At 71.5% G+C, this 57671-nt stretch carries 51 protein-coding genes (2 of these 51 only partly in view); 32 read left to right on the top strand and 19 right to left on the bottom strand.

Annotated features, from left to right (window positions below):
* Both PKF00_RS23575 and PKF00_RS23570 read right to left on the bottom strand, forming a co-directional pair.
* Positions 1-1072 carry the 5' portion of a S8 family peptidase gene (locus PKF00_RS23575; RefSeq protein WP_271219796.1) on the bottom strand. 812 nt of this gene lie to the left of the window's left edge, so the window shows 1072 of its 1884 coding nt (coding positions 1-1072); the start codon lies at positions 1070-1072; its stop codon lies beyond the left edge, outside the window.
* A gap of 419 nt (positions 1073-1491) precedes the next feature.
* Positions 1492-3942, bottom strand: coding sequence for a family 20 glycosylhydrolase (locus PKF00_RS23570; RefSeq protein WP_271219795.1), 2451 nt, complete (start codon positions 3940-3942; stop codon positions 1492-1494).
* A gap of 342 nt (positions 3943-4284) precedes the next feature.
* Between PKF00_RS23570 and PKF00_RS23565 the strand changes: the two genes are divergently transcribed.
* Positions 4285-5772, top strand: a complete 1488-nt coding sequence (locus PKF00_RS23565; RefSeq protein WP_271219794.1) for a sulfatase family protein — start codon at positions 4285-4287, stop codon at positions 5770-5772.
* Positions 5773-5824: 52 nt separating this feature from the next.
* Entirely contained in the window at positions 5825-6832 is a 1008-nt protein-coding gene (locus PKF00_RS23560; protein ID WP_271219793.1) for an aliphatic sulfonate ABC transporter substrate-binding protein, read from the top strand.
* Positions 6833-7419: 587 nt separating this feature from the next.
* On the opposite strand, the gene PKF00_RS23555 is transcribed toward PKF00_RS23560, so the two are convergent.
* Together PKF00_RS23555 and PKF00_RS23550 are read right to left on the bottom strand one after the other, a co-directional pair.
* On the bottom strand, positions 7420-8202 hold the full coding sequence (locus tag PKF00_RS23555; RefSeq protein WP_271219792.1) for an ABC transporter ATP-binding protein: 783 nt from the start codon (positions 8200-8202) through the stop codon (positions 7420-7422).
* Positions 8199-9005 (bottom strand): ABC transporter permease, encoded by an 807-nt coding sequence (locus PKF00_RS23550; RefSeq protein ID WP_271219791.1) that lies wholly within the window; start codon positions 9003-9005, stop codon positions 8199-8201. The genes PKF00_RS23555 and PKF00_RS23550 overlap by 4 nt, the downstream gene beginning before the upstream one ends.
* 583 nt (positions 9006-9588) lie before the next feature.
* Here PKF00_RS23550 and PKF00_RS23545 point away from each other — a divergent pair.
* Entirely contained in the window at positions 9589-10542 is a 954-nt protein-coding gene (locus PKF00_RS23545; protein ID WP_309298430.1) for a formylglycine-generating enzyme family protein, read from the top strand.
* 32 nt (positions 10543-10574) lie between these two features.
* Here the strand turns inward: PKF00_RS23545 and PKF00_RS23540 are convergent, their stop codons facing one another.
* The gene (locus tag PKF00_RS23540) at positions 10575-11762 is read right to left on the bottom strand and encodes an ROK family protein (protein WP_271219790.1); all 1188 of its coding nucleotides are present in this window, start codon (positions 11760-11762) and stop codon (positions 10575-10577) included.
* Positions 11763-12055: 293 nt separating this feature from the next.
* Here PKF00_RS23540 and PKF00_RS23535 point away from each other — a divergent pair, with 293 nt between their 5' ends.
* From PKF00_RS23535 to PKF00_RS23495, 9 genes are all read left to right on the top strand, one after another.
* Positions 12056-12346 carry a hypothetical protein gene (locus PKF00_RS23535; RefSeq protein WP_271219789.1) on the top strand — a complete coding sequence of 97 codons (291 nt, stop codon included), beginning with the start codon at positions 12056-12058 and terminating at the stop codon, positions 12344-12346.
* A 380-nt stretch (positions 12347-12726) separates the two neighbouring features.
* A complete protein-coding gene (locus tag PKF00_RS23530) occupies positions 12727-13272 on the top strand; it encodes an RNA polymerase sigma factor (RefSeq protein WP_271219788.1) in 546 nt (181 codons plus the stop codon).
* Positions 13269-14225: a hypothetical protein gene (locus PKF00_RS23525; RefSeq protein ID WP_271219787.1), complete on the top strand. Its 957-nt coding sequence runs from the start codon at positions 13269-13271 to the stop codon at positions 14223-14225. The genes PKF00_RS23530 and PKF00_RS23525 overlap by 4 nt, the downstream gene beginning before the upstream one ends.
* Positions 14226-14490: 265 nt before the next feature.
* Positions 14491-14703, top strand: coding sequence for a hypothetical protein (locus tag PKF00_RS23520; RefSeq protein ID WP_271219786.1), 213 nt, complete (start codon positions 14491-14493; stop codon positions 14701-14703).
* 380 nt (positions 14704-15083) lie between these two features.
* Entirely contained in the window at positions 15084-17228 is a 2145-nt protein-coding gene (fusA, locus tag PKF00_RS23515; protein WP_271219785.1) for an elongation factor G, read from the top strand.
* Positions 17229-17668: 440 nt separating this feature from the next.
* Positions 17669-18580 (top strand): class II glutamine amidotransferase, encoded by a 912-nt coding sequence (locus PKF00_RS23510; RefSeq protein WP_271219784.1) that lies wholly within the window; start codon positions 17669-17671, stop codon positions 18578-18580.
* Between the two features lie 336 nt (positions 18581-18916).
* Positions 18917-20302, top strand: a complete 1386-nt coding sequence (locus PKF00_RS23505; RefSeq protein ID WP_271219783.1) for an APC family permease — start codon at positions 18917-18919, stop codon at positions 20300-20302.
* A gap of 127 nt (positions 20303-20429) precedes the next feature.
* Positions 20430-21068 carry a GOLPH3/VPS74 family protein gene (locus PKF00_RS23500; protein WP_271219782.1) on the top strand — a complete coding sequence of 213 codons (639 nt, stop codon included), beginning with the start codon at positions 20430-20432 and terminating at the stop codon, positions 21066-21068.
* 222 nt (positions 21069-21290) lie between these two features.
* Positions 21291-21746, top strand: coding sequence for a hypothetical protein (locus tag PKF00_RS23495; protein WP_271219781.1), 456 nt, complete (start codon positions 21291-21293; stop codon positions 21744-21746).
* 36 nt (positions 21747-21782) lie between these two features.
* Here PKF00_RS23495 and PKF00_RS23490 read toward each other — a convergent pair whose 3' ends face one another.
* On the bottom strand, positions 21783-22490 hold the full coding sequence (locus PKF00_RS23490) for a DUF2306 domain-containing protein (RefSeq protein WP_271219780.1): 708 nt from the start codon (positions 22488-22490) through the stop codon (positions 21783-21785).
* Positions 22491-22658: 168 nt separating this feature from the next.
* On the opposite strand from PKF00_RS23490, the gene PKF00_RS23485 reads away from it, so the two are divergent.
* The 3 genes from PKF00_RS23485 (at position 22659) to PKF00_RS23475 (ending at position 25598) form a co-directional block, all read left to right on the top strand.
* Positions 22659-24023, top strand: a complete 1365-nt coding sequence (locus PKF00_RS23485) for a sensor histidine kinase (RefSeq protein ID WP_271219779.1) — start codon at positions 22659-22661, stop codon at positions 24021-24023.
* The gene (locus PKF00_RS23480; protein WP_271219778.1) at positions 24020-24676 is read left to right on the top strand and encodes a response regulator; all 657 of its coding nucleotides are present in this window, start codon (positions 24020-24022) and stop codon (positions 24674-24676) included. The genes PKF00_RS23485 and PKF00_RS23480 overlap by 4 nt, the downstream gene beginning before the upstream one ends.
* A 385-nt stretch (positions 24677-25061) precedes the next feature.
* Positions 25062-25598: an NUDIX hydrolase family protein gene (locus tag PKF00_RS23475; protein ID WP_271219777.1), complete on the top strand. Its 537-nt coding sequence runs from the start codon at positions 25062-25064 to the stop codon at positions 25596-25598.
* Between the two features lie 319 nt (positions 25599-25917).
* Here the strand turns inward: PKF00_RS23475 and PKF00_RS23470 are convergent, their stop codons facing one another.
* Positions 25918-27309 carry an NAD(P)/FAD-dependent oxidoreductase gene (locus PKF00_RS23470; protein ID WP_271219776.1) on the bottom strand — a complete coding sequence of 464 codons (1392 nt, stop codon included), beginning with the start codon at positions 27307-27309 and terminating at the stop codon, positions 25918-25920.
* Between the two features lie 187 nt (positions 27310-27496).
* Between PKF00_RS23470 and PKF00_RS23465 the strand changes: the two genes are divergently transcribed.
* The 3 genes from PKF00_RS23465 to PKF00_RS23455 all read left to right on the top strand — a co-directional run bounded on the left by PKF00_RS23465 (position 27497) and on the right by PKF00_RS23455 (position 30623).
* Complete coding sequence (locus PKF00_RS23465; protein WP_271219775.1) at positions 27497-28234, top strand: DUF2306 domain-containing protein; 738 nt, start codon at positions 27497-27499, stop codon at positions 28232-28234.
* A gap of 11 nt (positions 28235-28245) precedes the next feature.
* Positions 28246-29823 (top strand): GMC family oxidoreductase, encoded by a 1578-nt coding sequence (locus PKF00_RS23460; RefSeq protein WP_271219774.1) that lies wholly within the window; start codon positions 28246-28248, stop codon positions 29821-29823.
* A gap of 134 nt (positions 29824-29957) precedes the next feature.
* Positions 29958-30623, top strand: a complete 666-nt coding sequence (locus PKF00_RS23455; protein ID WP_271219773.1) for a DUF899 domain-containing protein — start codon at positions 29958-29960, stop codon at positions 30621-30623.
* 65 nt (positions 30624-30688) lie between these two features.
* Here the strand turns inward: PKF00_RS23455 and PKF00_RS23450 are convergent, their stop codons facing one another.
* Positions 30689-32107, bottom strand: coding sequence for an MFS transporter (locus PKF00_RS23450; protein ID WP_271219772.1), 1419 nt, complete (start codon positions 32105-32107; stop codon positions 30689-30691).
* Between the two features lie 242 nt (positions 32108-32349).
* On the opposite strand from PKF00_RS23450, the gene PKF00_RS23445 reads away from it, so the two are divergent.
* The 4 genes from PKF00_RS23445 (at position 32350) to PKF00_RS23430 (ending at position 39039) form a co-directional block, all read left to right on the top strand.
* A complete protein-coding gene (locus PKF00_RS23445) occupies positions 32350-33261 on the top strand; it encodes a glycosyltransferase family 2 protein (RefSeq protein WP_271219771.1) in 912 nt (303 codons plus the stop codon).
* A 284-nt stretch (positions 33262-33545) separates the two neighbouring features.
* Positions 33546-35462, top strand: coding sequence for an ABC transporter ATP-binding protein (locus tag PKF00_RS23440; protein WP_271219770.1), 1917 nt, complete (start codon positions 33546-33548; stop codon positions 35460-35462).
* Positions 35459-37243 (top strand): ABC transporter ATP-binding protein, encoded by a 1785-nt coding sequence (locus tag PKF00_RS23435; protein ID WP_271219769.1) that lies wholly within the window; start codon positions 35459-35461, stop codon positions 37241-37243. Before PKF00_RS23440 ends, PKF00_RS23435 begins: the two co-directional genes overlap by 4 nt.
* A gap of 44 nt (positions 37244-37287) precedes the next feature.
* Positions 37288-39039 (top strand): SgcJ/EcaC family oxidoreductase, encoded by a 1752-nt coding sequence (locus PKF00_RS23430; protein ID WP_271219768.1) that lies wholly within the window; start codon positions 37288-37290, stop codon positions 39037-39039.
* Here PKF00_RS23430 and PKF00_RS23425 read toward each other — a convergent pair.
* Positions 39036-39557, bottom strand: coding sequence for a pyridoxamine 5'-phosphate oxidase family protein (locus PKF00_RS23425; RefSeq protein ID WP_271219767.1), 522 nt, complete (start codon positions 39555-39557; stop codon positions 39036-39038). The two genes, PKF00_RS23430 and PKF00_RS23425, sit on opposite strands and share 4 nt — an antisense overlap.
* Before the next feature lie 239 nt (positions 39558-39796).
* Between PKF00_RS23425 and PKF00_RS23420 the strand changes: the two genes are divergently transcribed.
* The 7 genes from PKF00_RS23420 (at position 39797) to PKF00_RS23390 (ending at position 45374) form a co-directional block, all read left to right on the top strand.
* Entirely contained in the window at positions 39797-40276 is a 480-nt protein-coding gene (locus PKF00_RS23420) for an SgcJ/EcaC family oxidoreductase (protein WP_271219766.1), read from the top strand.
* Positions 40277-40314: 38 nt separating this feature from the next.
* Positions 40315-40770 carry an SgcJ/EcaC family oxidoreductase gene (locus PKF00_RS23415; RefSeq protein ID WP_271219765.1) on the top strand — a complete coding sequence of 152 codons (456 nt, stop codon included), beginning with the start codon at positions 40315-40317 and terminating at the stop codon, positions 40768-40770.
* Between the two features lie 5 nt (positions 40771-40775).
* A complete protein-coding gene (locus PKF00_RS23410) occupies positions 40776-41243 on the top strand; it encodes an SgcJ/EcaC family oxidoreductase (protein WP_271219764.1) in 468 nt (155 codons plus the stop codon).
* Positions 41244-41268: 25 nt separating this feature from the next.
* The gene (locus tag PKF00_RS23405) at positions 41269-42075 is read left to right on the top strand and encodes an SAM-dependent methyltransferase (protein ID WP_271219763.1); all 807 of its coding nucleotides are present in this window, start codon (positions 41269-41271) and stop codon (positions 42073-42075) included.
* Positions 42076-42081: 6 nt separating this feature from the next.
* On the top strand, positions 42082-43209 hold the full coding sequence (locus PKF00_RS23400; protein WP_271219762.1) for an epoxide hydrolase family protein: 1128 nt from the start codon (positions 42082-42084) through the stop codon (positions 43207-43209).
* Complete coding sequence (gene tpx / locus PKF00_RS23395; RefSeq protein ID WP_271219761.1) at positions 43206-43736, top strand: thiol peroxidase; 531 nt, start codon at positions 43206-43208, stop codon at positions 43734-43736. Before PKF00_RS23400 ends, tpx begins: the two co-directional genes overlap by 4 nt.
* Positions 43737-43883: 147 nt before the next feature.
* The gene (locus tag PKF00_RS23390; protein WP_271219760.1) at positions 43884-45374 is read left to right on the top strand and encodes a flavin monoamine oxidase family protein; all 1491 of its coding nucleotides are present in this window, start codon (positions 43884-43886) and stop codon (positions 45372-45374) included.
* Positions 45375-45442: 68 nt separating this feature from the next.
* Here the strand turns inward: PKF00_RS23390 and PKF00_RS23385 are convergent, their stop codons facing one another.
* Genes PKF00_RS23385 through PKF00_RS23370 form a run of 4 tightly spaced genes read right to left on the bottom strand, consistent with a single transcriptional unit; the run spans position 45443 to position 50254 of the window.
* Complete coding sequence (locus tag PKF00_RS23385) at positions 45443-45688, bottom strand: hypothetical protein (protein WP_271219759.1); 246 nt, start codon at positions 45686-45688, stop codon at positions 45443-45445.
* 50 nt (positions 45689-45738) lie between these two features.
* The gene (locus tag PKF00_RS23380) at positions 45739-47379 is read right to left on the bottom strand and encodes an alpha/beta hydrolase family protein (RefSeq protein ID WP_271219758.1); all 1641 of its coding nucleotides are present in this window, start codon (positions 47377-47379) and stop codon (positions 45739-45741) included.
* A complete protein-coding gene (locus PKF00_RS23375) occupies positions 47376-48950 on the bottom strand; it encodes a peroxidase family protein (RefSeq protein ID WP_271219757.1) in 1575 nt (524 codons plus the stop codon). The genes PKF00_RS23380 and PKF00_RS23375 overlap by 4 nt, the downstream gene beginning before the upstream one ends.
* Positions 48947-50254, bottom strand: a complete 1308-nt coding sequence (locus PKF00_RS23370; protein WP_271219756.1) for a cytochrome P450 — start codon at positions 50252-50254, stop codon at positions 48947-48949. Before PKF00_RS23370 ends, PKF00_RS23375 begins: the two co-directional genes overlap by 4 nt.
* A 241-nt stretch (positions 50255-50495) precedes the next feature.
* Here PKF00_RS23370 and PKF00_RS23365 point away from each other — a divergent pair, with 241 nt between their 5' ends.
* The 3 genes from PKF00_RS23365 (at position 50496) to PKF00_RS23355 (ending at position 52529) form a co-directional block, all read left to right on the top strand.
* Positions 50496-51473 carry an acyl-CoA desaturase gene (locus tag PKF00_RS23365; protein WP_271219755.1) on the top strand — a complete coding sequence of 326 codons (978 nt, stop codon included), beginning with the start codon at positions 50496-50498 and terminating at the stop codon, positions 51471-51473.
* A 206-nt stretch (positions 51474-51679) separates the two neighbouring features.
* Positions 51680-51970 (top strand): carbohydrate-binding protein, encoded by a 291-nt coding sequence (locus PKF00_RS23360; RefSeq protein ID WP_271219754.1) that lies wholly within the window; start codon positions 51680-51682, stop codon positions 51968-51970.
* Positions 51971-52040: 70 nt separating this feature from the next.
* Positions 52041-52529: an NUDIX domain-containing protein gene (locus PKF00_RS23355; protein WP_271219753.1), complete on the top strand. Its 489-nt coding sequence runs from the start codon at positions 52041-52043 to the stop codon at positions 52527-52529.
* Positions 52530-52601: 72 nt separating this feature from the next.
* On the opposite strand, the gene PKF00_RS23350 is transcribed toward PKF00_RS23355, so the two are convergent.
* The 6 genes in view from PKF00_RS23350 to PKF00_RS23325 are tightly spaced (at most 50 nt apart) and all read right to left on the bottom strand, a layout consistent with a single transcriptional unit that may run on beyond the window.
* On the bottom strand, positions 52602-53699 hold the full coding sequence (locus tag PKF00_RS23350; RefSeq protein ID WP_271219752.1) for a flavin reductase: 1098 nt from the start codon (positions 53697-53699) through the stop codon (positions 52602-52604).
* On the bottom strand, positions 53696-54523 hold the full coding sequence (locus PKF00_RS23345; protein WP_271219751.1) for a 4-carboxy-4-hydroxy-2-oxoadipate aldolase/oxaloacetate decarboxylase: 828 nt from the start codon (positions 54521-54523) through the stop codon (positions 53696-53698). Before PKF00_RS23345 ends, PKF00_RS23350 begins: the two co-directional genes overlap by 4 nt.
* Positions 54520-55230, bottom strand: coding sequence for an RraA family protein (locus PKF00_RS23340; RefSeq protein ID WP_271219750.1), 711 nt, complete (start codon positions 55228-55230; stop codon positions 54520-54522). Before PKF00_RS23340 ends, PKF00_RS23345 begins: the two co-directional genes overlap by 4 nt.
* Positions 55227-56060, bottom strand: a complete 834-nt coding sequence (locus PKF00_RS23335) for an RraA family protein (protein ID WP_271219749.1) — start codon at positions 56058-56060, stop codon at positions 55227-55229. Before PKF00_RS23335 ends, PKF00_RS23340 begins: the two co-directional genes overlap by 4 nt.
* Positions 56057-57091 (bottom strand): DODA-type extradiol aromatic ring-opening family dioxygenase, encoded by a 1035-nt coding sequence (locus tag PKF00_RS23330; RefSeq protein ID WP_271219748.1) that lies wholly within the window; start codon positions 57089-57091, stop codon positions 56057-56059. The genes PKF00_RS23335 and PKF00_RS23330 overlap by 4 nt, the downstream gene beginning before the upstream one ends.
* A gap of 50 nt (positions 57092-57141) precedes the next feature.
* Positions 57142-57671: the 3' portion of an amidohydrolase family protein gene (locus tag PKF00_RS23325; protein ID WP_271219747.1), read on the bottom strand. It continues 475 nt past the right edge of the window; the window shows 530 of its 1005 coding nt (coding positions 476-1005); the start codon falls outside the window, past its right edge; its stop codon occupies positions 57142-57144.

Below are 57671 nucleotides of genomic sequence, written 5' to 3'. Positions count from 1 at the left end.
GAGCGGGGGTGTCGTGGTCGTCGGTCGCGCCGACGGTGACCGCCGCGGGGATGCAGCCGGGGTTGACGACGCCGTCCGCGTGCCCGTTGTTGCCCGAGGAGATGACGGTGCTCACACCGAACTGCGTGAGCCAGAGGATCTCCGGCTCGAGGGCGGCGCCGCTGCAGGGGAACGTGTACTTCGGACCGCCGCCGAGGCTCATGTTGACCGCCACGACCTTCAGCCCCGCGTGCACCTCGTCGACGTACTGCAGCGCGCGCTTCTGGTCGGAGGTGAAGCTGAGAAGGCAGGGCGTGGAGGTGCCCAGTTCCGCGCAGACGGGGCCGTTGAACCGGGTGAACACCTGGATCGGCAGGATGCCCGCTCCCGGTGCGACACCGTTGGAGGGCGCGTTCTGGACCTTCTTCCCGGCCGCGATGCCCGCGACGTGCGTGCCGTGGTAGCACTTGACCACGCCGCCCACGACGCACTGCGCGGTTTCGGCGTCGGCCGCGCCGGCTCCGGTCTGGGTCGTCTGGCCGTTGGGGCACAACGAGACGGCCTGGTAGTCAGGGTCGAAGTCGGTGGTGGAGAAGCAGGCCTCGCCCACGATCCGCCCGGCGAAGAACGGGTGGTCCCGGTCGATGCCGGTGTCGATGATCGCGATGGTGGAGCCCTTGCCGGTCCAGCCCGCCTGGTTGGCCCTGTCCGAACCGATCAGCTTGGTGCTGACGTCGAGCGCCGGCTTGCTCAGCTCATCCTCGTAGATGGCCTTCACCCGGTCGTCGGTCTTGAGTTCGGCGAGGGTCGGCTTGTCGAGGGTGGCGACGATGAACCCGTCGGAGCCGGTCTTGCTGATGACGCTGGTCTTGCTCGAGGCCGCTTCGGCGGTCGTGGCCACGCCCGCGAGGCTCTGGCCGCGCTCGACCTCGATGATCGCGCGTACCTTCTCGCCTTTCTGCACCTCGGCTGCGAGGTTCTTGGCCACGACGGGGTCGTCGGTGGTCGCCTGAGCTGGTGATCCGACGGCCAGCGTGGCCGTCGCGGTGATGGCGAGCACAGCGGTGCTCGCCAGTAGAGACCGTAGTCTCACTGGTCCTCCGGGGGAGCGAACCGTCCTGAGCCGGACGGGCTGAGGAAGGGGGAACCGTCGGCGGGCAGAAGGGCTGACCTGCGGAAAAGCTCAGCTAATCGCCATATCCTTGCCGAAGTCCTGAGATATCCTCATGTTCAGTAAATGCGAAGATCAAGGGTAGCCAGTGATCACCGAGGTTGGCGAGAACGAAGTGTGACCGTTATCCGGCTTTTCGGACATCCGAAGCCGGGAGCGGGTCCACTGGATCCGTGACCCGCCTCGAACAGGAGGCGTCGGCGACCCTCGTCGACCAGCCGGCCGGACGTCTTCCGGCGAAGCGCCGACGCTGCCGGAAAAGGAGAAGCCCCGCCGCCTCCGGCGAGGGAGGCGACGGGGCGGGCGGGATCAGGTCAGGCGGCGGGGCGGGCGGGACCTGGTCAGGCGTCGTCGCGGACGGTGACCGTCAGTCCTCCTTCGACCGGAGCCTGGCCGGGCAGGCGGACCGAGAGCGTTCCCGTGTACTTCCCCGCCTCGCTGAAGGTCCGGTTGGACTTCGCGGTGAAGGCGTCGTTGATCCGCATGTCGGGAATGCTCGCCTCGCGGGTGGTCGTCAGCGTGACGTTCTCCCGCACACCGTCGCTCCAGACGACGGTCGCCACGAGCTCTCCGGACGCGACTCCGGGGGCGGTGACGGTCCAGGTGGCCCCGGCGGGCCGGCCGGTCCTGACGGTCACCGGGGCGCCGAGTGCCTCCATCCGCCAGGCCACGTCCGCGGTGGGGAAGAAGTTCGTCCCCTGGACCGTCAACCGGCCGCCGATCTTGGACAGGCGCGTCCTGAAGTCGGTGTAGTCGCGCTGTTCCTGCGGGGTCCATCCGGCCTCGGCCGTGGCGATGAGGCGGGGGAAGCTGTAGTACTGCGCCTGGCCGACGCGCCGGATGAACTCGCCCCACAGGGCCGTCTCGACGCCCAGCACGCTGGACTCCGCGATGCCGGGGATGAACGTCCCGGGGTTCCAGTTGTAGTGGCGGTCCAGCCCGCAGGCCCCGCCGCAGGCCCACGTGCCGCCCTGAGGCTGGCGGGGGTCCTGCTTCTGCGGCACGTAGGTGTTGGGCGCCGGGGAGAGGATCACCTTGGCGCCGCGGTTGTTCACCGCGTTGGCGACGGCCGTCCGGTTCCCGTTCCAGAACTGCACGACGGCCTTGTCCTGCGGGAGCTCGGTCCCGGCGTACTCGTTCCAGCCGACGACGGTCTTGCCGAGGGAAACGGCCTTCCGCGTGAACGCGTTGACCATCTTCGTGTAGTCGGCGTGGCTCGTGACGTGCGCCTCGTCCCCGCCGATGTGCAGGTACGGCCCGGGCGTCATCGCAGCGATCTCGGTGAGGACGTGCTCGGCGAACTCGTACGTCACGGCGCTGTTCGCGTCCAGCGACGAGTAGCCGACCGCGCCGGTGCCGTTGGCGGGCACGGTCGACTGTCCCGGCTGAGGCTTCGGCTGGGCGCCGGAGGTGTTGAGCTGCGGGATGGCGTGCAGCGCGGCGTTGGTGTGGCCGGGCAGGTCGATCTCGGGGATCACCGTCATGCCGTTCTCACCGGCGTAACGGACGATCTCGGCGTAGTCGGCCTTGGTGTAGTGGCCGGTGACGCCCGGCTCGGTGCCGCGCTCCGTCATCGCGGTGTCGCCGCTCACCTCGGTGAGCAGCCCGTAGTCGATGCCGGACGGGTTGCTCCGCGGGTCGTCCATCGCGATGCGCCATCCCTGGTCGTCGGTCAGGTGCAGATGGAGGCGGTTGACCTTGAACTGCGCCGCGGCGTCGATGTACGCCTTGACCTCGTTCAGCGGGTAGAAGCTGCGGGCGACGTCGAGCATCATCCCGCGGTGCGCGAAACGCGGGTAGTCGGTGATCGTCACCGCGGGGACCGTCCACGGGACGGCGACGACGGTGTCGGACTCGACCCACTGCGGGAACAGCTGGCGCAGCGTCTGCACACCGTTGAGCGCGCCGTTGGGTGTGGCCGCGCTGATGAGGACGCGACCGGCGCCGACGGTGAGCCCGTACCCCTCGGCCTCGTGGCCGCTGGGTCCCTTTCCGGGACCGACCTCGATGACGATCGGCGCGGGCCCTCCTCCCGCCTTAACGACGGGCAGGCGGTGCCCGGTCGACGGCCGGAGCACCCTGGCCAGGTACTCCGCCGGCGCCTGGGCGCCGTCTCCGACCGCGACGATGCGCGTGTTCCTGTGCAGGGTGTACGGCGTGCCGCCGGATTCCTGGACCGAGACCGGCTTTGGCGACAGGCCGAGCGTCGGAGCCGGCGGCGCGGGCGGAAGGTCCCAGATCTGGAACTCGGAGATGGAGTACCCATAGGTCGCCCAGCGTTGGCGGCCCTGCATCCGGACGAAGGAGACCGGGGTCGTGGACCGCACATCGATGACGTCGGTCCTGGGGCAGGTGTCGCGTCGCAGCGCGGCGACGTCGGTCCAGGCGGCGCCGTCGGTCGAGGTCTGCAGGACGAAGTCGCGGGCGCAGGCGTTGGGCCAGGTGATGGTGACGTGGTCGACGGTGGACGGCTCGGCCAGCTTGACCTGCACCCAGTTGTCGTCCTGGTACTTCGACGACCATCGGGTGCTCGTGTCGTCGTCGTTGACGTGCGCCGCGACGAAGGTGTCGCGGTCCAGTTCGACGCTGGAGGCGGTGGCCGTGCCGGTGAGGGCCAGATTGGCCGGCGCCGACGCGGTGACGCCCGCCACCGGCAGGGCAGGAGACGTGGACGCCTGCGCCATGCCCGCGGCCGATGAGATCAGCAGCGTCGCGGCCAGTGCGGTCGACAGGACGGTGGGGAGCGAGCGGCGTCTCGACCGCGAGATCGGACGGAACCGGGTCTCTGGCATGGGGCTCCTTTGCGATGTCCACTTTGCGATGTCCATCCGGCGTTGCCGGGCGTGTCTCGGACAGGGCTCTCGATAACGGAGAGTGTGGATCTCGCATCCCATTAGGTCAATACAGTTGACATAAATGGATGATTTCGATCAGCAGACGACCCGAAACCGAACCGGCGCGACCCCTCGAAGGGCACCCGGCCAGACGTGGCCGTCGCGAGCGGGGAGTCAGCCGCAGGTCCACACGGGACGCCCTCCGGGCCTGCGGCGACCCCTGAGCGTATTCCCCCTCTTGCCACCCCTTCCATCGCCCATTAACGTCAACTCTCAGGAATAAAGCTGATCGGAGACCACGTGACCACCCCACGCAATGTCCTGTTCTTGATGACCGACCAGCACCGGGTGGACACGCTCGGCTGCTACGGCAACCCGGTGGTGCGCACCCCGGCGCTGGACGACCTGGCCGCGCAGGGCGCCCGCTTCGACCGCTTCTACACGCCCACCGCGATCTGCACGCCCGCGCGGGCGTCGCTGTTCACCGGCCTGCACCCGTTCCGGCACGGCCTGCTGGTCAACCCCGAGCGCAACGGCGGCGCCCGCGACGAGGTCGCCGACGACCAACCGGTCCTGCCCACGCCACTGCTTGCGGCCGGGTACAACCTCGGCCACGTCGGGAAATGGCACATCGGCCGCGAGCGCGGACCTGAGTTCTACTCCATGGACGGCGAGCACCTGCCCGGTGCGCTCAACCCCTTCCACCACCCCTCCTACGAGCACTGGCTCAAGGAGAACGGCCACCCGCCCTTCGAGGTGCGCGAACCGGTCTTCGGCAAGGCCCCCAACGACTCCGGGCGCGGCCACCTGATCGCCGGGCGACTCCGGCAACCGGCCGAGGCGACCGTCGAGGCGTTCCTGACCGAGCGCACGCTGGAACTGCTGGAGCGCTACGCCGCCGACTTCCGTGACAGCGGTAAGCCCTTCATGCTCTCCTGCCACTTCTACGGCCCGCACCTGCCGTACCTGATCCCCGACGAGTACTACGACATGTACGACCCCGAGCAGGTGCCGCTGCCGGAGTCGATGGCCGAGACCTTCGCCGGCAAGCCCGACGTGCAGCGCCGCTACGCCGAGTACTGGTCGGCCGACCACTTCGACGCCGACGCCTGGCGCAAGCTGATCGCGGTCTACTGGGGCTACGTCACGATGATCGACGACCAGGTCGGCCGGATGCTCGGCGCGCTGCGCGAGCACGGACTCTGGGACGACACCTCCGTGATCTTCACCGCCGACCACGGCGAGTTCACCGGCGCCCACCGGCTCAACGACAAGGGCCCGGCGATGTACGAGGACATCTATCGTATTCCCGGCATCGTCCGCGTCCCCGGCACCGAACCCGGGATCGTCGACGAGTTCACCACGCTGATCGACCTCAACCCGACGATCCTGGAGCTGGCCGGGCTGCCGCCGCAGGAGCCCTGCGACGGCGAGAGCGTGCTCCCGCTGGTGGCCGGCGAGCCGGTGGACTGGCGGACCGAGGTGGTCGCCGAGTTCCACGGCCACCACTTCCCCTACTCTCAGCGCATGCTCCGGGACCACCGCCACAAGCTGGTGTTCAACCCCGAGAGCGTGCACGAGCTGTACGACCTGGAGAGCGACCCGCACGAGCTGCACAACGTCTACACCGCCCCCGCCTACGCGGCTGTGCGACGCGACCTCACCGTGCGGCTCTACCGCGAGTTGCTGCGCCGCGGCGACCCGGCCTACACCTGGATGAGTTACATGGCCGACATCGGCGAGGGCCGCGCTCCCGACGTCGACGGCGTCGCCGACCAGGTCACCTGAGGCGACCGGCGCTCCGTCCACCACCAACCCACCCCCCTCGAAAGGACCTCCCATGAGGCGTCCTCGCAGGCTGGCCGCGGCCTTCACCGCAGCGCTGGCCCTTCTTCTCTCCGCCGCCTGCGGCTCCTCCGGCAACGAGACGGGCGCCGCGGAACCGAAGACGGTGAGGTTCGGCTACATCGCCGACTTCTCCGGCGCCGCCGTGCTGGCCACGGCCGACAAGCAGGGCCTGTGGGCCAAGCACGGCCTGGAGCCCGACCTGAAGGTCTTCACCAACGGGCCGCTGCAGATCCAGGCACTCGGCTCGGGCGACATCGACTTCGGCTACATCGGCTCCGGCGCGACCTGGCTGCCGGCCAGCGGCAAGGCGAAGATCATCGCGCCGAACATGCTCGGCCAGGCCGACCGGATCATCACCCACGCCGACTCCGGGATCACGTCCGTCGCCGCGCTGAAGGGCAAGAAGATCGGCGTGCCCGAGGGCACCTCAGGCGACATGATCCTGCAGCTCGCGCTCAAGGAGGCCGGCCTGACCGCCAAGGACGTCCAGAAGGTCAACATGGACCCGAGCACGGTGGTCACCGCGTTCTCCGCCAAGCAGATCGACGCCGCGGCCATCTGGTACCCACTGATCGACACGATCAAGAAGAACGCCCCCGACCTGGTGGAACTGACCAAGAGCGCGGACTACTACCCGCGGCTCAGCTTCCCCAGTTCCTTCGTGGCCCGCAACGAGCTGGTCGCCGACGACGCCGCGACGGTGACCAAGGTGCTCAAGGTCATTCAGGAGGCCAACGACTGGATCGCGGCGAACACCGCCGAGGCCGAGACGCTGACCGCCACGTTCCTGAAGGCCCCGGCCGAGCAGTTCAAGGGCGCCTCCGCGGTCACGAAGATCCTGCCCACCGCCGAGCTGGTCAAGTTGACCGAGGACGGGTCGGTCGCCGGCTGGTACAAGGGCCTGGCCGACATCTTCGTCGTCATGGGCAAGCTGACCGAGTCTCCGGACCCCGCCGCCTACTACACCGCCGACCTGTACAAGTCGGCGTCCTCACGATGATCCCGGGGGACCGCGAGCCGCATCCGGCGAAGCGGTCGCCCGCCACAGTGCTCTGAGCGGTGTTCTGAACGGTGCTCTGAACAGTGCTCTGAACAGTGCTTTGACCACAGTGCTCTGGCACGGCGGAGGGCCGGACGGACAGGGGTGCGCCCTGTCCGTCCGGCCCTCCGTCATGGGAGCGGGACGTGCGGCGAGAACGCGGCCCTTCGCAGGGAACGCTCTTCCACGGAGCGGGGATACGCGCGATCGACGGCACATCAGCGGATCGGACGTACGAAGACGCGGCGGGCCCACCGGTCCCGGTGAAGACATACGAAAACGCGACAGACCCACCAGTTCCGGTGAAGGCGTACGAAGACGCGACAGACCCACCGGTCCCGGTGAAGGCGTACGAAAACGCGGCGGGCCTACCGGTCCTGGCGAATCAAAGGACCGGTAGGCCCGCTGGTCGTGCGTGGAGCGGCCGCCCGGACGCGGTGCCGCCCGGTCAGGACCGGGCGGCACCGCGGGCAGTCGGTTCGGGTGCCGGGTGGCGCACCGCCATGTCCGCGCGTGCGCCCGGGTGACCCGCCAAGGCGGGCGGGGCGTCAGGCGACCGGCGCGGCCGGCGCCTGGTGGTAGACCGAGTGCCAGACCTCGTTGCGGATGCGCCCGAACTCGGGCGACAGCCGGATCTCCTCGGTCCGCGGATAGGGCAGGTCAACGTCGATGACCTTGTAGATCCGGCCGGGTCGCGCCGCCATGACGACCACCCGGTTGGCCAGGTAGACCGCCTCGTCGACATCGTGGGTGATGAACATGACGGTGCGGCGCTCCTGACTCCAGGTCCGCAGGAGCTGATCCTGCAGCTGCACACGGGTCAGCGCGTCCAGCGCTCCGAAGGGCTCGTCCATGAGCAGGACCTCGGGGTTCACCGCGTAGGCCCGGGCGATGGCGCAGCGCTGCTTCATGCCGCCGGACAGGGTCTTGGGCAGCGCGTCGGCGAAGTCGGTCAGGCCGACCAGCTCGATCGCCCGCTGGGCCCGCTCACGCCGCTCCTCGGGAGAGATCGGGGAGAGCTTGAGCCCGAACTCGACGTTCTTGCGTACGGTCAGCCAGGGAAAGAGGGCGTACTGCTGGAAGATCACGCCCCGGTCGGGGCCAGGCCCGGCGACCGGGCGTCCGTCGATGAGAATCTGGCCGGTGCCGGGTTCGACCAGCCCGGCCGCCATGCCCATCAGCGTGCTCTTGCCGCAGCCGGACGGCCCGACGACGGTTACGAACTCACGGTCGGCTATGTCCAGGGAGACGTCGCTGAGAGCGGCGAACTCCGTGTCCTTGAGCGCGAAGCTCTTCGACACGCCCTGGAAGGAGATCTTCTTACTGTTCATCGGCGTTCCTGCCATCCGGTGAGGCGACGCTCGGCCAGGAGCAGCAGGCGGTCCATGGCCAGTCCGAGCACGCCGATGCTGATCAGCCCGACGAAGATCGTCGGAAGGTCGTAGTAGAGCTGGGCCTGCTGCATCCGGTAGCCCAGCCCCTCCTGGGCGGCGATCAGTTCGGCGGCGACCAGGGTGCCCCACGCCGCGCCCAGACCGATGCGCATGCCGACGATGATGAACGGGGTGGAGGCCGGGACCACGACCTTGAGGAAGATGACCCGGTCGGAGGCGCCCAGCACCCGGGCGGCGTTGATCAACGTCTTGTCCACGTCCATCACCCCCTGGAAGGTCGCCACCACGCTGGACAGGAAGGCGGCCAGGAAGATGACGAAGACCTTGGGGGTCTCTCCGATGCCCATCAGCAGGATCGCCAGCGGGATGATCGCCAGCGGCGGGATGGTGCGGAAGAACTGGACGTAGGGCTCGATGAGGCCGCGGGCGGTGCCGTACCAGCCCATGAGGAAGCCGACCGGGACGGCGAGCGCGGTCCCCAGCGCGAAGCCGGTGAAGACCCGGCGCAGGCTGGCGAGGATGTCGGCCGGGAGGGTGCCGTCCGCGATCAGCTCGGCGCCTCGGACGGCCACCTCGACGGGACCGGAGAGCCCCTGGATGCCGGATCTGGAGAGCAGGGTCCAGATCCCGAGGCCCAGCACCACAGCGATCACGTTGAGGCCGATGCCGCGCACCGGCCTGCGCGTCCGGCGGCGTTCGGGGGTGGGGGTGGGAGTGTCGGGAACGGTCACGGCGGTCATGGCCGGCGGTCAATCGTCACTTGGAACATCCTCTTCGACAAGACGTGAGCTGCTGGGCACGGTCGGACACCGGGTCGGCGGCGGCTCCCGCGGCGGTACTGTCTGCGCAACAGGCCGGCAGCCGTTCTTCGTGCCCCCGGCACAGCTCGCCGACCCCCCTCCAGACGTTGCGACATGCCCGCCAGTGTGCTCAGAATCGCTGTTTTGGTCAACAGATCGACAAAAACAACTCATCAGGCTTGCTGGAGGTCTGCGGACACCGCGAGACCGGCAGTCGGAGGTAGGCGGCCGGTGACCACCGCTCCCTAGTGCGGCGGAGCGTCGGATCCCGGAACCTCGCGCCCGGCGATGTCTTCCATTTTTTCCGAGGCTCGGTCAAAATTATCTCACCGATGCCAGGACATGAACCCCGGCCGCCCCTCCGACGGGGACGGGACGACCACGGCGACGAGCCGGCGAGGGCTCCCGGCCGGTCGCCGGCGGGCCGGCGGTCGTCGCACGAGGAACCACGCCGTACACGATCACTGAGAAGGACGGGATGATCAGCTGCTGCTCCCCCGGCGGGGACCCCGCGCGGACACCTGTGACGGTCCCGGCGCCCGCGTACCGGATCGGCCTCGCCGACACCGTCGAGACGCCCCTGTCCCCGGCCCGCCGCCGCGACCCCGCGGAGACCGCGGAGAGCATGGTGACCGTCCCTGGCGGGACCTTCCTGATGGGCGGCGAGGACCCGGACGGCTGGGCGGCCGACGGCGAGGGACCGATCCGGGAGGTGACGCTGCGTCCGTTCCTGATCGACGCGACGTGCGTGACCAACGCGGAGTTCGCCGTGTTCGCCGAGGCCACCGGCTACCGGACGGAGGCCGAGCGGTTCGGCTGGTCCTACGTCTTCCACCGCCTCGCCGACCGCCGCCACGCCGTCGGCGGCCATGTGCCCGGCGCTCCGTGGTGGCTGGCGGTCGTCGGCGCGACCTGGCGTTCTCCCGAAGGGCCCGACTCCACCGTCGCCTCCCGGCAGGACCACCCCGTGGTCCACGTCTCCTGGAACGACGCCGCCGCCTACGCCGCCTGGGCGGGCAAGCGTCTGCCCACCGAGGCCGAGTGGGAGATGGCCGCCCGCGGCGGGCTGGCGCAGGCCCGCTACCCCTGGGGGAACGAGCTGACACCGGACGGCGAGCACCGGTGCAACATCTGGCAGGGCCGTTTCCCGCACGCCGACACCGCGGAGGACGGCTACGCCGGAACCGCTCCGGCCGACGCCTTCGCCCCCAACGGCTACGGCCTGCACAACACCTCGGGCAACGTCTGGGAGTGGTGCGCCGACCGGTGGAGCAACGACTGGCACGCGACCGAGTCGCCGCGGACCCGGATCGACCCGCAGGGCCCCGCGACGGGTACGGCCCGCGTGGTGCGAGGCGGCTCCTACCTGTGCCACGACTCCTACTGCAACCGCTACCGCGTGGCCGCCCGCACGGGCAACACCCCCGACTCGTCCACCGGCCACACCGGCTTCCGCTGCGCCGCCACCCCGCGATGAGCCTCCGCTCGACCGCGTGAGCCGAGCGGCGGTCAGGAAGTGGCGGACCGCAGATGCAGGGGAACCGAGGGCTCCTCGTGCAGCAGCAGAGCGATCGCGCCCATGGCCGAGGCGTTCGCACCGAGGTCGGCCGGCATCACCTTGATCCGCCGCGGCGACCTCGGCAGCGCCTGCCCGGATATCGCCGCGTCGATCGGGCCGAGAACCAGACTGCCCAGCGCGGCGAGCTCCCCGCCGACGACGACCTGCTCGGGATCGAGCTGCGTGACGGTGCCCGCCAGCACCCGGCCCAGGTCCGCCGCGGCGGCCGAGACGACCTCGCACACCTCCGCGACCCTGTCCTGGGCCGCGGCGACCAGGGCGTCGATGCCGGCCAGCGGGACGCCTCTGGCCGCGCAGGCCTCCAGCAGCGCCTGGCCTCCGACCCTGCCCTCCAGGCAACCGCGGCCCCCGCAGTGGCAGGGCAGCCCGCGGGGGTCGAGGGAGACGTGTCCGAGCTCCCCCGCCGCCCCGTGCGCTCCGCGCAGCAGCCTGCCTCCGCAGAGGAAACCGCCGCCCACCCCCACCGACCAGCGCACATAGACCATGTCGCGGACCAGCCTGGCCACCCCCCAGGTGGCCTCGGCCAGCGCCGCCAGTCTCGCGTTGTTGTCGACCATGACCTGCACGCCGAACTCCTCGGCGATCCGCCGGGTCATCGGCAGGTATCGGGCGGACACGGTCCCGGCGGGCAGGGTGGGCTCGCCGACGACGCCCACCAGCCCGATTCCCACCGACTTCAGCGCGTCCAGCCGTACTTCCCGCTCCTCCGCCACCCGGCGGACCAGCCGCATCGTGGCCTCGGTCAACTCCTCGACGCCTGCCCCCGCGGGGACGTTCTCCGTCTCGGTCGCGACGACCTGGTGCGCCATGTTCGCGATGGCCATCCGGATGCGTCCCCTGCCCAGATCAAGCCCCAGCAGGAGACCGGCGGCGGGGTTGAGGGCGACCAGCGACGCCGGACGTCCGCGCCCGCGCGGCCCGGTGGGCACCGCCTCGGTCTCGACCACGGCGCCACGCTCGATCAGATCCGAGATGATGGCGAACAGGGTCGTGCGAGACAGTCCCGTGTGCTGGGTGAGCTGTGCCCGGCTCAGCGCCCCCGCTGAACGCAGCGCGGCGAGGACGGCGTCCTCGTGCATCTGGCGGAGCCGCTGAAGTGCGTCGGCAGAGCTGGACATGGCACCATGATGATCCATTAGGGAAATTTGTCAACTTTCCGAGTTAAATACTAACACCGCAAAGCGGGTCGTCTCGGCGCGCTGATCTCGTTGTACTCGTTCCCCCCACCGTCCATCCGCCGACGGGCGGCAAGATTGATCAATGCTGTTTCACTTCGCGGTTCGCCCTTGCCGTTCGGCGTGGTGAACGTCCAGCCGGCGGCACGGTCCGGACGGTCGAGCGCGTGCTCGGCGCGGTCCGGCGCAGAGGAGGTCTCCGGTTGTACTGTGCGGGAAAGGAGGGAATGCGCCTTATGAGAGACGAGCACATCACGACCATCGGCAGATGTTACGCGTGCAAGCGCACCTTCGGTTTCATCCCCGCGACTGTCACCACCATCACGATCGACCCCGACACCGGTCTTCCTCCAGGCATGACCGTGTTGGGCACCCAACGCGAGCCGACAGCGGAGGCCCTGGCCAGATCGGTCGAGGAAACCGTCTGCCCCGACTGCGTGAACAGGGCGAGGCGGTTCGCGGAGAGCGCGCAGCCGTCCGCTCTCCAGTTCGAGACGTGGTCACGAGGCACCCCGGACGGCGACTGACGCGGAAACGTGAGCGGGGACGACGAACGCCTGCCGCCGCGCACCTACCGGATCATCGAGTTCCCCGCCACCAGGACAGCCCCTGTCCCCGTCCTCCCACCGTCAGCAGCCCCGCCGATCTGACCCGGTCCAGACCTGGGTCAGGGGCGGCGGGCCCCGCGCTCCCGCGTGATCACGAGAGCGACGTCACGCCTGCAAGCCCGGCAGGCGAGGCCTCGTCCTCGATCAGAACACCCGGCTCGCATTCGGCATGCTCAAAACTTCTCCGCTCTGACGAGAAATGATGGCCCGACTCCTTACATAGGCGTGGATGTCGGCAGATCACACTATTCAGGAGACGAGCATGGGGATGCCCAGAAGACCGGGCATGGGAACGGCCCGTGGATGACGCACGAGCCAGATTCGAGATCGTCTATCGAGAGACGTACGGCCGGATCACGGCGTACACCGTTCGCCGCTGCGCGTCGCCGCAGGACGCGGCGGACGTGGTTGCGGAGACCTTCGCCATCGCCTGGCGGCGGATAGGCGAGTTGCCGGACGGGGAGGAAGCCGCCCTGTGGCTTTACGGCGTGGCACGCAAAGTGCTGGCCAACCACCGTCGAGGCGAGTTTCGCCGCCAGGCCCGCAACGTGCGGCTCGACACCGAGATGGCCGACCTCTATGGAGCCTCGCCCGACAGCGGAGTCGAGCTGAGGGCGATCGCGCAGATCTTCCAGAGCTTGTCGGACGACGATCGCGAGCTGTTGTCGCTGGTCGCCTGGGAGGGCCTGGACCGGCAGGAGATCGCCGTCGTGCTCGGTCTGTCGCGCAACGCCGTACGCGTCAGACTCCACCGTGCCCGCAGACGCTTCGCCCGCGCACTCGCCGAGGCGGACGTCCGCTTCACGTCGGAAAGCCGGTTGATCCCGGCGGAGAGGCAGCTGTGAGGAACATCGACGACATCGACGCGATCACGCGCGGGCTGGCGCGGGTGGAGCCGGGGCAGCCGGGTGGCCGCCCTTCCGACGCGGGGGCGCGGACCCTGCTGGCCTCGATCACCGCCGAAGAACCCGGCCCGTCCGCGGCTCGCCCCCGCGGGCGCCGTCTCCGGCGACCGGTCCTGGCGTTGGCGGGCGCGGGACTGCTCGCCGCGGGCATCGTGGTGGGGCCGAGCCTGCTGCGGAGCGGCGTGTCGCCCTCCTACGCGGTCACCAGGGATTCCGACGGCGTCGTGTACGTCAGGGTCCGGGATTTCCGTGACGCCGCGGGGCTGTCGAAGCAGTTGAAGGAGCTCGACGTCCCCGCCGTCGTCGATCACGCGCCCGCGGGCACGTGGTGCCGGGAGCCGCGCGGGACCCACGTCCAGGACATCCCCGCGGGCCTGTACTCCGTGCCGGAGAGCATTCCCGGCGAGGAGTCCGCCCGCGGCTGGCAGATGCGGATCGACACCAAGCTCTTCAAGCCCGGCCAGACCTTCGTCTGGACGATCGGGGAGAAGGCCACCAGCACCATTCTCATGAGCGGCCCGGTCGCGCCCTGCGTCCTCGTGCCCGACGAGAGCCACGAGCCGAAGGAGTACACGTCCGACTACCGGCTGGCGACCACGAAGGGCCGCTCGCTCTCCGGTTTCCGGGTGGACGAGAAGACCGTCGGCGAGGTCCTGCCCGAGCTCAGGAGACGTGGATTGAAGGTCACCTACGTCGTCATGGCGATCCCACCGGGCAATCCGGGCGGCTACGGCGAACTCCGTACCCAGGACACCGTCGGCGACGACTGGATCGTCTGGGAGGCGGAGGAGCTCATCCGCGACCCGAGGAGGGTCCGCCTGCTCGTCACCGACAGGCGCTACGACAGCAACCCCGTCTACGGCGGTCCGCGCGACAGCCTCATCGAGGAGTAGCGAACACCGGCCCGTCACGGTCACCCGGCTCCGTGGCCCGTCCGCCCAGCGGGCCGGGCCACGGAGCCGGCCGCCAAGGCGGGAAAGGCGCGGCCGTTGACAGCCGATACAGCCGTGACATCTCCACCTGCCTCCGGTGGCATAGGGGTTCCCTGTTTTCCACACGGCGTTCTCCACACGGCGTCGGAGATGTCTTTCACAGCCGGGCGGTTTCCGGTGTGGCGCTGTACTGTCGATCCGTCCGCTCGTGTGATGAGGAGCCGCCTTGTCCCTTGACGCCGTCCTCTTCGGCCTGGCCTACGAGGTCATCGTCTCTCTGTTCATGCTCGTCGGCGCGGTCGTCATCACCGTCGGCCTCACCTCCGCGCTCGTCGTCGCCCTGTACGCCCCGGCGCATCGCTTCTTCCGTCTCCGACGGGAGTCCCGGCTCCAGGGTCCTCAGCAGGAGCAAAGCCCTGTCCTTGAGCTGCTGAGGTAGGGCTCGGCGCAGGCGGGGCCGGGCGTCGCCGACGAGAAAACCCGTTTTCCTCTCGCTCCGCTTTCAATACACTCGCCGCGAACGGCGCGCCGCCACGGCGCGCTCTGACGAGGGAGAGGGGTCGGCCGTGCGCCACAGCACCGTTGCGATCGTTCCCCCGTCACGGTACGAGGTGATCCTGGTGTCTTCGTCGGCCCGGTACCGGCTGCGCGGCCGGCACTGGATGTCCCCCTGACGACTGCCTGACCTCTTCTCCGCCCGGCGCCGAGGTGGCCGGGCGGGCATGTCCCGACGCGGCCGCACCGTGTGCGGCCTGGCCTCAGGTTGTTTCGTCCGGGAATCGCGCTGTCCTGTCGGATCCTCACGAAGGGCCACAGACCGTGCGCGCCAACCCGCACCGTCATCTCACCGACCAGCTGAACGGCGTCCGCAACCTGGGCATCCTCGCCCACGTCGACGCCGGCAAGACCACCGTCACCGAACGGATCCTGTTCGTCACCGGCGCCACCCACAGGCGTGGCGAGGTGCACGACGGGACGACCGTCACCGACTTCGACTCCCAGGAGCGTGATCGTGGGATCACCATCTTCGCCGCGGCGGTGAGCTGCGTCTGGGACGACCACCGGATCAACCTGATCGACACCCCGGGCCACGTCGACTTCTCCGACGAGGTGGAGCGCTCGCTGCGGGTGCTCGACGGCGCGATCGCGGTTTTCGACGGCGTCGCGGGAGTCGAGCCGCAGAGCGAGGCGGTGTGGCGGCGGGCCGACCGGTACGGCGTGCCGCGGATCGCCTTCGTCAACAAGCTGGACCGCGCCGGCGCGGACCTCGACGCGGCGGTCGAGTCGATCCGCGAGCGGTTGCACGAGGCTCCGCTGGTGGTGCAGCTGCCGATCGGACAGGAGGACGGGTTCGTCGGAGTGGTGGACCTGCTGCGGATGCGGTCGCTGGTCTGGGCCGAAGGGGGCGACGCCTGCGCCGAGGGGCCGGTGCCCGAGGCCCTGAGGGAAGAGGCGCACCGGCGGCGCAGGCTGCTGGAGGAGACGGTGGCCGAACTGCACCCGGTCGCGCTGGAGGAGTTCTGCGCGGAGTCGTCGATCTCCGCGCGGACTCTGTCCACGGCGCTGCGCGACCTGACCCGCACCGGGGAGGGCGTGGTGGTGTTGTGCGGATCGGCCTACCGCGACCGGGGGATCGAGCCGCTGCTGGACGCCGTCGTGTCCTACCTGCCCTCTCCCGCGGAGGTGCCCGCGGTGCGCGGCACCTGGGACGGCACGGTGTGCGAGCGTGCCGCCGACCCGGCCGCGCCGTTCGCCGCGCTGGTGTTCAAGGTGAGTTCGACCGCCACCGGGCGGCTGACCCACCTGCGTGTGTACTCGGGAACGGCGCGGAAGGGAGACATGGTGTCGGACGCCGGCGCGGGACGCGTCGAGCGGATCGGCCGGATCCTGCGCGTGCAGGCCGACCGGCACACCGAGGTGGACCGGGCGGTCGCCGGGGACATCGTCGCGGTGGTCGGGCTGAAGGCGGCCCGCGCCGGGGCGACCCTGTGCGCGCCCGCGGCGCCGCTGGTCCTCGAACCGCCGACGGTCGCGGACCCGGTGGTCTTCGTGGCGGTCGAGGCTCGCAGGAGCACCGACGGCGACCGGTTGGCGGCGGCGTTGGCGCGGCTGGTCGAGGAGGATCCCTCGCTGGCCGTACGGACCGACGCCGAGACAGGTCAGACGGTGCTGTCGGGGATGGGCGAGCTGCATCTGGAGGTCGCGGTGGAGAAGGTCCGTCGTGCCCACGGGCTGGAGGTCAACGTCGGCCGACCGCAGGTGGCCCACCGGGAGACGGTCGCCCGCGGGGTGTCCGGGTTGCTGTACCGGCACGTCAAGCAGGACGGCGGCGCGGGCCAGTTCGCCCATGTCGTCCTCGACGTGGACCCGCTGGAGGGCGCTCAGGACGCCGCCGGTGACGCCGCCGGCTTCGTGTTCCGCTCGACCGTCGTCGGCGGACGGGTCCCCCGCGAGTACGTCCGGGCGGTGGAGGCCGGGTGCCGGGACGCCCTGGCGGAGGGGCCTCTCGGCGGCCACCCGGTGACCGGCCTGCGGGTCACGCTGACCGACGGGGCCACCCATCCCAAGGACTCCTCGGAGATGGCGTTCCGTACGGCGGGCAGGCTCGCGTTGCGGGAGGCGCTGCGCGCCTGCCGGATGGTGCTGCTGGAACCGGTGGTCGAGGTCACGGTCACCGTGCCCGACGACGCCGTCGGCGGGGTGCTGGGCGACCTGACGGCACGGCGCGGCCGGGTCTCGGACACGACCGCGAGGGCGGACACTACGGCGATAACCGCGAGGGCGGACACTACGGTGATAACCGCGACCGTGCCGCTGGCCGAGCTGTTCGGCTACGCGACCCGGCTGCGCAGCCGGACCCGGGGCCGGGGAACCTTCACCGCCCGGGCCGCCGGTCACGCCCCGGCGCCTGAGCCGACGCCCGCGGGCAACCGCTCCGGTAGCCGCGGGGAAGCCACCCGCTAGAGGGTCCGGCGACGGCCCCGCCCGCGCACGGGCGGGGCCGTCCTCCACGGGAGCGCCCCTCCACGGGAGCGCCGCGAACGCCGGTCTCCGTCCGGGGGCCGGCCTGAGCCGGGCGAAAAACGAGGACGTCGACGCGGTCGATCCTCCCCGGCCGCGTGGTCGGCTCGTCGTGGTCGATCGTTCCAAAGGGATCGCGGAGGACGACTTCCGTCATGCGGGATCAGCTGAATTGATTACGTGGGAGAGGAAATGCCTGATAAAACCACTCTGCCGGAAATCACTCCCCTGTGAGGTGAATATCATGGTCCGATAAACATCGGTGCTCCCATTCGGGGGCCGGAAACACGAGCTCCGATCCTTGGATTTCGGTTCTCCCGTGAAAGCATGGGACGCGGGCGGAGCCGTACCCGCGTTCTCGCCGCCAGGGGGAGAAGACCGGGATGTGCCGCCTGTTCGGTCTGAGCAGCGCCCCGCGGCGGACCCGCGCCACCTTCTGGCTGCTGGAGGCCCCGGACAGTCTGAGCGCGCAGAGCCACCGCGACCCCGACGGGACCGGGCTCGGCTACTTCGACGCGGACGGCGCGCCGGAGACGCGCAAGGCCCCCATCGCCGCCTACGCGGACCGGCGTTTCGCCGAGGAGGCCAAGCGGGTGCGGTCGACCACCTTCGTCGCCCACGTCCGGTTCGCCTCGACCGGCGGCCTGCTGGAGCGCAACACCCACCCGTTCGAGCAGGAGGGGCGGCTGTTCGCGCACAACGGGGTGGTCGAGGGGCTGGACCTGCTGGAGGCGCGGCTCGGCGACGACCGGGCGCTGGTCAGGGGCGACACCGACTCCGAGCGGGTTTTCGCCCTGATCACCAAGGAGATCCGGGCTCACGGCGGCGACGTCGGCGCGGGCATCGGGCACGCCGCCCGGTGGATCGCCGCCAACCTGCCGCTGTACGCCCTCAACCTGGTCCTCGTCACCCCGGACCGGCTGTGGGCGCTGCGCTACCCCGACACCCACGAGCTGTACGTCCTCGAGCGCGCCCCCGGCGGCCCGCACGGCGACCGGCACCTCGAGCACAGCGGCTCCGCAGGGCGGATACGCGTGCACTCACGCGACCTGTCCGCCGCACCCGCGCTGGTGGTGGCCAGCGAGCGGATGGACGACAATCCGGCCTGGCGGCTGCTGGAGCCCGGCGAGCTCCTGCACAGCGGGCCGGACCTCGCCCCGGTCAGCCGGACGATCCTGCCCGACCCTCCTGCGCACCGGCTGACCCTGGCCGACCTGCGCCCTGAGGCGGCCGCCTCGCAGCGCGTCGAGAACCCCGCGGCGGAGAACCGTCGCGACCCCCACGGGCCCGCCTGAACAGACACGGCCCGAAGGCACGGACCCGCCCGAGCAGGCGCGGCCCGAAGGCACGGGACCGTCGGCGTCCGAACGCCGACGGAGGCGTCCGTTCGGCCGACGCCGTCGAGGTGAGGCGAGGCGTCACCGCCCGTCAACCGTCCATGCCGTTCGCGTAGCGTGATCGGCCGGCACGCGCGCATCACCCCTCCGGACGGACATACACGGACATACGCTGCCCGCTTGCGGCACGCCGTGCGCTACGCAAGGATCACCAGACGCACTTCGCCACTGTCCGTGTTCCCGTCGGAACTGGTGGGTGTAACAGCACGTGATGGACGACATGGGGAGGCTGTCATGCAGCCGCAGGAGAGCGTCGAGCAGTTCGGCTACCGCCAGGAACTACGTCGCGGAGTCGGGCTGACCGACCTGGTGTTCTACGGCCTGATCTTCATGGTGCCGATCGCCCCGTTCGCAATCTTCGGCCTGGTCTACTCCCGCTCGGGCGGCATGCCGGTCCTGACCTACCTCATCGGAATGATCGCGCTGCTGTTCACCGCGGCCTCCTACGCGCAGATGGTCAAGGCGTTCCCCCTGTCCGGCTCGGTCTACAACTACGCGGGACGCGGCATCGCCCCGCCGGTCGGCTTCCTGACCGGGTGGGCGATCCTGCTCGACTACCTCCTCGCCCCCTGCCTGCTGTACCTGGTCGCGTCGATCGCCATCAACACCACCGTGCCGCAGGTGCCGGTGTGGGCGTGGCTGATCATCTTCGTGGCCGTCAACACGGTGATCAACCTCCGGGGCATCCGGATGACGGTCAAGCTCACCAAGGTGCTGATCATCGCCGAACTGGCCGTCCTGGCCCTGTTCCTCGTGGTGGGCGTCTGGGCCCTTCTCCAGGGCAGGGGCCGGGAGTTCAGCCTCGCGCCGCTGTTCAACCCGGACACCTTCTCCTGGCCGCTGGTGTTCGGCGCGGTCTCCGTCGCGGTCCTGTCCTTCCTCGGGTTCGACGGGATCAGCATGCTGGTCGAGGAGTCCACCGGCGGCTCGGCCCAGGTGGGCAGGGCCATGCGTCTCGCCCTGATCCTGGCCGGCGTGCTGTTCGTCGCCCAGGTCTGGGTCGCCGCCCTGCTGGTGCCCGACCCCGGCGGCCTGCTGGTCCGCGATACGGGCACCGCGTTCTACGACGCCGCCACCGTCGCGGGCGGCGAGTGGCTCGCGCACGTCACGTCGGCCGCGACCGCGATCTCCTGGGGGCTGGCCAACACCCTGGTCGCCCAGGTCGCCGTGTCCCGCCTGCTCTACGCGATGGCGCGCGACCGGCAGCTGCCGTCCTTCCTCGCCAAGGTGTCGGTCAAGAACTCCGTGCCGGCCAACGCCACCCTGCTCGTCGCCACGCTGTCCATCGTGCTCGGGCTGTGGATGTCCACCCGCGAGGACGGCGTCGACCTGCTCAGCAGCCTGATCAACATGGGCGCGCTCGTCGCCTTCATCGTCCTGCACGTGTCCGTCATCGTGCACTACGTGGTCCGCGGCCGGTCGCCCAACCTCTGGTCGCACCTGGTCATGCCGCTGATCGGGATGGCGATCCTCGTCTTCGTCGTGATCAACGCCAACATCCTGGCGCAGCAGGTCGGCCTGGTCTGGCTCGGCGTCGGCGCGCTGGTCCTGCTCGGCCTGTACGTCGCGGGCCGCAGGCCGACTCTGCGGAGCTTCGCCGTTCCCGAGAAGTCGGCGTGAGCCACGCCGCGGGCGGCCGGTGGGACCTGTCCGCGCCGCCGCGCGGGTCCTGCCCCATCACCGACGGGGGCGCTCCCCCGCCCTCCGCCAGATCGGGACGCGTGCAGCAAAGGACACCTCCGCAGCCATGAACCGGCCGCCGCTCCACCACGAGCTGTACCTCATCGCCCACGACAACTCCGGCAAGCCCCTGGTCCACCAGTCCTCGATGGCCCTCGGGCTGGCCGGAGCGGTGCTGCTCGAACTGGCCCTGGGCGACCGCCTCGCCGCCACCGAGGGCGGGGTCTCCGTGCGTGACAGCACCTCCGTCGGCGACGCGGTCGCGGACAGCCTCATCCCTCTGATCCTGCGGGACCGCACCGCCCGGGACATCGCCTTCTGGACGAAGAAGGTGGCCGAGGACGTCTACGACCGCACCCGGGAGAGCCTGGTCTCCGCGGGCGTCCTCAACCGGGTGACCAGACGCCGCCTGGGCGTGCTGTCGCAGACCCGCCACGAGCTCGCCGACATCGCGTCGGTCGTGCGGGCGTGTTCCGGAGTGCGCGCCGCCGTCGAGGGCAGGGAGGAGCCGGACGCGCGGTGCGCCGCGCTGTGCGGCCTGGTCGGAGTGCTGCAGGTGGACGCGGCGCTCTACCTCGGCCAGCCTTCGAACCAGCTCATCGGCCGCCTGCGCGGCATCGCCGAGGAGAGCTCCCGGGTCGTCCAGGACGTCGTCGGCACCGTCGACACGCTGATCAGCGAGGCCGCCGTCGCCGTGTACCGGTGACGCGCCGCGAGGGGGCCGCCCCGGGGATGTGAAGGCCGCGTGAAGGCCCGGTGAAGACCGTGAAGACGCGGTGGGGGCCGTCCGAAACAGGCGACTGCTGTAATCGACCTCGATCAACGGCATGCGCCGGGATCGACGGGCCGCCGGACGGCCGATCGGGCCGCCGGACGCCGCGTCACGCCCGGCATGCGGAAACACGTTCTCTCTGGAAACGGACACGCCATGAAGCCTGTAACCCGGGCCGTCGCCACCGCTGTCATCACGGCCTCCGCGGTCCTGGCGCCGCTGGGAGCCGTCGCCGGCGCCGCCGCTCCCCAGGCGGTCTCCCGTACGGCCGCGCAGTCCGCCGGATCGCAGGGAGCCGCGGCCGAGTCGAAGGCGGCCCTGCGGTTGTGCGCCTACAACTTCGTCTGCGGCTGGGAGCACGCCAACGGTCCCGTCTACGACCACTTCCCCTGCTTCGAGCAGCAGATGGGGAACTCGACCTGGTACAACCTGCCCGCCGGCTGCCAGGACAAGATCACGGCCTGGAACAACGCGGACTGGCTGAAGCGCACGATGTGCCTGTACGACCACGTGAACGGCCGGCGGGTCACGCTGAGCCGGTTGACGGCGGGAAAGTGGGCCAACCTGGAGGCCTGGGCCAACGACCGCGCCGACGCGGTGGGGGTCTGCTGACCCTCTGGGCCGGTGTCCCTCGCGCTCCCGCCGGGGTCAGGCCGTCCGGGTCGCGGCGTGCCCTCCGCCGCCGGTCCGCAGCACGACCTCCGCGACCAGGAGGTTGGGGACCCAGCACAGGAACGGGACGATCAGGTAGGCGCGGGTGAAGGCGACATCCGGGTCGACGCCGCCGAGCGCGGTCAGGAGCGGGGTGAGGACGGGGAGCCACACCCTGAGCATCACCCCGGCGTAGGTCATCGCGAAGGTCCTGACGGCCCAGCGGCGGTGCGCCGCGACGTCCCCCCGCCTGATCGCCCGGTAGGCCGCGACGGCGAAGGCGAGCCACAGCACGGCGAGCGCCCCGAATCCGGCGGTCCCCACCGGGCCCGCCAGGTTCACCGGGGCCAGCAGCAGCCCGGCGACCCCGCCGAGCCCGATGCAGCCCATCGCGACGCGCCCGCAGATCCGGTGAAGCCGCGGAGCCCGCGCGCGCAGCCGCGCCGCGAACTGCACCGGTGACAGCACCAGCGCGACGGCGGCGAAGACGATGTGGGCGTAGAAGACCGCGTGCATCCACGGGGCCTGCGCCGCGTAGTTCGCCGCGAACTCGTCGTTCCCGTCGGCGAGGGTCCGCAACGAGTCGGTGAGGTACGGCAGAGGGGCGATCACCGCGATCGCGACCGCGGTCAACACGAACCACCACCATCCGACGGCGCGACGGCGCGTGGAACCGCGCCGTGCCCGTTCTTCGACCACCGTCATGAGCCCGCCCTCCGTCACCGTTGATCGTCCGTCTCACAAACTAGGTTCGCGAAGGCGCGGCGGTCGCCCCTCGTCCAAGGGAGAGCGCCTCCCTCATCTGAGGGAGGACCTGGGAGAACGCGCGTCCGGGTGTTGACGGTCCGGCCCGGGCCAGGTGCAGGATGAGGCATGCGCATCCCCCGGCCAGGCGAGGCCGACGTCCCCCCTCCGCCGGGCGAGACCGGCGAGTCCCGTGACCCGGGCGAGGTCCGCCTGCCCCGCCGGCCGGACAAGATCGGCGGCTCCGGTAAACCGGGCGAGGTCCGCCTGCCCCGCCGGCCGGGCGAGACCGGCGGGTCCGGTGAACCGGGCGAGGTCCGCGGGTTTCTGCCGGGCGAGGACGACACGCCCCGCCGTTCCCGCCCGGCTCGCGTCGACCTCTGGCTGGCCGGCGGACTGGCGGTCGGGTCCGTGCTGGCGAGCCTGCTGGCCACCGCGGGGCCGCCCTACCGGGAGACCGACCTCCTCGGCCTCGCGCTGGCCGCGGCCCCCGCGCTGTTCCTGATCTGGCGGCAGGTCCTCCCGCTCCTGGCGCTCACCGCCGCGTCCGCGCTCCTGGTCGTCAACACGGCGGCCGGATACGCGATCACCGTCGCGCAGTGGCCCTCGTGGATCGCGCTCTTCACGCTCTTCTCGCTGCACCGCGGCCGGTCGCGGCGGCTGGCGGGGGCGCTCGTCGCCGCGCTGGCCGTCGGCGGGTACGTCATGCTGGACCGCGGCCCCGTGGGATCGTTCGAGCTGTCGGGGGTCACGATGTGCTTCCTGATCGCGACGATCGGGGGCGACGCGGCCCTGAGCAGGCGCGCGTACGCCGCGGCGGCCGAGGCCCGCCTCCTGGGCGAGGCGCGTGAGCGGACCATGCTCGCCGAGCGCGTCCTGGCCGAGGAGCGGGCCCGGCTGGCCCGCGAGCTGCACGACGCGCTGGGCCACGCGGTCAACGTGATGGTCATGCAGGCCGGGGTCGGCAGGCGGGTCTTCGAGGAGAACCCGGCCTTCGGCCACGAGGCGCTGCGGCACATCGAGACGCTCGGCCGGGGCGCCCTCGACGAGCTGGACCGCCTGCTCCGCGTCCTCAACCCCGCCGTGGACGGCGCGGAGCGCGTGCCCCCCGAGCCCACCACGGCTGACCTCGCCGAGCTGGCGGGGCGTGTGCGCGCCACCGGGCGTGAGCTGGAGCTGAACGCCCGCGAGGTGGACCTCGCGCCGAGCGGGGCGCGGGCGCTGTACCGGATCCTCCAGGAGGCGGTGACCAACGCGCTGCGCCACACGACGAGTGGCCGCATCCGGGTCGACCTCGAACAGGTCGGAGGCGAGGTGCGCCTTGAGGTGACCAACGAGGGACACGGTTTCCTCACGCCGACGCCGGGGCGCGGCCTGGTCAACATGAGGGAGCGGGCCCGGATCGAGGGCGGAGACCTCGAGGCGGGCCCCGTGGCGGGCGGTTTCAGCGTCCGGGCGACCCTGCCGGGGCGGGCGGGAGCGGCGCGGTCATGATCAGGGTTTTCCTCGCCGACGACGACGCGCTGGTCAGAGGCGGTCTGCGGGCCCTCCTTGAGGCCGAGCGGGACATCAGCGTCGTCGGCGAGGCGGCGAACGGCCTCGAGGCGCTGCACGGGGTCAGGGTGAGCACGCCGGACGTCGTCGTGATGGACGTCAGGATGCCGGGCTACGACGGCGTCAGCGCCACCCGCGAGATCACGTCATGGGGTTCGCCCCGGCCCCGGGTGCTCGTGCTCACCACGTTCGACCTCGACGAGGTCGTCGACGACGCCATCGCCGCGGGCGCCGACGGCTTCCTCCTCAAACGGGCCACGCCGGAGGAGGTGGTCGCCGGCATCCGCACCGTCGCGGCCGGCGACGCGCTCGTCGCGCCCTCCGTGACCCGCAGGCTGCTGGAGGCGCTCGCCGCCCGGCGCGGCGCGGGCGGTCCCGAGGCCGCCTTCGCGGCGCGGCTCACCGAGCGCGAGGCCGACGTGTTGCGCGCGCTCGCGGGCGGCATGTCCAACACCGAGATCGCACGCTCGATGCACGTGTCCCTGGAGACGGTGAAGACCCACATCAAGCATCTGCTGGGCAAGTTGGAGGTCCGCGACCGGACCCAGGCCGTCGTCTGGGCCTACCGGACGGGTTTCGTCGACAGGCGTTGAGCGCCCGCACCGCCCCACGCCACGGGTCCCGGCGGTCGCAGGGGTCGTGGGGCCCGGCGGACGTGGGACCTGGGGGTCACGGAGTCAAAGGGGTCGTGGGGCCCGGTGGACGTGGGGGCCGGGGTCATGTCGGGCGTGGGGGCGTGGGACGGGCGTCATCGCCTGGCGTTTCGGGGGGTGGCGAGGTGCACCACGCCCATGCCGCCCCGGCCCAGCTCGCGTCTGAGCACGTATCCGCCGATCACATTCATCGGAGTCACCTTATGGTCAAACACCTATATCGAGGACAAAGCCCTCAGACTCCTCGCAGCTCACCGTCGTCCGCCCGGGTACGGCTCGCGCGAGTCACCGCGACCGGCGGCCGGTGACGAAGTACGATCGATCAATGACCGAAATGACCGAAACCACGCCCGGCTGGCTCACTCCCGACGAGCTGGAAGCGGCCCGCGCACGGATGCCGATCCTCTACGTCGACGCCGTGCCGGTGCGCGTCGACGACACGGGGGTGGTCACGCATGTCGGCCTGCTGCTGCGCATCGGGTCGGACGGAACGGTCAGCCGCGCCCTCGTCTCAGGTCGTGTGCTTCTCCACGAACGCGTCCGTGACGCGCTCATGCGCCACCTGGAGAAGGACCTCGGCCCCACGGCGCTGCCCCGCGTCCCCGCCTCTCCTCAGCCGTTCACCATCGCCGAGTACTTCCCGACACAGGGCGTCACTCCGTACCACGACCCCCGGCAGCACGCGGTGTCCCTCGCCTACGTCGTCCCGGTGGCCGGTGACTGCCGCCCTCGGCAGGACGCCCTCGACCTCGTCTGGTTCACCCCGCAGGAGGCCGCCTCGCCGATGGTGCAGCAGGAGATGTCCGGCGGCCACGGCGTCCTGCTGAAGCAGGCCCTCGCGCACGTCGGCTGCATTTTCTGACCTGGGGACACGCCCGGCGCGGCGCTGTGGACCGTTCCCGCCGAGGCGGTCGCCGCGCCGACCGCGCACGCGGACCCTCGAACGACCGCGCGACCTAGTCGGGATAGTTCCACTGCTCGGCTCGCGACGACCCGGAGAACGGGAGCGACTCGTGCCTCGTGATCTCACTCACGCCTCGTAGTCTTCCAGCCGGACCCGCCCGAGGACACGTAAAGACCCGAACTGCCGCGGGCCGCTCACCGGGACGCGACTCCACGATCCCGAGGCGGCTCCGCACCGGGGCCCGCGGAACACCGCGCCGGGGGGCGCGGTGACCGGCTCACTGATCCGGGGACGACGCCCGGAACGCCGGGCTGGGGGCGCGGTCCTCCTGCCGGGCGCCCCGCTCCCGCGCCGGACGCGCGCGCAGCACCCGGCTCATCAGTCCGGGGCGCATCAGCGCCCGCGGCGGGTCGACCAGCCCCGCCACCCGGATGAACGCCTCCGTGACCGCGCTGTCGCCGGTCGCCGCCGCGTGCACCCGGGGCAGGAACGCGTTGCCCATCCGCACCTTGATCGTGCGGCGGCCCCGCACGGCGGGGAACGCCAGGTCGCCGCCCGCCGCGATCTCCCACGGCGCGTCGACGACCGCGGCGGCGTCGGCGAAGAACTCCCGCGTCACCGGGACCGCCCCCCGCCGCAGGTGACGACGCAGGGTCAGCGCCTGCAGCGCGGCCACCGTCATGCCCTGCCCGTAGACGGGGTTGAAGCTGCACGCCGCGTCACCCATGACCAGGAGGCCCTCGGGCAACCGGCGCACGCGCTCGTAGCGTCGCCGGACGCTGACGGGGAACCGCATGGTCACCGGCTCCTCCAACGGCTGGGCGTCCCGGATCGCGTCGAAGACGTCGGGCACCGGGAGCGTGCGGGCGTAGGCGAGGAAGCCGGCCAGGTCCCGCGGCGCGCGGTCGCCGAGAACCCCGGTGAGCGACACGACGCACCGGTCCCCGCCGAGGCTGGTGAGAAAGGCCCCCCGTGGATGGGCCGGGGTCGCGACCGGGTTGATCGAGACGTCCCCGTGGAACGGGTCGGAGCGCAACCGGAAACGACACGTGGTGTACGCCAGGTCGATCCTCACCCGCTCCTCGGGCACCGCGGGCCAGCCGAGCCCGGCCAGCCAGGCCGGGGTCCGGGAACCGCGCCCGGTGGCGTCGACCACCAGATCGGCGACCAGGACCCGCTCGGCGCCGTCCGGCTCGCGGACCCGGGCGCCGACGACCCGGCCCAGGTCGGGCGCGGTCACCGGCGCGACGACCTCGTGCCCCTCCAGGAACGTCACGTTGGGCAGCTCGGCGACCCGGCACCGGATGTGGTGCTCCAGCACGGGACGGTCCCCGCCGACCACGATCAGTCCGGTCTTGGCCGGTCGCAGCCGCCGTCCGTTGAAGTACCAGCGGATCTGGCCGCCGATGTCACCGGCCTGGACACCCGCCGCGGCCAGGTCCCGGGTGAAGCCCGGGAACAGCTCCTCGATGACCTGCTGCCCGCGCGCGAGCACCCCGTGGGTGTGGCGGCCCTGCGGCACTCCGCGCCTCGGCCCCTCCACTCCCGTCAGCTCGTCCCGGTCGACCACCAGCACGTCCACGCAGAACTCCGCCAGGACCCGCGCGGCGAGCAGGCCGGCGACGCTCCCGCCGAGGACGACGGCGCGGCCGATCGGGCTTTCGCTCATGTGCTCATCTCCTCGCCGCGCGACGACTCACCGCGCATGATCAGCGTCCTGTCCGTCACCCGGCGCCGCATCTCCCGGGTTGCTGGATGGCACGCCGGATTACGCACGCTGGAAGATGCCCGGGTCATGATCCCGCCATGACGATGGGCCGTGTGCATCACGCGTTTCAGGGCCAGGAGGGACCACCGTGACCCAGTCATCGGAAAGAATCGACGTCCCACTGGCCGGGCTGGACGGCCCGGAGCACCTGTCCCGTCCGGCCGCCGGTCAGAGCCCCGCTCCCGCGTACGCGCGGCAGTGGTGGCGCTCGGGCCTGCTGCCCGCGGCGCTGCTGTCCCTGGCGTTCTTCCTCTACGCGCTGCCGCCGTACCTGTCTTTGGATCCTGGGCAGGCCAGGATCGCCTACCTGCAGCGGGACGTCTGGTGGCACTATCCGGCGCTGGTCGCGCACATCGCGTTCGGCACGGTGGCCCTCACCACCGTGGTCCTGCAGATGTGGACCTGGCTGCGGGTGCACCATCCGCGGGTGCACCGGATCTCAGGCCGGCTGTACATCTTCGGCGGCGTGCTCCCCAGCGGGCTGCTGGCCCTGCTGATCACGCCGTTCGCCGGCGGTCCCGTCGGCGACGCCGTCGAGGGCGTGGTCTGGCTGGGCACCACCTTCTACGCCCTGAAGATGGTCCGCCGGGGCGACTTCGCCCGGCACCGGCGGTGGATGATGTTCAGCTACGCGCTGTGCGCCCAGGTCATCTGGGGCCGGATCATCATCATCACGCTGACCCTGACCGTGCCGACCTGGTTGACGAACAACTTCGCACTGGTCCTGGAGGCGGCCAGCTGGGTGGGGATGATGATCAACGTGGTCATCGCCCAGTGGTGGTACGAGCACACAGCCAAGCGCCCGCTGGCCATCCGACCCGCCTGAAGGAGAAGCGCATGTACGACTACGTCATCGTCGGCGGCGGCTCGGCCGGCTGCGTGCTCGCGGCCAGGCTGAGCGAGGACCCGGACGTCAAGGTGTGTCTGATCGAGGCCGGCCCGGCCGACACCGCGGAGAACATCCACATCCCGGTCACCTTCGGCAAGCTCTTCCGGACCCGCTTCGACTGGGACTACGCCACCCATGACGAGCCGTTCCTCGACCGGCGCCGCGTGTACCTGCCGCGCGGGCGGGTGCTCGGCGGCACCAGCTCGATCAACACCATGATCTACATCCGGGGCAACCGCGCCGACTTCGACGACTGGCGGCAGCCCGGATGGGGCTTCGACGAGCTGCTGCCGTACTTCAGGCGGTCGGAGGACAACGAGCGCGGCGAGTCCGGCTACCACGGCGTCGGCGGCCCGCTCACCGTCTCCGACGGCCGGTCGGACAACCCGATGACGACCGCGTTCGTCGAGGCCGCCCTGCAGGCCGGGGGCGTCGCCAACGACGACTTCAACGGCCCGGCGCAGGACGGCTTCGGCCGGTTCCAGCTCACCCAGCGCGACGGCATGCGCTGCAGTGCCTCGGTCGCGTTCCTGCACCCCGCGCTCGGCCGTCCGAACCTCACGGTGGAGACGAACACGCAGGTCCACCGGGTGCTGGTCGAACACGGCCGGGCCGTCGGGGTGACCGGGTACCGGCTGGACGAGGAGGTCACAGTCCGGGCCGAGCGCGAGGTGATCCTCGCCGCGGGCGCGTACAACTCGCCGCAGTTGCTGCTGCTGTCCGGCATCGGCCCGGCCGCGCAGCTCACGGCCCTCGGCGTCCCGGTGGTCCTCGACCAGCCGCAGGTGGGCCGGAACCTGCAGGACCACCTGCTGATTCCGCTGATCTTCACGCACGCCCAGCCGGTCAGCCTGCTGATCGCGGGCGAGCCCCAGCACGTCCGGCGGTTCATGGAGGAACGGCGCGGCCCGCTGACCTCCAACGGGCCGGAGGCGGGCGGGTTCGTGCGCACGGAGGCCGGGCTGCCGGCTCCCGACGTGGAGTTCCTGGCCGCCCCGATCATGTTCGCCGACAGCGGGCTGGGGACGCCGACCGGGCACTCGCTCTCGTACGGCCCGTCGATGCTCACCCCGCTCAGCCGTGGGCACGTGACGCTCGCGTCCGACGACCCGACGGCCAAACCGAAGATCCTGCACAACTACTTCGCCGAGCCCGGCGACATGCGGTCGGCGGTGACCGCGCTGCGGCTGGGGCTGGACATCTCCCGCCGGCCCGCGCTGGCGCCGTACACGACGGACCCCTACCGGCCCCCGGCCTCCGAGTCCGACGCGGACCTGCGCGCCTACGTCCGGCAGTACGCGCATTCCATCTACCACCCGGCCGGGACCTGCGCGATCGGTTCGGTGGTCGACGCGGACCTGCGGGTGCTGGGCGTCGACGCGCTGCGGGTGGTGGACGCCTCCGTGATGCCGACGCTCGTGCGCGGCAATCCCAACGCCCCGGTCATCGCGATCGCCGAGAAGGCGGCCGACCTGATCAAGGGCACCGCGCCCCTGCCCCCGGCGGCCTCGGTACTGTCCGGCTGACCTCAGAAAGGCGGCCCGGCCCCCTGAATGCGGCCCGGAATTTCGGAATGCGACACGGAATTCACCGGGCGTCAATGCGCCGTGTAAGGCAGGATGCAATCAGGGTAAACACCGGGAGCTGGAGGACATTGTTCATGCGCTATCCAGAAGTGGTGACGCGGTCCGAATGGGAGGCCGCCCGCACCTCGCTGCTGGCGAAGGAGAGAGAGGCGACCCACGCCCGCGACGCGCTCAACGCCGAGCGCCGCCGGATGCCGATGGTGGAGGTGCCCACCGATTACAAGTTCGCGAGTCCGGCGGGCGAGTTGTCCTTCCCCGACCTGTTCGAGGGCCGCCCCCAGCTGGTCGTCTACCACAACATGCTCATGCCCGGCTCGAACGAGCCGTGTCAGGGCTGCTCGCTGTTCGGGGACGGCATCGGCGGCAGCCTCGCGCATGTGAACGCCCGGCGCACCACGTTCGCCATGGTGTCCCGGGCGCGCGTTTCCGAGATCGAGGGGGTCAAGGCCCGGCTGGGCTGGAATTTCCCGTGGTATTCCTGCTACGACACGACTTTTCATGATGACTTCGTGACATCGCAGAACGCGCGGTTCGGGCTGAGCGTTTTCCTGCACCGGGACGACCGGATCTTCCAGACCTACTTCACCACCCAGCGCGGGGTCGAATACGTCGGCAACACGTTCAGCCTGCTGGACGTGACCCCGTTCGGGCGTCAGGAGACCTGGGAGGACTCCCCCGAGGGCTGGCCGCAGGAGCCGACCCACAGCTGGGAGCGACTCAACGACGAATACGACGCCTGACGACGCGAACGGTCCGGGCCCCGCGACGGGGGCCCGGACCGTTCCGTACCGGCGTGGGCGGGGCGTCACCGGAGGCTGGGCGCGGCCTCCTCGGCCCCGGTGGTCCCGGTGGCCCCGCGCCGCCCGAGCAGCGCGAGCGAGACGAGCAGGCCCGCGGCCGCGAAGACCGCGCAGGCGGCGAACCCGCTCTGGAAGGCCCCGGCCAGCGCCGCCGGGTCGGGGCCGGTGACCGTCGAGGCGACCACGGTCGCGATGAGCGCGATCCCCAGGGCGCCGCCGAGCTGGAAAGCCGCCGCGTTGATGCCCGAAGCGAGCCCGGAGTCGTGCTCGGCCACCCCGGCGAGCGCCGCGACCGAACCGGCGATCGTCGCGCCGCCGAGCCCGGCGCCGAAGAGCAGCAGGGCGGGGAGCAGGTCGCGGGCGTAGACCCCGCCGACCGGCGCCTGCGTCAGCAACAGGAGCCCCGCGCCCATCAGGACCATGCTGACCGCCCCCACCGGCCGGGTGCCGGTCCGGGTGACGGCGAACTGCGCGACGTACGCCCCGACGACGGCCGTCACGGGCATGACAGAGGTGCTGAAGCCGTACTGGAAAGGCGAGTATCCCAGCACCTGCTGGGTGTACATGGCGACGAGGAAGGACAGGCCGAACGCCGACATGGCCAGGATGACCATCAGCATGTTGCCGCCGGCCAGCCTGGGCAGGCGCAGAATCGCCGGCGGCAGCAGCGGGGCCGCCGACCTCGTCTCGATGACGACGAACAGCAGGAGCAGCACGGCCGACAGGACGAACAGGCCGATCGTCAGCGGGGCGGTCCACCCGGCCGTGGGCGCCTGGACGATCGCGTAGACGAGCAGCACGAGCGAACCGGTGACGGTCACCGCTCCGGCGAGGTCGAAGGACTCGCGCCGCCCGCGGTCGTAGCTCTCCGGCAGCAGGGCCGGGCTCAGCGCCAGCAGGAGAGCGGCGACGGGCACGTTGATGAAGAAGACCCACTGCCAGCCGAGGCTCTGCGTGAGCACGCCGCCGAGCAGCAGCCCGGACGTGGCGCCGATGCCGCCGATGCCCGACCAGGCGGCGAGCGCCCTGTTGCGGTCGGCGCCCTCCTCGAACGTGGTGGTGAGGATGGACAGCGCCGCCGGCGCCATCATGGCCGCCGACACGCCGTGCACGGCGCGCACCACCACCAGCATCAGGCCGTTCACCGCGAGGCCGGACAGCAGCGAGACGACCAGGAACAGGGCGGTGCCCACCTGGAACACCCGCCGCCGCCCGAGCAGGTCCGCCGCCCGGCCGCCGAGCAGCAGCAGGCCGCCGAACGTCAGCAGGTTGGCGGTGAGGATCCACTGCCCCTCCCCGGGGGAGAGGCCGAGTTGCCGTTCCATGGACGGGAGGGCCACCAGGACGATCTGAGAGTCGAGGATCACCATGAAGTTGGCCGTGCAGAGCAGGGCGAGCGCGCGCCAACGATGGAATGGATTCATGCGTTCTCCCTGAGCCCGTTCCGGCATCAACGGCGTAAACGGTACGCGCGCCTTCCCCGCCGGAGAAAGAAGTCAGATCCCGCCGGGCGAAACAGAGCATTTCAAAAGAACAACGCACGAGAAAAAACAGGTCGCGCCGAAAGGCAATCCACACGCGGCCGAACACAGCAATCTGGGAGATGTGCCCGCTGACCGGGCCTCAGTAGCGTTGCGGAAACTCCACCACGGCATCGGAAAGGGCGATGGGAAACTCACTCAGCTGCAGCGTGATCGTGCCGACCTACAACCGGAGGGAACTGCTGCGGCACACCCTTGTCTCCCTCACCATGCAGAGCCTGCCGCGCGAGCGGTTCGAGGTGCTGGTCGTCGACGACGGGTCGAGTGACGGGACGCCCGCGGTCGTCGAGGAGTTCCGCGACGTCCTCAACCTGCGCTACTTCTACCAGGCGGACGACGGCTTCCAGGTGTCGAAGGCGCGCAACGTCGCCATCTCGCGCGCCGAGGCCCCCGTCTGCGTGTTCGTCGACACGGGCGTGCTCCTCCACTCCGGCTGCCTGGCCGCGCACCTCGACAGCCATGAGAGCGCCCCCGGCCCGGTCGCGGTGATCGGTTACATCTACGGCTTCGACCCCGTCCGGACGGACTCCGAGCCCGTACGGCGAGCCGTGGACCCCTCGTCCCCTGACGCAACCGTCGAGGTCATGCGGGCCAACGGCTGGCTCGACGTCCGCGAGCACTTCTACGCCCGCTACACCGACGCCTTCGGCGACGAGCCCGCGCCCTGGCTCGTCTACTGGACCGGGAACGCCTCGGCGCGGACCGAGCAGCTGCGCGCCGTGGGCATGTTCGACGAGGCCTTCCGGCAGTGGGGCGGGGAGGACGTCGACCTCGGCTTCCGGCTGCACCTGGCCGGCGCCCGGATCGTGCTGAACCGGGAGGCGAAGTCGGTCCACGTCCCGCACGAGACGAGCTTCGACGACAACATGGAGAGCTCCTCGACCAACCTCAGGTACATGGCGGAGAAGTACGGGACCCCGATCGTCGGGCTGTTCGCGGAAACCCCGCCCGAGCAGGTCTTCGACCTCAACACCGTCATCCGCGCCCGCGGCCTGCCGAGGTGCGCCGACTTCCTGGCCCGGCACGCCGTCGACTGAGCGGCCGTCCGGCCCTCTCGGGGAAAGGTCCGGGCCCCGAAGTCTTCGAAGCGACCCGGTCGCGCCCGGCGGTGATTCCGCATTTTCGGAGATGCTCCGCTGTCGCGTGGATTGGAAAAGTCATCCTGATACAGATGATCAGGAGAGGCCATGATGAATTCCCCGAAGCTCGCCGTGAGCGTCCTCGCACGCGACCGGATGAGTCCGTTCGGTCACACACTTGAGCCGCCCGCCCCGCGGGTGCCGTACCGCCCGGCCGGTCCACGTGATCGGCGGGTGGCGCCGTGAAGCGTCCCGCCACGCCGTTCCCCGAACTGGTCGCCGCCCGGTGGAACATCGCCCGGCAGGTGCCGCGGGCCGGTGGAGGCCTGGTGACCGCGCTCGTCCTGACCAACCTGGTGCTCGGCGTGCTGCCGGTGATCTTCGTGATCATGACGGCCGTGGTGCTCGGCCGGGTGCCGGAGGCCGTGCGCGGCGGGCTCGACTCGGCCGCCTGGCAGGAGCTGATCGGGGTGTTCGTCGTCGCGGCCCTGGTCTTCCTGGCCCAGCAGGTCATCACGCCGCTCGCGGCCTCGCTGGGCGAGCTGATGGCCCGCCGCGTCGACGGCCGGGCGTTCGACGAGCTGATGGCCGCCTCACTGGGCGGTCCCGGCGTCGCGCCGCTGGAGGACGAGCAGGTGCTGAACGACCTGGGCGTGGCCGCCCGCGAGCTGGAGGCGGGCATCTTCAGCCCGGGCCAGGCGAGCGCCGGGCTGCTCGCCCTGATCGCCAGGTACACACAGCTCTGCGCGTACATCGTCGTGGTCGGCGTCACGTACTCGTGGGCGGCCGGGGCCGGGCTGCTCGTGGCGGTCCTGGTCTTCCGGTACGCCTTCCGGGGCGGGCTCCGCAAGTACACCCAGGTCAGGATCGACCTCGCCGGGACCGAGCGGAAGAGCGACTACCTGCGCAACCTCGCCGTACGGCCGGGCGCGGGCAAGGAGATCCGGGTCTTCGGACTGGTGGACTGGCTGCGGGAGGGCATCCGCGTGGCCTACCTCGCCGTGCTGCGCCCGGTCTGGGCCGAGCGGCGGCGCATCCTGCTCTGGCCGGTCCTGTGGATGACCCTGGGCTGCCTGGCCCTCGTGGCCCTCGTGTTCGGCGGCACCGGCGTGACCATGGCGAACGGGCTGACCCTGACCGGCTTCATCCTCGTCATGCAGTCGGGCCTCGGGGCGCTCAGGCTGTCGGGGTACTACCCGGAGGCCGACGTGCAGACCGCCATCGGCATGTACTCCTACGAGGCCGTGCAGCGCTTCACCCGCCGCATCGAGGCGTACGAGGAGCCCGCCGCCACGGCGGCCGGTGACCCGGCCCCGGCGCACGCCGGAATCGTCCACTTCGACAACGTGAGCTTCCGCTACCCGGGCGGCGGTCCGGCCCTGTTCGACGGGCTGGACCTGAAGATCTCGCTCGGCCGCTGCACCGCGATCGTCGGCGTCAACGGCGCGGGCAAGACCACGCTGGTCAAGCTGCTCGCCAGGCTGTACGAGCCGACCGGCGGCGTGATCCGCTTCGACGGGGTCGACATCCGGTCGTACCCGCTGGACGAGTGGCGGGCCAGGCTCGGCGTGATCTTCCAGGACTACCAGCGCTACGAGGTGTCGGCCGCGGACAACATCGGCTTCGGCTCGATCGCGCACGTCGACGACCGGCCGGGCATCCGGGCCGCCGCCCAGGCGGTCGGCATCGCCGAGGCACTCGACGAGCTTCCCGACGGGATGGACACCACCCTGGCCCGGCACATGACCGGCGGGGCCGACCTGTCGGGCGGGCAGTGGCAGCGGGTGGCGCTGGCCCGCGCCCTGTTCGCCCTGCGCAACGGCTCGGCGGTCGTCGTGCTCGACGAGCCGACGGCGAGCCTGGACGTGCGGGCCGAGGCCGGGTTCTTCGACGAGTTCGCCGACCTGACCCGGGGCGCGACGACCCTGCTGATCTCGCACCGGTTCTCCACCGTACGGCACGCCGACGACATCGTGGTGCTCGAACACGGGCGGGTCACCGAACAGGGCGGTCACGAGGAGTTGCTGGCCCTGGACGGCCGGTACGCCGAGCTGTTCCGGCTGCAGGCCGACCGGTTCGGCGACGCCGACGACACCGACGACACCGACAACACCGGTGGCACGGCCGACGACACGGACCCGGCGGGGGCGTTGACATGACAGAGGTGTTCACCGGCTCGTGGCAGATGATCACCACGGCCTGGCGGCTGGACCGGCGCAAGACCGCCGTCTCGGTGGTCCTGATGATCGTCGGCGCGGTGGCCGCGCCGCTGCTCGCGGCGACGCTGGCCTGGATGACCGACCAGATCGTCGCCGGGCGCGCCGCCCAGGCGGCACTGGCCGGAGTCGCGGTCGCCGTCCTGGCCGTCGCCGTCCTCACCTTCGAGCACTTCGCGCACATCTTCTACTTCGAGCTGTCGGAGCTCGGCGAGCTGGACTTCGACGAGCAGCTCGTCGCGGTCTCCAACGGCTCGCCCGGCGTCTCCCACCACGAACAGGCCGAGCACGCCGACACGCTGACGGTCCTGCAACAGGACGCCCGCCAGTTCCGCACGGGCCTGGAGTCGCTGCTGAACAGCATCGGCCTGGCCCTGGCCGTGCTGTTCACCGCGGTCCTGCTCGCGGTGCTGAACCCGATCCTGCTGCTGCTGCCGCTGGCCGCGGTCCCCTCGCTGATGACCGGGCGGTGGGCCGAGCGGATCCTCGACCGCGCCAAGACCTCGACCGCCGAGTCGACCCGTGTCGCGCTGAACCTGTTCCGCCTGTCCACCTCGGCCGGCGCGGCCGGTGAGCTGCGCGTCTTCCGGCTCCAGGACACCCTGCGCAGCCGCCACCGGGCGGCGTGGAAGGCGACCACCCACGGCCTGTGGCGGGCCCACCTCGTCGCGACGTGGGTGCGGGCCGCCGGGCAGATCTGCTTCGCCCTCGCCTACGTCGGCGCGATGCTCCTGGTCATCCGGGAGGCGATCGCGGGCCGTCGCGGCGTCGGCGACGTCGTGCTGGTGATCGTCCTGGCCACACAGGTGAACCAGCAGGTCACCCAGGCGGTCACGCTGCTGCAGCAGCTGCAGCGGATGGCCGGCGCCTACCGGCGGCTCAGGACGCTGCGCGCGCTGGTGACCGCGCCCGAGCCGGTGCCGGTGGACGCCGACCCGCCGCAGGGGCTCAGGCACGGCATCGAGCTGGACGGGGTGAGCTTCACCTACCCGGGCACGGACGCGCCGGTGCTGGAGGACGTCCGCCTCACACTCCCGGCCGGGGCCACCGTGGCCGTCGTCGGCGAGAACGGCGCGGGCAAGAGCACCCTGGTCAAGCTGCTCTGCGGCTTCTACCGGCCGTCACAGGGCCGGATCCTGGTGGACGGGGTGGACCTGCGGCGGATGCCCGTCGAGGACTGGCGGCTGCGCATCGCCGCCGGGTTCCAGGACTTCGTCCGGTTCGAGTTCCAGGCCAGGCAGACGGTCGGCGTCGGCGACCTGTCCCAGCTGTCCTCCGACTCCGCGATCCGCGCGGCGCTGGAGCGGGCGCAGGCGACGGACGTGCTGGACGGCCTGCCGGACGGGCTGGACACCCAGCTCGGCAAGAGCTACGCCGACGGCGCCGAGCTGTCCGGCGGGCAGTGGCAGCGGCTGGCGCTCGGCCGGGCGCTGATGCGCGACACCCCGTTGCTGCTGGTGCTCGACGAGCCCACCTCGGCCCTCGACCCGGAGGCCGAGCACGCCCTGTTCGAACGGTACGCGAGCCAGGCCCGCCGGGTCGCGGACACGACCGGCGCGATCACCGTGCTGGTCTCGCACCGCTTCTCCACCGTGCGGATGGCCGACCTGATCATCGTGGTCCGGGACGGCCGGGTCGCGGAGATCGGCGACCACGCGACGCTCGCCGCCGGTGACGGGCTCTACGCGGAGCTGTTCGCGTTGCAGGCCAAGGCATACCGGTGAGGCGGCGAGCCGTCTCGACATCGCTTCGAGGAAGGTGAGGTCCGGTGCGCGCAGGCGAGACCCCTCCGAGGATCTCGGTCGTCATCCCCACGTACAACCGGGGCGAGCAGCTCCGCAGGGCGCTGGAGCAGCTGACCCTGCAGCGCCTGCCGGGCGACGAGTTCGAGGTCGTGGTGTCCGACGACGGGTCGTCGGACACCACCCGGCAGGTCGCCGAGTCCTTCGCCGACCGACTCAGGATCGTCTACCACTTCCAGGAGGACCGGGGGTTCCGGGCGGCGGGCGCGCGCAACGCCGGAGCACGGCTGGCGTCCGCGCCGATCCTGGCCTTCCTGGACTCCGGGGTGCTGGCCGGCCCCGACTGCCTCGCGCACCATCTCGCGGCGCACGCGACCGGCGAGCGCGTCGCGGTCGTCGGCCACACCCACGGCTACAACCCGGAGAACCCGATGCCGGGCCTGGCCGAGGTCATCGACCGGCTCCCGCCGGAGGAGGTCTACGCGCGCTTCCACGACCGGCCGGCCTTCCTCGACCTCAGGGTCGCGCTGCTCGCCGAGCACGACGGCGACCTGAACCGCCGCGCGGTGCCCTGGCAGTTCTTCTGGACCGGCAACTGCTCCATCAGGGCCGACGACTTCTGGGCCGTCGGCGGGTTCGACGAGGACTTCCACGGCTGGGGCGGGGAGGACCTGGAGCTGGGCTTCCGGATCGTCCGCCACGGACTGCCGTTCCGCGTCGTCCCCGGCGCCTGGGTGGTCAACATGCCGCACGACCGCGACCTGGCGGCGAACTGGGCGCACTTCACCCGCAACATGGGGCTGTTCCTGGACAGGCACCGGGAGCCGGTGGTCGAGCTGGGGGCGGTCCTGATCGCCGGATGGCGCTTCTGGGACTGGGACGAGGAGTACCGCGCCCTGGAGGCGTGGCGGCACCGGGCCCGCGACACGGACGTGTCGGACGAGGTCGCCGAGGCGCTGCGCCGTACCGGGCGGGACGACGGCGACGGCGTGGTCGTCGTTGGCGCCGGCGGCCGGCTGCCCGCGAGCCTGCCGCCGTCGGCGGTCGTGCTGGACTTCGACCGGGAGCTGCTGGACCGGGCGCTCGCCGGGGGACGGCACACCGGACACCACGCGATCGGCCTGCGCACCCCGCTGGCCGACCGGTCGGCCGACACCGTGATCATCACATCGAGGCTGGCCGGGCTCTGGGAGGGGTGGGGCGGGGAGCTGCTCGCCGAGGCCCGTCGCGTCGGCCGCGAGGTGCACATGTCTCGACAACTCAGATCTCGACAACTCAGACAAGAGAGAGTGAGCCGTATGCCCGCCGAAGTCTCACCGTGGGGCAGGTCGTCGGAGATCCTCGCCGTGGCCGGCCTCGATGAGGACGTCTCCTACTACCGTCAGTTCACCGCCGAGGACGAGAAGGCCGTGCTCACCGTGCCGATGCGGATCCAGGCCGCCTGGGCGAGCAACGACCCGGACGCGTTCGCGAACGCGTTCGCCGAGCGCGGCAGCCTGCTCATGCGGGACACCCAGCTGACCAGCCGGGAGGAGATCCGCGCCTACATGTCGGCCGGTTTCGACGGGCCCCTGCGGGGCGCCCGGGTCAAGGGCTGGCCGTTGTCGGTGGACTTCCTCTCCGAGGACGTCGCCATGGCGGTCACCGAGGGCGGGATCATCAGGCGCGGCGAGACGGAGATCGCACCGGAGAACCGGATCCGCGCGACATGGGTGGTCGTCAGGCAGCCGGACGGCGAGGTGCTGCTGCTGTCGCACCACAGCAGCCCGATCGGCTAGGGACGGCCGGCCGCGAAGCGCCAGCGCGTCGGGGTGAACGACCCGGAGGTCGGGAAGCCGAAGGCCGTCACGGGTGTCAGCGCGTACAGGTGGTAGGGAGGGTCGCCGGCGGTCGGCGCGCCGTACTCGGCGTGGAAGGCGCCGTCCCGCACGGACAGCGGCCAGCCGTACTTGGTCTGGAAGGCGTCCGCCGCCCGCCGCAGCAGGGACGCGTCGTCGACCCGCGCCGCGGTGCCCTCGACGACCATGTCGAAGCCCTCGCACGACGCCGTGACGGCGCAGGACGCGTTGTGCTCCAGGTTCCGGCTCTTGCGGGACCCCGGGCTTGAGCTCACCTGGAGGATTCCGTCCACCACGATCCCGATCAACGGCCTGATGTGCGGCCGCCCGCCGGGGCCGGTGGTGGCCAGCCAGTACGTGCGCGCCGCGGCCAGACGCTCCCCGGCCTGGGTCCACGGTGTCGGCGGCCCCTCGTCACCGGGCAGGATCGGCTCGGCCACCGGTTCTGTCGCTGCCAATGTGCCGTCTCCGGTCTCTCGGATGGCTCTCTCACGGCTGTCTGACGCCCCCGGGACCTGCGACGCGTTCGGCTCCGGGCCGGACAGCACCCTACCGCACGGACGGCGGCTCGCCCTCCGATGTCGCGGGGTCTCCGACGTCGTGGTCCGGCCCGCGCAGCAATGTCGGAGATGCGGGGCGGCTCCGGCCCGGATGACGATGCTCTGGTGACACAGTCGGAATCTGAAGGAGAGTGGTCATGTCCACAGGTGCTTCGTCAGCGGTGATCTCCGAAGGCGCGGGGCTGGCCGCCTACTACGGGGAGTTCACCAGCGACGAGGAGAAGGAGGTGCTCGGCGTCCCGCTCCGCCTGGTCGAGGCCTGGTCGCGCAACGACCCTGACGGCGTGGCGGAGGTCTTCACCGAGAACGGTGTCCTGATCCTGCCCGGCGACGTGCTCAAGCGCGGCCGTGAGGAGATCCGGGCGTTCATGACGGCCGCCTACGCCGGACCTTTCAAGGGCACCGGCGTGACCGGCCGCCCGGTGGACGTGCGCTTTGCGTCGGGCGACGTGGCGTTGATCCGGACGCACGGCGGGATCCTGACGCCGGGCGCGACCGAGATCGCCCCCGAGCTTGCGGTCCGTTCGACCTGGGTGGTCGTCCGCCAGGACGGTACGTGGCTGCTGGCCGGATACCAGAACACCCCGCGTGGCGAGGGCGCGACGCTGCGGTGGTGAGAGCGGTGGAACCAACCGATCACATTGGAGGAGAGCGAATGTCGGACGAGGCCGCCGCGCTGGTCGCCCAGGCCAGGCAGTGGGCCGGCAACTACGGCCGGTACAGCAACGGAGTCGAAGGCGCGGTCCTCAGCGTCCCGTTACGCATCCGAGCCGCGTGGGAGAGCGGCGACGCCGACGCCTTCGCCGACGTCTTCGTCGACAACGGCAGCCTGCTCGTGGGCGACACGCAGCTCAGGGGACGCGAGGAGATCCGCGCCTACATGGCCGAGGGCTTCGCCGGTCCCTACCGGGCCGCCCGGGTCGTCGAGGAGCCCGTGGAGGTCAGGCTGGTCGCGGCCGACGTCGCGCTGGCCGTCACCGACGGCGGGATCCTGCGCGACGGCGAGACCGAGCTGGCCCCCGGCCAGGCGGGCCGGGCCATGTACGTGATCGTGAAGCAGGGCCAGGAGTGGAAGCTCATCTCCCACCAGACAAGCCCGATCGCCGGGTAAGGGCGATGTCCTGGGGCAACGCCGCGGAGATCCTCGCGGCCGCCGGGGTCGACGCGGTCACCTCCTTCTACGGGCGGTTCACCGGCGACGACGAGAAGGCCGTGCTCACCGTGCCGATGCGGATCCAGGCGGGGGTGACCGCGAAGGACCCCGACGCCTTCGCCGACGTCTTCGCCGAGAACGGCAGCCTGGTCCAGTACGACGACGAGCTGCGCGACCGCGAGGAGATCCGCGCCTATGTGAAGGCGGCCTTCGCCGGGCCCTTCAAGGACTGCAACGTCGCCGGGCGCACCCTGTTCCTCGACTTTCTCAGCGACGACGTCGCGATGGTGGTCGAGGAGGCCGGGGTCCTGCTGCCCGGCGAGACCGTGGCCGCGCCCGAGCGCCTGTTCCACGCCACGTGGGTGATCCGCAGGTGCTCGGAGGGACGGCTGGAGCTGCTGTCCTTCCACCAGAGCCCCATCAAGAGCTGACGTCGAGCCCGCCTGAGGAGCCGCCATGTCGACCGAGAACGCGCTTTCGCTGGACAAGCCGTCGCCGGCCAGGATGTACGACTACTTCCTGCACGGCGACAGCAACTTCCCCGTCGACCGGCAGGCGGGCGACCTCGTGATCAGCAGGGTCGGCAAGACGCTGACCAGCGACGTCGTATGGGAGAACCGCCGTTTCCTGGGCCGGGTCGTCGACCACCTGGCGAAGCGGTGCGGCATCCGCCAGTTCGTCGACGTCGGGGCCGGCCTGCCGAGCATGGAGAACACCCACCAGGTCGCCCGGCGCTCGATCCCTGACGCCCGCGTCGTGTACGTCGACAACGACCCCGCGGTGGCCGCGTACGGGCGGCCCCTGCTCACCGGCGACGCGGCGGCGAACGTCCGGATCATCACCGCGGACGTGCGCGCCCCCGCGGCGATCCTGGACCATCCCGACACCCGGGAGACGATCGACTTCTCCGAGCCGGTGGCGGTCCTGTTCGTCGCGGTCCTGCACTTCGTCAGGCACAGCGAGAACCCGCACGCCATCGTCGAGGCCTTCGGGTCGCGCATGGCGGCCGGGTCCTACCTCGCGATCTCGCACCTGGCCACGGACCGGTCCCCGGTCGAGGAGCGCCGGACGATGGAGGGCATCTACGAGAACACCACCGCCTCGATGACCTACCGCGACAGCGGCGAGATCACCGACTTCTTCCGGGGCTTCGACATCCTGCCGCCCGGCGTCGTACCGGTGGGCCGGTGGAACCCCGACGAGCGGTCCGGCGACTCCACCAACCGAATGTACGGCGGTGTCGCCCGCAAACCGGAGGACTGACCTGTCATGAAACCGAGCCGATTTCGGATCGCCGTCCCCGACGAGGACCTCGACGATCTCCGGCGGCGGCTGGCGGCCAGCCGGCTGCCCGACGACCTGGGCGACGGCTGGACGTACGGCGCCGACCGCGCCTACCTGGCCGAGCTGCTCGACCACTGGCGGAACGGGTACGACTGGCGCGACCACGAGAAGGCCGTCAACGAGTACGCCCACTACCGCGTCGAGCTGGACGGCCAGCCGATCCACTACATGCACGCCCCGCGTCCCGGCGCCACGCCCCTGCTGCTGATCGGCGGCTGGCCGTGGACGTTCTGGGACTTCGCGGAGGTGCTCCCGCTCCTGGCGGACTTCGAGCTGGTGGTGCCCGACCTGCCCGGCTACGGCTTCTCCACCCCGCTGCGCGGCACGGGAGTCGGCTACGCCGAGACGGCCGAGCTGTTCCACCGGCTGATGACCGAGGTCCTCGGCCATCAGCGCTACGGCGTGTACGGATCGGACTGGGGCGCGATCGTCGGCGAGCAGCTGGCGCACACGCGTCCCGACGCGGTCGTCGGGCTGCACACCACGATGCCCTTCCCCCTCGACGCCGCGCCCGTCTCCCCCGACCTGTGGACCCCCGAGGAGGAGGCCCGCCGGGAGGCGTACACCGCGTGGGGGCGCACCGGCGCGGGCTACTTCCAGATGCACGTCACCAGGCCCCAGACGGTCGCCTACCTGGCCGACTCCCCGGCGGCCACCGCGGCCTGGCTGGTGGAGAAGCTGCACGACTGGACCGACCACGACGGCGACTTCGAGAAGGCGTACCCCCGGGACCGGGTCCTGACCACTTTGTCGATCTACTGGTTCACCAACTCGATGGGCAGCTCGGCCCGGATGTACGCCGAGAGTCTGCGTCGCCCGTGGCAGCCGGTCCACGACGACGTTCCGGTGATCGGCGTGCCCACCGCGGTCGCCGCGTACCCCAAGGAGCCCACCGCCCAGCCCCGCAGGTGGGTCGAGCGGTACTTCAACCTCCAGCGCTACACGGTCATGGACCGCGGCGGGCACTTCCCCGCCGTCGAGGACCCGCGGGGCCTCGCCGCGGACATCGCCGCCTTCTTCACCACCCTCCACGGTCAGGAGCACACGTCATGAGCGTCGTGGAACGCCTCGGGGTCACGACGTTCCGGGACCGGCCCGTGACGCTGCTCGGCGAGGAGGTGAAGGCGGGCCGGCAGGCGCCCCCGTTCACCGTGCTCGCCAACGACTTCACGCCGGTCACCCTGGACTCCTCGGCGGGCACGATCCGGCTGATCTCGGTCGTGCCGTCCCTCGAGACACCGGTCTGCGACCAGCAGACCCGCCGCTTCAACGAGGAGGCGGCGCGGCTGCCGGGGGTCACGGTGCTCACGGTCTCGGTGGACCTGCCCTTCACCCAGGCGCGATGGTGCGGGGCGAGCGGCGTCGCGGCGGTCCAGACCGTGTCCGACCACCGCGACCTCTCCTTCGGCCTCGCGTACGGCGTCGCGATCAAGGAGCTTCGCCTGCTGGCGCGCGCGGTGTTCGTGGTCGACGCCGACGGCGAGGTCGGGTACGCCGAGTACGTCCCCGCCGTGGGCCGGCACCCCGACTACGACGCGGCGCTCCACGCGGTGCGGGCCTGTCAGGGAAACGGGCGGTAGCCCGGACCGCCCGGCCTCCCCGACAGCCGCGGGGCCGGCGTGCTCGACCGGTGTGACTCACCTCTTGGCATCACACATAACTTAAGGTAATCATATAGTTGCTTTAAGTGATGATGGAGATGCGACGCCCAGGAGGAGAGCCGGTCGATGTCGACAGCATTTGGTTCCGCCATGCCCGCAGAGCTGGTGGACGCGGGAGCGCCCCGGCCCAGCCACGAGCTCAGAGTGCCCGCGGACCTGGTCGCGACGGCCGAGCACGGGCTGGCCGCGGGCGGCACGCCCCGCAAGCGGGTGCTGATCATCGGGGGCGGGATGGCCGGTCTGGTCGCCGCCTACGAGCTGATGCGCCAGGGTCACGAGCCCGTCGTCCTGGAGGCCCAGCAGCGGGTCGGCGGGCGGGTGCTCACCCTGCGCGGCTTCGCGCCCGGCCTGTACGCCGAGGCGGGCGCGATGCGGATCCCGCGCGTGCACGACCTCACCCTGGCCTACTGCGAGCGGTTCGGGCTGCGCCTGCGCCCGTTCGTCATGGGCAACCCCGACACCCTGGCCTACATCCAGGGCGTCAGGACCACGATCAGGGAGCTGAACGGCAACCCCGAGATCGTCGACTTCGGGCTGGCCGAGCACGAACGCGGCCGCACCTACGAGGACCTGTGGCGCAGCGCCACGCAGGAGATCCACGACCTGTACGAACAGGAGGGAGAGGGCGCGCTCGACCGAATCTGCACCGAGTACGACCGCTACTCCATCCGTGGCTTCCTGCGCGAGCGCGGCTTCTCCGAGGGGGCCATCGAGCTGTACGGCGTCATGAGCTTCAGGGAGTCCAACCTCAACGCCGCCGTCATCGAGCAGTTCCGCGAGATCGTCGGCCGGGCGTTCGAGGACATGCAGGAGATCGAGGGCGGCAGCGACCGGCTGCCGACCGCCTTCTACCAGGAGCTCAGGAACCACGTCCGGTTCGGCCACGAGGTCACCGCCATCGAGCAGGACGACCACTCGGTCACCCTGCACGTCAAGACGGGCTCGGGCAGGACGACCTTCACCGGCGACTACGCCATCTGCACGATCCCGTTCTCCGTGCTGCGCGACGTCGAGACCAGGCCCGCCTTCTCCCGCCGCAAGCAGCGCGCCATCCGCGAGCTGAACTACAACGCCTCCACCAAGATCCTCTTTCAGGTGCGGCAGCCCTTCTGGGAGAAGACCGACGGCATCGTCGGCGGCACCACGGTCACCGACCTGCCGATCCGGCGCGTCTGCTACCCCTCGCACCACGCCGGGGCACAGGAGCGCTCGGTCCTGCTGGCCAGTTACACCTGGGGCCAGGACGCCCTGCGGTGGGGCGCGATGTCACCGACGAAGCGGGTCGAGCAGGCGCTCGAGGACGTCGCCAAGATCCACCCCGAGATCCACGACCACTTCGAGTTCGGCGTCACGCACGCCTGGTACGACGACCCCTACGCGGCCGGGGCCTTCGCCCTGTTCGAGCCGCACCAGCAGACCAGCCTGCATGACGCGATCATCGCGCCGGAGGGCCGCGTGCACTTCGCGGGCGAGCACTGCTCGCTGTGGCACGCGTGGATCGAGGGCGCGCTGGAGTCGGGCCTCAGCGCGGCGCGGGCCGTGCACGAGGCGAGCTGATCTCAGGGAGGGGCCGTGCACCAGGCGAGCTGATCTCAGGGACGGGCTGTGCACCAGGCGAGCCGACCTCAGGGACGGGCCGCCCGCTCGGCGTAACCGCGCATCCGGGTCGCGGCCTCGGTCAGGTCGGTCGCGGCCGCCGCGCAGGCGGCGAGGTGGGCCCTCACCGACTCGCGCAGCCACTGTGGCGCGGCCCCTCCTGCCTCAAGGTCGGCCTCGATCCGGCGCAGGCGCTCGGCGCATTCGGCGAGCGCGCGGGCGTCGGACCGCAGGACCTCGGCGTGGACGGCGATCCTTTCGGGTACGGCGGGCATCCGATCCTCCGGTCGGCTGGTCACACGGGCAGATCTCAGGGGGGCGGGTGTCAGGTGGCCGAGGCCTCGGCGCGGGGGGCCCGGTCGGACAGGAGGTACGCCTGTGAGCGCACGACCGGTCCCCGGTAAGGGGTGAGCCGCCCGTCGATCCGGTCGCGGGCGTCCGGCAGGTCGTCGGCGATGTTGGCGATGTAGTGCTCGATGCTGTGACAGAGCGGGAACAGGTGGGTGGAGTCGAAGTAGTCGACGACGTACCAGTCGGGGTGCAGGTCGAAGCAGTTGCCCGCGCCCTGCCCGTCGAGGGTGGGGATGATGTCGTGCTGGTTGGTGACACTGGCGACCCAGGTGCGCGGGTCCGCGGGTCTCTTGAAGTCGACGGGCGAGCCGACGGCGACGGCGTGGGTGACGGTGTAGCGGGCGCAGAACTCCGCGTCCTGCGCCAGGTTCATGATGGCCGCGCCGCCCGCGCTGTGCCCGATGAGGGCGAGCTCGGCCCCCGGGGGCGGACCGTAGGCCTCGACGGCTCTGGCCAGGGCCCGGCTGTAGGGGCTGCTGTCCAGTACGGCGCTGCTGAAGGCGCCGAGCAGGTCCTGGGGCGAGTCGTTGTCCGGTCGTCCGGTCCGCATGCCGGGCGCCTGGACGACGTGGCGCACCACCCCGTCGGGGCCCTCGACGCTCTGGACGAGCGCCCGCCCTGTCGTGCCGACCGCGCTGATGTTGCGCAGGAAGCCGAGCAGCGACCCTTGTGTGCCCAGCCGCGCGGCCTCGGCGGCGGTCAGGTCGACGGGGCGCGCGGCCCCCTCCCCCGTGTCGAGGACCGCGACGGCCCTGTTGCTCATGCCGATGATCGGGTCGGCGCTGGCGTATCCCTTTCCCGTCGCTATCAGCCAGGCGGCGGCGTCGTTGAGCGGGTTCTCGTCCAGCAGGGCCCGCAGTGCGAGAACCTCCCCGAAGACCGGGGCCAGCCCGCTGAGCGTGCGCACCGCGCCGCGGTCCCTGAGCAGGGCGCGCAGCGCGCGCACCGCTTCCAGGTCGCGGTCGGCGGCGGCCGCCTCGACGAGCCTGCTCAGCATGGGGTCGTCGGCGAGCTCGGGATGGTCGAGAGTCACGGCGGCGACGCGCAGCCGCAGCGAGGTGGCCAGGACGCGCACGGCCAGGCTCTCCGCGCCCGCCATGGCGCCGAGCTTGGCGGCCAGGGCGCCCAGCCTGCCACCCGTGGGGGCGTATCCGAGCCCCTTGCCGTTGGTGACCGCGCGCAGCAGGGAGCGCTGGGCGAGGCAACCCGCCAGAGGGGCACGTGGTAGGGCGCCGAGCGTCGCGCCGTCGGTGAGCGCGGCCGTGGCGTGGGCGGCGGCCTCGTGGATCGCGACCCCGACGTCGACCAGCTCCCGGGCCGCGGCGCGCAGCGACCTGGCGGCCCGCTCCGCCTTCTCACGCCCCGCTCCGTCCTGCGGGTCATGCCGAGGCGACCAGCGCGCGGACCCGGTCTCCTCCTGCGGCGATCCGTTCACGGAGCCGGGCCGAGGAGGCGGAGGCGTGAACTCGGTCTCCCCGCTCATCGAGCCGTCCACCGGCCCGTTCACCGGCCCGTTCACCGGCCCGTCCACCGGCCCGTCCACCGGCCCGTTCACGGGCCCGTTCACGTGGGCGTGCCGGCGGAACGGCGGCTCGGGCCCGATCTCCTCGTTCACCGCTTCGCCCGCCGGGACATGCTGACGAAACGGGGGCGCGGATCCTCGGGGATGTTGCGGTGCACCACGTCTGAGAGCGTCCGCGTGGCGGCGATGACCCGCAGCCCCTGCGGGGAGAAGGTCGCGGCGTTGAACACCCTCGGCGCCAGCAGCGGGTTGGTCAGCGCCTGGGAGAAGGCGTCGATGGCGATGATCTTCGTGAGGAGCGGCGGCAGTATGGCGTCTGGGGATCCCGGCTCCTCGGCGAACAGCCCCACGTACAGGTCGAGGTCGTCGACGTCGCGGTAGAGCTCGCGCAGCGCGCCGCTGACCCTCTCGTCGCCTGAGACCTGCTCGAAGCCGCGCACCCTGGGGAAGCGGCAGTGCGCGCGGTAGCTGTTGTACGGGGCCAGGTCGAGGGCACGCGACTCGGCGATGCTGGCGACGTCCACCTCCCGCAGGACGGGGTCGGTGTTGAACAGGCCGATGCGGCCCGCGCGCTGGTGGGAGGCGTCCTCGATGAGCCTGCCGAGCCCGGGCCCGGGGATCAGCGCGCCGCCCGTCAGGGTCTGCGCCATCGGCAGTTCGCGGTCGCCGACCGACAGGTGGGAGGGGATCAGGCCGTGCCAGCGGTAGACGAGGTTGAACTCGACGGAGGCCCAGTTCTCGCGGTGCCAGGGCGCGTGGGCCAGCGTCCGCGAGAGGTCGGAGTCCAGGGCGAAGCGGAAGTGGTAGGGGGTGATGTGGTTGATGTACTCCTCGACCACCAGCTTGATGAGCAGCACGATGAGGACGTTGCGCGTCGTCTGGAACAGGCGCTCGTCGTCCCAGTGCCGGTTGTTCTCGGCCAGCAGGCCCGCCACCCTGTTGTGCTCGCGCAGGAACAGCACCGTGAGCATGGTGAAGCCGATCTGGATGTTGCCCCGGTCGCTGCCGGTCGCGAACAGCGTGTCGCGCTGCGCGTCGGTGAGCTCCGCGAAGCGGATCACGCTCAGCGGGGCGAACTCCGCTTTGACCTTGCCGTGCTCGCACAGGTAGGGCGGGAACTCCCCGCCGTTGACGAACTGGCTCTTCAGCCGCCCGCCCTCGAACGTGCGCAGCGCGGCGGTGGCCTCCTCGCGAAGGCCGTAGAGCTGGTTCAGGTCGATGTGGTGGTTGGAGCTGTTCTTGCGGGGGTCACGCGGGACGTTGGCGTCGCCGCGCAGGAACCCGTCGGTGAACCACTGGGCGAAGTAGGCGAACAGCACGGTCGAGCGCGGGCAGGGGACCATGGTGTCGCCGCGGGCGAACAGGTCAGCGGCGCGCTCGGGGGCGGGCCTGTCGTCCCGCGCCACGGGGACGGGCGGCAGATGCCTGCCGCTGTAGGAGCGGTCGGTCAGCGAGGCCCACGAGGTGTAGTCGGCCATGGTGCTCAGCGGTTCCGGCCTCGGCGGCATCTCGCGGACGGCGTGGTCGATCAGCGAGGCGTTGACCCGACGCCGCAACGGCTCGACGGCCTGCACGAGGTCCCAGAGGGGACGCCCGCTGGTCAGGGCCAGGAACCTGAGCCGGTTCTCCAGCCCGTCGGTGGCGATGCTCCGCGCGCTCGTCATCTCTCCCCTCCTTCCTGGCCGAGGCCGAGGACGAACCGGTCGGGGAAGATCCCGTGCGAGCGGACGACCTCCCCCTCCGGCGGCGGGAGCAGGCGCACGCCGGGGCGCAACAGCAGACGCCGTACGGCTTCGCAGACGATCGCCCTGGCGGGGTGCACCCCGAGGCAGGCGTGGTGCCCGTGACCGAAGAACAGCCGGTGGTGGCCGGGCCGGTCGGGACGGAACTCCTCAGGCTCGGTCACCACGTCGGCGTCGAACATGGCCGAGGCCGGGGCGGCGAGCACGAACGTGCCCGCGGGGATCACGGTGCGGCGCGGGGTGCCCGCGGCCAGGACGTGGTCGCGCTCGCACAGCCGGGGAAGCAGCTTGAAGAACGGGTTGAACCGCAGCGCCTCCCAGACGTAGGCGTCGAAGCGCGCGGGATCGGGGTCGGCGGCGGCCTCGACGGCCTCCGCCAGCACCGCGGGCCGCAGCAGCAACTGCTCGACCGCCTCGACCATGGCCCCCGGCCCGCTCTCCACGAACCCGAGGGGCAACCCGGCCATGTTGGCCACGATGCGCTCGTCGTCGACGGCCGTCGCCGCGGGCAGGGCCGTGCCGACGAGCCTGGCGAAGACGTCGTCCGGCGGGTCCTGCCCCGCCCGCAGCGCGGCCCTGCGCTCGGCGAGCCGGTCGCGCAGGTGGGCCGTCATCTCCGCGCCCGCCGCCACGGACGCGGCCTGGATCTCCGGGTCGCCCTGGAAGTTGGCGAACCCGTCGGTGACCACGGCCCTGGTCCACCGGGAGAGGGTCTGCGGATCGGGCCCGGGGAAGCCGAAGTAGCGCGCGCACACCTCCAGGGCGACGTGGCGGAACAGCTCGTGGACCGCTTCGACGCGGCCGCGCGCCACGGCCGCGTCGAGCGCCTCGTCGGCGACGCGCCCGACCAGCTCGCGCACGGCCGCCACGTCGCCGGGGGCGAGCATGACCTGCATCAGCCCCTTCTCCCGCCAGTTCATCGGGGTCGCGTCCCTGGAGAGCATGAAGGGCCCGTCCAGCGCGGCCTCCAGACGCGGCCCGAAGGCGCGCACCGTGAAGACCTCCTCGTGGGAGAGCACCTCGACGACGTCGGCGAAACGGGTCACGACCGTGAAGGCGGGCGTGACGAAGACCGGCCGTCGCTCGCGGAGCTCGGCGAACAGGGCGCGCCAGTCGGTGCGCATCCACTCACGGACGAGGCCGAACGCGGACATCGGGTCACGCGCCAGGGCCTCGTCGTATCTCGCCAGATGGCCGCCCGTGGTCGCCTGGTCGACAGCACCCATGCCGTAGGCCCTTCCGTTGAAAGCGGACCCCGGTGAAACCGGAGCGAACAGAGATCATCACGTTGTGTAGCCACAATCTAGGCGCGCGATACACCCTCCCCCGATGGCTACCGTATGGATTGTTTTGCTTCCTCTGAGTGACTACTCCGTCACTTCCAGGCCATTGCCGTGACCTGGGTGCACGGTCGTTGAATGAGTGGCCGAATCGTCTTGTCGTCTTCGCCGACCGCAGGGAGGCAGCGTGACCCCGTCACCGGCCCCACCGCCGCACCCGCGCCCGGCGGCGGGCACGGCCGAGACGGTGAGGGTCACCGCGGGACGCCGCACCGTCTATCTCGTCGTCCTCGTGGTGCTTCCCCTGCTGCTGCTCGCCGTTGCCGTGCCCGCCGCCTGGGGGTGGGGCGTCGGCCCGCGCGACGTGGTCATCGCGGTCGTGATGTACCTCGTCAGCGTCTTCGGGATCGCCGTCGGCTACCACCGGCTGCTGACCCACCGGTCCTTCAGGTGCCGCAGGCCGCTGCGCGTGGCGCTCATGCTGGCCGGAGGAATGGCGGTCGAGGGCCCGGTCACGCTGTGGGCGGCCGAGCACCGCCGCCACCACAAGTACGCCGACCGCGACGGCGACCCGCACTCGCCCTGGCGTTACGGCGACGGCGGCCTGGCGCTGCTGCGCGGCATGGCGCACGCCCACGTCGGCTGGTTCTACACCGCGCGCCGCCGTTCCAGCCGCGGACACTGGGTGCCGGACCTGCTGGCCGACCCGGACGTACGGCGCTTCGACGCCGCCTACCCCGCCGTCGTCGCGCTGTCGTTCGCGCTGCCCGCCGCGGTCGGCGGGCTGTGGTCGATGTCGTGGGCGGGCGCGTGGAGCGCCCTCTTCTGGGGCGGGCTGGTCCGCTACGCCGTGGTGCACCACGTCACGTGGTCGGTGAACTCCGTCTCGCACACCTTCGGCGAACGCCCGTTCAGGACCAGGGACCGCTCGTCGAACGTGTGGTGGGTGGCGATGCTGACGCTCGGCGAGGGCTGGCACAACTGGCACCACGTGGAGCCGACCTGCGCCAGACACGGGGTGCTCAGGGGCCAGCTCGACCCGAGCGCCCGGTTGATCCGCTGGTTCGAGCAGGCGAGGTGGGCCTACGGCGTGCACTGGCCGGACCCCGACCGCCTGACCGCCCGCCGGGACGACCGGGACGACCGGGACGCCCCGGGCGTGTGACGAGGGGTCTGTGAGCGGTCGCCCGCTCTTCCCGCGGGAGCCCGCGGACCGTGAGGAATCGTGGAGCCCGCAGGAAAGCTCGTGGAGCCCCGCAGGAAAGCGGAGCCCCATAGGAAAACGGTATGAGAAAGCGTTGGCTCCTCCTGTCCGGCGGCCTGGGGCAGTGTGAGGGGGCTGGTCTCCCCTTCCCCCCAGAGGAGTCACCCATGGTTGATGCGAACCGCGCGGCCCCCGCCGTCGCGCTCATCACAACGGTCGTGCTGGGCGCCGGTCTGTACGGCGCCTCGGCCGCCCTGGCCTCCCCCGCCTCCGGCCCCCGGGCGATGCACACCGCCACCCCCACCAACATCCCGAGGACGTGGACCACGGCGCAGGACTACAAGGTCGGCGACCTGGTCCTGTACGACCTCGTCGTCTACAGGTGCCTCCAGGCCCACTCCGCCCTGGAGGGCTGGGAGCCGCCCGGCGTCCCCGCGCTGTGGCAGCCCCTGGTGTGACCGGTGCGACCGGTGTGACGCCGCCGGGCCGGGGCCGCCGCCGGCCCCGGCCTGGTCTACTCTCACGGTCGTGACGATCAGAAACTCCCACTGCTCCTTCTGCGGCGCGGCCTTCGCCCCCGACCAGGCCTGGCCCCGGACCTGCGCGGGCTGCGGAAACAGCAGCTATCTCAACCCGCTGCCGGTCGCGGTGATGGTGCTCCCGGTCGGCGAAGGCCTGCTGGTGATCCGCCGGGACGTCGAGCCCCGCCGCGGCGAACTCGCCCTGCCCGGCGGCTTCGTCGACGTGGGCGAGTCATGGCAGCAGGCGGCCGCCCGCGAGCTCCGCGAGGAGACGGGCGTCGTCGTCGACGCGGACAGCGTGGAGCTGTTCGACGTGCTCAGCGCCCCCGACGGCACCGTGCTGGTCTTCGGCCTGGGACCGCGACTCGACGCGGCCGATCTCCCCCCGATGACGCCCACGGCCGAGACGACGGAGTGGCTGCTGATCGACGGCGCTCGGGAGCTGGCCTTCCCGTTGCACACCCGGATCGCGGAGAAGTACTTCACCGGCAAGTGACCCGCTCCGCGCGGTCCCGCGCCCACAGGACCGCGATCCGCGAGATCGGCGGACACCGCCTGCGTTCTCCCTTCACGACTCCTTCGTCGGCGGCGCCGGGGTTGTCGAGGCCGTCTGCGCGGTGGACGGCACGGCGGCCGGTTCCGCGGGGCAGCACAGGCGTCGGCTCACCACGGCCAGGTGCGCGGTCATCGCCTCCCTGGCCCTGACCGCGTCGCCCGCGGCGATCGCGTCGTAGATCTCCTGGTGCGCCTCCAGCGTCCGCCGGGTCGCCTGGGGGTTCGTGCCGGTCGAGTAGTGGGCGTGGCGGGAACGGGCCAGGGACTGCAGCGAGGCCGCGATGGCGGGGTTGCCGCCGGCCGCGCCCAGCGCCGCGTGGAAGCGCACCGACTCCTCGGTGAAGCGTTCGGGGACGGACGCGGCCACGCGGGAGCCCTCGATGGCCTCCCGCAGCGCGGCCAGCCCCTCCGGCGACCGCCGGAAGGCCGCCAGTTCGGCGGCGGCCGGTTCGAGGGCGTGCTGGGCCTCGATCAGCTCGCTCGGCGACAGGCCGTCCTCGTGCAGCCGCGCGGACAGGGCGTCGGCGAACGCCTCGATCCCGGTGGCCGGGGTCCCCGCGTCGTCGGGGTCGAGCCGCCGGTAGCCGCCCGCCCAGTACAGCAGCGGCCTTCCCGCCGCCAGGTCCGCGCCGCTGTCCGTCCCGCCCGCGGCCACCACCTCCCCGATCAGGATCTGGTGGTCCCCTCCGAGGAGGATGGCGTGCAGCCGGGTGTCGAACCAGCTCAGGCAGCCGGAGACCACGGGGGCGCCGGTCAGCTCCGTGCCGGTGGCGACTCCGGGGAAGGCTCCCTCCGCCTTGCCCCTGCCGCGCGTGGAGAAGTACTGCGACACCTCCCGCTGGTCGCTCGCCAGCACGTTGACGGCGAAGCAGCCCGCCGAGTTCACCTCGTCCAGGAAGGGACTGTGGGCGTTGATCGACACGGCCACCAGCAACGGGCTCATGGAGAGCGAGACGAACGACGTCGCGGTGATGCCGTAGAGGTGGTCGCCGTTCCTGGTCGTCACCACGGTGACGCCGGACGCGAACCGGCCCGCGGCGTGCCGGAAGGAGTTCGCGGTGGCGACGGGGTCCGGCACGGTGTCCGAAGCGGTGTCCGTCCGCGCGTTCACGGGGCCTCCCCCGTCCGCTCACCGGTCGCCGGGACGTTCCCCGGCCGTCCGGCCGTCACCGGGGCGTCCCCCGGCCTGTCGCCGGTCGTCGGGGCGTCCGGCTCGGCGACCACCGGACGTCCGAGCTCGCGGAAGCCGTAGAGGTCCAGGGTGAGCTCTCCCTCCCGCAGCCGCCGCATGAAGGCCTCCTCCTTGGCCACCCGCTGCCGGGCCGCCTCGAGGACACGGCTCACCGACGCGGCGGGGAGCACGACGATCCCGTCCTCGTCCGCCACGACGAGGTCGCCGCGATGGACGACCCGGCCGCGCAGGACGACCGGGGACCCGATCGTGCCCGGCCACCGCTTGCCGGTCCCCCGGATCGCGACGTGCGTGCTGAACGCCGGGAACTCCAGGGCGCGCATGCGGTCGGTGTCGCGGACGCCGCCGTCGATCACCAGGCCGGCCACGCCACGCCGCAGCGCCGCCACCGCCAGGACCTCGCCCCAGTAGCCGAAGGGCGAACCGCCCGCGTCCACCACGAGGACGTCACCCGGGCGGGCCTCCTCGAGCGCCCAGTGCAGGGGCAGGTTGTCCCCGGCGGCCGCCTGGACGGGCAGCGCCCGTCCCACGAGGCGCGCCCCCGCCCAGGCGGGGCGGAAGGCGGGATCGAGGTCGCAGCCGAGCCCGGACGCCTCGTACAGGGTCGCCGATCCCATCGCCAGGACCTCGGAGACCGGCACTCCCGCCACGTCCGACGCCGCCGCGACGGGAACGCCCGCCGGTGTGCTCGCCGGGTCCGGTGTCCCGGCCGCCGGAGCGGCCGTCGAGCTCGACGCGGTCATGACCCGGCCTTTCGCTGGAGGTTGTGGTAGCCGTACGCGGCGCGGGCCTCGGCGATGGACGCCCCTGCCAGCGCCGCTCGCAGGATGCCCTCCTCGCGTTCGGCGATCTCCCCGGCGACCGCGAGCACCTGCTCCTCGCAGTCCTGGGGAACGGCGACGACCCCGTCCTGGTCGCCGACGATCAGGTCGCCGGGGCGGACCTGCACCCCGCCGATGTTCACCGGGCCCTGCACCTCGGCGACCTCGACGCGGTCCTTGCCGGTGCGCATGAACCGGCCCCGGCTGTAGACGGGGTAGGCGAGGTCGAGCGCCCGGTGGACGTCGCGGCAGACGCCGTCGATGACGGTCCCGGCGACGCCCTTGGCGTTCGCGACGGCGGTGAGGATGTCCCCCCAGACGGTGCAGTCGGTGCGGCCGTCGTTGTCGAGGACGACCACCCCTCCGGGGGGCACGTCGTCCAGGTAGTCGCCGACGGTGCCGGGAGGCGTGCTCGCCGACACGTAGCGGACGGTGTAGGCGCGGCCGACCATCCGCTGCCCAGGCCCGAGCGGCGCGATGCCCAGCAGGCTGCCCGTACGGCCGAGCCGGTCCAGGGCGTCGGAGACGGTCGCCGTGGAGAAGGCGGCGAACCGCTCCTCGGCGGAACGGGCATCCTCGGCGGCGCCGGTCTCCCCGACGGTGCCGGTGTGTTCGGTGGTTCCGGTCATGATGTCGCCTCCTCGGTGACGGTCGGGAACTGCGAGTCGTGCATGACGTCGATGACGCTGCGGCCGGATCGCACGGCCCGCGCCATGTCGGCCTCGCGGGCCGCGATGCGTTCGGCGAGGCCGAGGACTCGCCCGATCTCGTGCCGGGCGACGAAGACGACGCCGTTGCGGTCGGCGATCACGAAGTCGCCGCTGCAGACGCGGACCCCGCCGACCTGGATCGGCACGTCCATGGCCTCCTGGACGATCCGCCCCCTGGCGCTGACGGTCACGGCCGCGCGGGCGAACAACGGCAGGTCGACGCCCTCGCAGTCCTGCACGTCCCGGCACGCGCCGTCGACGATGACGCCCGCGACCCCGCGCTGCGCGGCGGCCTCGGCGAGCAGGCCGCCCCAGCAGGAGACGTCGGTGCGCCCGTGGTTGTCGACGACGACCACGTCGTCGGGGTCGGCGACGGCCACGAGCGGGGTGGCGATGTGCGTGGCGGGCCCCGCGGCCGACTTGGGGGCCGCCTTGACGGTCCGTACGACACCGGCCACGACCCGCCCTGCGGACCACATCGGCCGCAGCACCGTCACCGCCCCCGGCAGGCCGAGGGTGTCGAGGGCGTCGGAGATCGCGCACGCGTCGAGGGCGCGCAGCCGGGCGACCTCGGCGGCGGCCCCGCCGGACGCACCCGTCCCGTTCACGGCCTTCTCGTTCACGGCCGTCCCGTTCACGGCCTTCTCGTTCACGGCCGTCCCGTGAGAGGCCGTCCCGTCCCCGGGAGTGTCATGCATGGCTGTCCCGTTCCCGGCCGCCTCGCGGGCGGCCGTCTCGTTCGCGGTCATCGGCCGGACTTCCCGGTCGCGGGGGACCAGGTCACGAACCCCATGGCGTTGCCCGTGCCCGCCTCGGTCCGGTAGCAGGGCTGGTAGTCGACGGAACTCACCGTCAGCCCGGTCTCGGCGGCGATCCCGGCGACGACGATCCAGTTGCGCAGCTCGGAGCTGCCCGAGCGCATCTCGGAGGCCGGGAGCGACGCGAGATACGCCTCGTCGCCGGTCTCCAGGCCCCTGACGAAGGCCCGGTCGAGGTCCTCGTCGATGACGAAGTGCGACAGGCCGCCGGAGGCGACCACGCCGACGCGCAGGTCGCCGGGGAAGGACGCGATGGCGCGGCCGAGGGCGCGGCCGTAGTCGAGGCAGCGTCGCGCCGTGGGCGGGTTCGGCTCGTAGAAGGTGTTGACGAAGACCGGCACCATCGGCACCCGCGACTCCTCGCCCATGATCCGCTGGTAGACGAAGCCGTACCCGTGGGGGACGCCGTGGTTGCCGTACCGCCCCGCGGGCAGCGTCCGCGACGCGGCGACGTCGAAGCCCTCCTCGACCGAGCGTTCGATCAGGTGCCTGGCCAGGTCGGCGTGGCAGGGGCGGGTGACGGTGCTGGACGGCACGTCGCCCAGGGCCGCCTCGCCCAGGCCCGGCTGCATCGCGGCGATCTGCTCGGGGGTGAACGGCACGTGGTCGACGGCGTCCCCCCAGTAGACCGCGAAGGCGGGCAGCAGCTCGTCGTCGTAGACCTCCTTGTGGTCGCTGCTGACGATGACCAGCACGTCCACGTCCGCGTCGGTCACGTGCCGTCCCAGGCGGTCCATCGCCCGCTGGCAGGCCGCCCACCGGTTGTGCTGGACGTCGGGCGCGCACTCGTGGGAGAAGTCGTCGCGCGCGGCCCTGAGCTGGTCGAAGGTGTAGCGCCCGCCGCGGAACTCCAGCGTCGAGCTTCGGCGGTCGGCCTCGCCGCGCTCCGCCCAGCGGATCGAGGGCGTCTTCAGCTGCGGCCCGTGCGAGGTGCCGACGCCGGCTACGACGGTTGCCATCATCTGCCTTTCTCTCGGTGCGTCCCGTCGAAGACGGAACTCGGTGCGTCCCGTCAGAGACGGAAGAGGTCGCTCGCGTTCTTGTTGAAGATCGCCTCGCGCTCGGCGTCGGTGAGCCAGTCGATGTCGTCGACCAGCAGGTGGATGTCGTCGAACCAGCGCCCGTTCTCCGGGTTGATCTGCGAGCCGGTGCCCGGCTTCTCGGTGCCGAACAGGCACCGGTCGACGCCCACGACCCTGATGAGCAGCTCGATGGCCTCCTGGGTGTACAGGCAGGTGTCGAACCACAGGCGGCGCAGCTTCTCCAGGTACGGCGTGCCTCCGGCCCGGACGCCCGACGGCAGGAACCGCCCGACCTGGTACGGGATCGCCCCGCCGCCGTGCGAGACGACGATCTTCAGGTCGGGGAAGTCCCGCAGGACCTGCGAGGAGAGCAGGCTCCAGATCGCGACCGTCTCCTCCTGGATGAAGTGCAGGCTGTACGGCTCGCGCGCCGGGGGCTTGCACCCCGCGGCGTGGATGAGCGCGGGCACGTCCAGCTCGCACAGTGCCTCGTACACCGGGTACCAGTACCGGTCGCCGA

Origin of the sequence: Streptosporangium carneum (assembly GCF_027922005.1) — a bacterium.
GTDB lineage: Bacteria > Actinomycetota > Actinomycetes > Streptosporangiales > Streptosporangiaceae > Streptosporangium > Streptosporangium carneum.
Note: the sequence above shows the minus strand (reverse complement) of the source record. Positions and strands in the feature narration are given on the sequence as shown.

Coding starts and splice junctions, on each gene's coding strand:
- PKF00_RS23570 (WP_271219795.1), bottom strand. CDS start 3,942: ATGCCAGAGACCCGGTTCCGTCCGATCTCGCGGTCGAGACGCCGCTCG.
- PKF00_RS23560 (WP_271219793.1), top strand. CDS start 5,825: ATGAGGCGTCCTCGCAGGCTGGCCGCGGCCTTCACCGCAGCGCTGGCC.
- PKF00_RS23555 (WP_271219792.1), bottom strand. CDS start 8,202: ATGAACAGTAAGAAGATCTCCTTCCAGGGCGTGTCGAAGAGCTTCGCG.
- PKF00_RS23550 (WP_271219791.1), bottom strand. CDS start 9,005: ATGACCGCCGTGACCGTTCCCGACACTCCCACCCCCACCCCCGAACGC.
- PKF00_RS23540 (WP_271219790.1), bottom strand. CDS start 11,762: ATGTCCAGCTCTGCCGACGCACTTCAGCGGCTCCGCCAGATGCACGAG.
- PKF00_RS23535 (WP_271219789.1), top strand. CDS start 12,056: ATGAGAGACGAGCACATCACGACCATCGGCAGATGTTACGCGTGCAAG.
- PKF00_RS23510 (WP_271219784.1), top strand. CDS start 17,669: ATGTGCCGCCTGTTCGGTCTGAGCAGCGCCCCGCGGCGGACCCGCGCC.
- PKF00_RS23505 (WP_271219783.1), top strand. CDS start 18,917: ATGCAGCCGCAGGAGAGCGTCGAGCAGTTCGGCTACCGCCAGGAACTA.
- PKF00_RS23500 (WP_271219782.1), top strand. CDS start 20,430: ATGAACCGGCCGCCGCTCCACCACGAGCTGTACCTCATCGCCCACGAC.
- PKF00_RS23495 (WP_271219781.1), top strand. CDS start 21,291: ATGAAGCCTGTAACCCGGGCCGTCGCCACCGCTGTCATCACGGCCTCC.
- PKF00_RS23490 (WP_271219780.1), bottom strand. CDS start 22,490: ATGACGGTGGTCGAAGAACGGGCACGGCGCGGTTCCACGCGCCGTCGC.
- PKF00_RS23485 (WP_271219779.1), top strand. CDS start 22,659: ATGCGCATCCCCCGGCCAGGCGAGGCCGACGTCCCCCCTCCGCCGGGC.
- PKF00_RS23480 (WP_271219778.1), top strand. CDS start 24,020: ATGATCAGGGTTTTCCTCGCCGACGACGACGCGCTGGTCAGAGGCGGT.
- PKF00_RS23475 (WP_271219777.1), top strand. CDS start 25,062: ATGACCGAAATGACCGAAACCACGCCCGGCTGGCTCACTCCCGACGAG.
- PKF00_RS23470 (WP_271219776.1), bottom strand. CDS start 27,309: ATGAGCGAAAGCCCGATCGGCCGCGCCGTCGTCCTCGGCGGGAGCGTC.
- PKF00_RS23460 (WP_271219774.1), top strand. CDS start 28,246: ATGTACGACTACGTCATCGTCGGCGGCGGCTCGGCCGGCTGCGTGCTC.
- PKF00_RS23455 (WP_271219773.1), top strand. CDS start 29,958: ATGCGCTATCCAGAAGTGGTGACGCGGTCCGAATGGGAGGCCGCCCGC.
- PKF00_RS23450 (WP_271219772.1), bottom strand. CDS start 32,107: ATGAATCCATTCCATCGTTGGCGCGCGCTCGCCCTGCTCTGCACGGCC.
- PKF00_RS23445 (WP_271219771.1), top strand. CDS start 32,350: ATGGGAAACTCACTCAGCTGCAGCGTGATCGTGCCGACCTACAACCGG.
- PKF00_RS23435 (WP_271219769.1), top strand. CDS start 35,459: ATGACAGAGGTGTTCACCGGCTCGTGGCAGATGATCACCACGGCCTGG.
- PKF00_RS23420 (WP_271219766.1), top strand. CDS start 39,797: ATGTCCACAGGTGCTTCGTCAGCGGTGATCTCCGAAGGCGCGGGGCTG.
- PKF00_RS23415 (WP_271219765.1), top strand. CDS start 40,315: ATGTCGGACGAGGCCGCCGCGCTGGTCGCCCAGGCCAGGCAGTGGGCC.
- PKF00_RS23410 (WP_271219764.1), top strand. CDS start 40,776: ATGTCCTGGGGCAACGCCGCGGAGATCCTCGCGGCCGCCGGGGTCGAC.
- PKF00_RS23405 (WP_271219763.1), top strand. CDS start 41,269: ATGTCGACCGAGAACGCGCTTTCGCTGGACAAGCCGTCGCCGGCCAGG.
- PKF00_RS23400 (WP_271219762.1), top strand. CDS start 42,082: ATGAAACCGAGCCGATTTCGGATCGCCGTCCCCGACGAGGACCTCGAC.
- tpx (WP_271219761.1), top strand. CDS start 43,206: ATGAGCGTCGTGGAACGCCTCGGGGTCACGACGTTCCGGGACCGGCCC.
- PKF00_RS23390 (WP_271219760.1), top strand. CDS start 43,884: ATGTCGACAGCATTTGGTTCCGCCATGCCCGCAGAGCTGGTGGACGCG.
- PKF00_RS23385 (WP_271219759.1), bottom strand. CDS start 45,688: ATGCCCGCCGTACCCGAAAGGATCGCCGTCCACGCCGAGGTCCTGCGG.
- PKF00_RS23375 (WP_271219757.1), bottom strand. CDS start 48,950: ATGACGAGCGCGCGGAGCATCGCCACCGACGGGCTGGAGAACCGGCTC.
- PKF00_RS23370 (WP_271219756.1), bottom strand. CDS start 50,254: ATGGGTGCTGTCGACCAGGCGACCACGGGCGGCCATCTGGCGAGATAC.
- PKF00_RS23360 (WP_271219754.1), top strand. CDS start 51,680: ATGGTTGATGCGAACCGCGCGGCCCCCGCCGTCGCGCTCATCACAACG.
- PKF00_RS23345 (WP_271219751.1), bottom strand. CDS start 54,523: ATGACCGCGTCGAGCTCGACGGCCGCTCCGGCGGCCGGGACACCGGAC.
- PKF00_RS23340 (WP_271219750.1), bottom strand. CDS start 55,230: ATGACCGGAACCACCGAACACACCGGCACCGTCGGGGAGACCGGCGCC.
- PKF00_RS23335 (WP_271219749.1), bottom strand. CDS start 56,060: ATGACCGCGAACGAGACGGCCGCCCGCGAGGCGGCCGGGAACGGGACA.
- PKF00_RS23330 (WP_271219748.1), bottom strand. CDS start 57,091: ATGATGGCAACCGTCGTAGCCGGCGTCGGCACCTCGCACGGGCCGCAG.